Origin of the sequence: Actinomadura gamaensis, assembly GCF_042652125.1 — a bacterium.
GTDB classification, from domain to species: domain Bacteria; phylum Actinomycetota; class Actinomycetes; order Streptosporangiales; family Streptosporangiaceae; genus Spirillospora; species Spirillospora gamaensis.
Genome location: NZ_JBHSIT010000022.1, coordinates 1 through 57,671 on the forward strand (window position 1 = coordinate 1; position 57,671 = coordinate 57,671).

Consider the following 57,671-nt stretch of genomic DNA (forward strand, 5'->3'; position numbering starts at 1 on the left):
GGCCGGGCCGCCGGGCCGCCGGGCCGCCGGGCCGCCGGGCCGCCGGGCCGCCGGGCCGCCGGGCCGCCGGGCCGCCGGGCCGCCGGGCCGCCGGGCCGCCGGGCCGTCGGTCGGCCGGGCGTCGGTCGGCCGGGCCGTCGGTCGGCCGGGCCGACGGGCGACCGGTCAGTCGGTTCAGGTTTCGGTCTCCTCGGGGCGGACGGGCGCGGTCAGCGGCAGGCGCACCTGGAAGCGGGTGTCGCCCGGACGCGACGACACCTGGATGTCCCCGCCGTGCCGGTCGACCACGATCCGCCACGAGATGTCCAGGCCGAGGCCCGTCCCGCGGCCGACCGGCTTGGTCGTGAAGAACGGCGTGAAGATCCGGTCGAGGTTCTCCTCCGGGATGCCCGCCCCGGTGTCGGCGATCTCCACCACGGCCTGGTCGTCCTCGCGGAACGTCCGGACGGTGAGGACGCCCGAGCCGTCCATCGCGTCCAGCGCGTTGACGACCAGGTTCGTCCAGACCTGGTTCAGCTCCGCCGCGTAGACCGGGACGTCCGGCAGGTCGGGCGCGTACTCGGTGCGGACGCGCACGTCCGGCGGGATCTTGCGCTTCAGCATCGTGAGCGTGCTGTCGAGCAGCGTCCGCAGGTCGACGCTCTGGCCGGGCGCGCGGTCGAGCTGGGAGTACTGGCGGGCCGAGTCGAGCAGGCCGGTGATCCGGGTGGTCGCCTCGGAGATCTCCGCCTGGAGCTGCGCGACCTCCAGCGTCTCGGTGAGCCACTGCATCGCGACGCCGAGCCGCGCGCCCGCGATCTCGGCGACGCGCTCGGCGACGTCCACGCCGATCCCGGCGCCGACCAGGGCCGGCGCGAGGTCCCAGGCGTCCGGGACGCCGTGCTCCTCCAGCCAGTCGCCGAGCTCGTCCTCGGCGTCGCTGACCTCGATCGGGTCGCGGCTGACCTGCCGCCCGGCGCCGAGGAGCCGGTCGTGCAGCGCGACGAGCCGGGCGATGTGCTCGCAGTCCACGCCGTCCGCGGCCAGCTCGACCAGCCGCTTCTGCGCGCCGATCAGCCGGTCGCCCAGCTCGGACGCGGCGCGCGCGGCGGCCGCCGCCGGGTTGTTCAGCTCGTGCGTGAGCCCGGCGGTGATGGTGCCGAGCGCGGTCAGCCGCTCGCGCTGGTCGACCAGGCGCCGCATGTTGTTCATGCCGAAGAACACGCCCTCCAGCAGGTGCGTGGCCATCGGGAACCAGGACCGGACCGCCTTGCCGAACTTGCGGGCGGGCAGCTCGAACATCCGCGTCGGGCGCAGCGCGCGCAGCGTGTGCGCGTACCGCTGCTCGATCCGCTCGCCGATGTACGCCTGCACCGCGCCGCCGTACACGCCCGGCTGGTCGGACCGGGTGATCTCGACGGGATGGTCCCGGACCTGCTGCGTCATCACGACCTGGCCGTCCAGCAGGACGTAGAGGAACTCCGCCGGGTCGCCCTGCGCGCAGATCACCTCGCCCTCGGCGAAGCGCCGCTCGCAGCCGTAGGTCGCCAGCCACTTCAGCTTCTGGTCGTCCAGGTCCTCGAACAGGAACAGCCGGCGCAGCTCGGCCGGTTCGACGGCGGCGCTCATGCCCGCCGCTCCGGGACGGGTCGGACGGTGACGGACATCATGCCTGCTCCAGGTAGCGGTGGACGAGGGCGACGGCCATCGCGCCGTCCCCGACGGCCGAGGCGACGCGCTTGATCGAGCCGGACCGGACGTCCCCGGCGGCGAACACGCCCGGCATGCTCGTCTCCAGGTGGTACGGCTGCCGGGACGGCTCCCAGTCGGCCGGGCGGCGACCGCCCGCGACCAGGTCCGGGCCGGTGAGGACGAAGCCGTGCTCGTCGCGCTCCACGACGCCGCTGAGCCACTCGGTGCCGGGCTCGGCGCCGATGAAGACGAACAGCCAGTGCGAGGGGACGGTCCGCTCGCCGTCCGGGCCGGTGAGCACGAGCCGTTCGAGGCGGCCGTCGCCGCGTCCGCCGGTGACGACCGTGCGCGGATGCACCTCGATGTTGCCGATCTCGGCGATCTGCTCGATGAGGTAGTGCGACATCGACCGTTCCAGGCTCTCGCCCCGGATCAGGACGTGCACCTTCGCGGCGACCTTCGAGAGGTTCACCGCCGCCTGCCCCGCCGAGTTGGCGCCGCCGACGACGTACACCTCCTCGTCCTTGCAGCTCGGCGTCTCGGCCATCGCCGCGCCGTAGTAGACGCCGCGTCCGACCAGGTCCTCCAGGCCGGGCGCGTCCAGCCGCCGGTAGGCGACACCGGTCGCGAGGATGACCGCGTGCGCGGCGATGGTCGTGCCGTCCGCCTGCGTGACGACGCGGGCGCGGCCGTGCGCCTCGATCCCGGTGACCTCGCCGGTGGTGATCAGCTCCGCGCCGAACCGCTCGGCCTGGCGGCGGGCGCGGTCGGCGAGCTGCGCGCCGGACACGCCGTCCGGGAAGCCGAGGTAGTTCTCGATCCGGGAGCTCTGCCCGGCCTGCCCGCCGGACGCGTGCCGCTCGATCAGCACGGTGTTCAGCCCCTCGGACGCCCCGTACACCGCCGCGCCGAGCCCGGCCGGGCCGCCGCCGACCACGACCAGATCGTAGAAGTCCGCGCCGGGCGAGGTGGTCAGCCCGACCACGGCGGCCAGCTCGGTGTCGGTCGGCGCGCTCAGGGTCGTCCCCTCGGCGGTCACGACGAGCGGCAGTTCGGGGTCGCCCGCCGCCTTCAGCAGCTCGGCCGCCTCGGGCGCGGTGTCCAGCAGCCACGTGTAGGGAACCTGGTTGCGCGCGAGGAAGTCGCGCACCTCGTACGACCGCGCCGACCAGCGGTGGCCCACGACCCGCAGCTCTCCCGGCCGCCTGCGGTCGGTGCGCCGCCACGCCTCAAGCTGCGCGTCGATCACCGGGTAGAACTTCTCCTCCGGCGGATCCCACGGCTTCAGCAGGTAGTGGTCGAGGTCGACGACGTTGATCGCGCGGATCGCGGCGTCGGTGTCGGCGTAGGCCGTCAGCAGCACCCGCCGCGCGTACGGGTACAGGTCCATCGCCTGCTCGAGGAACTCCACCCCGGTCATCTCGGGCATCCGGTGGTCGGCGACGAGCACCGCCGTGTCGTCCCCGCGCAGCTTCAGCTCCCGCAGCGCCGACAGCGCCTGCGACCCCGACTCGGCGCGCAGCACCCGGTACGACTCGGCGTACCTCCGCCGCAGATCCCGCGCCACGGCCCGGGACACCCCCGGATCGTCGTCCACGGTCACGATCACTGGTTTCGCCACGCTCGATTCCCTCCGGTCCACCCGTGTGGCCCCAAGCGTACGACGACCCCCGCCCCCGTCCCGCCCGCCGAGCCACCCGCCGAGTCCGCCCTCCGAGCCACCCGCGCGCCCGTGCGCCGAGCCGCCCGCCGAGCCGCCCGCCGAGCCGCCCGGACCGGGGCGCGCGCGGGCTCGCGGGTCCGGTGGGCCGGGGCGCGCCGGGCGGACGGGTCCGGCGGAGGGGGTCACCCCGGCTGCGACCTGCGGGAAGGCATCCGGGATGATCGGAACATGTCCCTACGCGTGGCCCTGATCGGATACGGCACCGGAGGCGCGGTGTTCCACGCGCCGTTGATCTCTTCGGTGCCGGAGCTGGAGCTGTCCGCCGTCGTCACCGGCAATCCGGAGCGGCAGGCGGCCGTCCGGTCGCGGTATCCGGACGCGCGGGTGCTGGACCATCCCGACCGGGTGTGGCAGACCAACGGCGAGTACGACCTGGTCGTCGTGACCGCCCCGAACCGGCAGCACGTCCCGCTCGCCCGGACGGCGCTGACCACGGGCATGCCGGTCGTCGTGGACAAACCGGTCGCGGCGACCGCCGCCGACGCCCGGTCGCTCGCCGCGCTGAGCGCGGTGCGCGGGCAGCCGGTGATCCCGTTCCACAACCGGCGCTGGGACGGCGACTTCCAGACCGTCCGGCGGCTGGTCGGCGCGGGCGCGCTCGGCGGCGTCCAGCGGTTCGAGTCGCGGTTCGAGCGGTGGCGTCCGCAGGTGAAGCCGGGCTGGAAGGAGAGCTCGGACCCGCGCGACGCGGGCGGCATCCTCTACGACCTCGGCTCCCACCTGATCGACCAGGCGATCGCGCTGTTCGGCCGTCCGGAGCGCGTGTACGCGGAGCTGGACGTCCGCCGGCCGGGCGCGGAGAGCGTGGACGACGCGTTCGTGGCGCTGGAGCACCCGGGCGGCGTCCGCTCGCACCTGTGGATGAGCGCGACCGCCGCGCAGCTCGGGCCGCGCTTCCGCGTGCTCGGCGACCGCGCCGCCTACACCGTCCACGGGATGGACGGCCAGGAGGACGCGCTGCGCGAGGGCCGCACGCCGAAGGACGAGGGCTGGGGCGAGGCGCCGCCCGCGTCCTACGGCCTGCTCGGAACCCCGGGCGAGGAGCGTCCGGAACCCACCGATCCGGGCTCCTACCAGGACTTCTACATCGGCGTCGCGCGGACGCTGCGCGGGGAGACCCCGCCCCCGGTCACCCTCGCCGACGCGATCGCGGGCCTGGAGGTCATCGAAGCCGCCCTCCGCTCGTCCGCCGAGCACAAGGTCGTCGAGCCGAACGTCCCTGGCCGCTGACACCGCAGGTCGGCTGAGCGGCCGGTTTCCGAGGTCGGCTGATCCCGCAGGTCGGCCGATCTCGCAGGGCGGCGGCTAGTAGCGGAGGTCGGCGACGACGCCGTAGTGGTCGGACGGCATGACGCCGTCGAGGGGCGAGGTGCCGAGCAGCCCGCAGCGCACCGGATGGCCCGCGCCTCCCTGTCGCGGCCATGCGGACAGCACGTAGTCGATCCTTCGGTCCGGCCACAGCACCGGACGGGCCCAGGGGTTGGCGTTGCTCCACGTGTGCCCGGCCGTCCCGTCTCCGGCGACCTCCCAGGCGTCGTAGAAGACCAGGCCGGGCGCGGGGACGGCGGCGCGTCCGGTCAGCATCCGAACCTCGTCGCTGTCGGGGGCGGCGTTGAGATCCCCGGCGACCACGATGGGCGCCTCCGCGTCGCCCTCCTTCCGCACGTAGACCCCGAGGTCGCGGACCTGCTGCTGGCGCTGGACGCTGTGCCCGAGCTTCCAGCCGAGCGTCACGCCGAAGACCTGGAGCGGGCCGCGCGGACCGTTCACGCGGGCGAACATCGCGAACCCGCCGTCCCAGCCGTCCTGCCTGCCGAGGCGCTGCTCCCCCACCTGCCCCAGCGGCCACCGCGAGAGGACGGCGACGCCGGAGAGCCCGCCGTCCGAGGCGGTCTCGTCCGGAACACCCCGGAACACCCGATGCGCCAGCCCGAGCCGCGTGCCGAGCCGGTCGGCCTGCGACTCCTCGGGCGTCTCCCACGCCTCCACCAGAACGACCACGTCGGCGTCCGCGCCCTCCAGCACCGCGGTGATCGCCCGCTCCCGCTCCCGCCAGGGGCCGTACCGCGCCCACACGTTCCACACCGCGACCCGCGCGGTGCTCTCGATCAGCGGACCATAGGGTTCGGAGATGTCGTAGCCCATGGCCCGACCATCGCACTCGGAAGCCCTCCCGCCCAGGGCCCACCAGCCGCCCGCGCACCCCGACCGGCCGGACGATCGGCCGGGCGATCGTCCGGGCGATCGGGGTCGCTCGGCCTAGACGATTCGCTCCAAGGACGTCACGGTGACGCCTTCCGCGATCGTCCGCTCCCCGACGGGCACGAATCCTCGGCGTTGGTAGAGCGCCAGTGCCGGGCCATTGCCCGTGCCAGTGGAAACGATCGTCCGGCGAGGCTTCATCTGCGCGTCGAGCGCGTCCAGTAACGCGGAAGCCAGCCCGAGTCGATGTGCCCTGGGATGGACGACAAGCCTGCATATCTCGATGACGCCCACGTCCAGGACGTTCCAGGACACCGCCCCGGCGATGCCGCTCTCGTCCTCTCCACCGAGAAAATGCTCCCCGCATCGCCGCAGCTCAGCCATGGACTCATGCAGCCCGGGGATGCCGTCGAAACCGATCAGCTCCGCCTCTACCGCATACGCTGCCCGCTGGATTTCCCACACCGTTCGCAGAACGGCCGGATCAGCGAGATCCAGGGAACGCACCTTCCACCGAGAAGCCACCGATGAGCCGATGCCTAAAGCACGGACACGTGGACGTGGTCGAAGTGGTTCTGGGTGATGCCGCCGCGATCCTCCATGCCGCGCCAGCCACCGCTGCCGCGCATGTCGTAGATGCGCTGCTTCCAGATGACGTATTTGATACCGAGGCGCGAGGCGTTGTCGATGACGTACTGGGCGACCCGGTCCCCGTGGGCCTGCGCGGACGCGCTCGGCATCTGCCCGTTGGCGTTCTCCATGAAGTCGCACGCGCGGCCGGACCCGTGATCCTGCGGGTCTCCGGGCCGGGCGCAGCCGATCGCGGGGAACGGCCCGAACTTCGCGTCGATCTCCTGCATGACCGTCCGCATCCGGGGCGTCATGGTGTTGCCCATGATGGGCGACTTGGTGCCGCCGCCCGCACCGTCGGGCCGTCCGGACTGGACGGGTTTCTCCGGCTTGTACTTGGCGAGCAGCTTGCGCACCCGGTCGCGCTGCCCCTCCAGGTCGTCGATCTCCTTGCGCACCGCGGCGAGCTTGGCCCGCGCGTCCTCCCGCGCCCGCGCGGCCTGGTCGGTGAGCGTCCGCAGGTTCTCGATCTTCCGCCCGTTGTTGCGGGCGAGATGCTCGACCACCGCCGCGTCGTGCACGGCCCGGCCGGTGTCCCCGGACGTCACCATCGGCACGGTGTCGAGCTGCCCGGTCATGTAGGACGAGGCCGCGAGCCGCCCGACCGCGCCCCGCGCCGTCTCGTACTCGCGCGAGAGCCGGTCCGCGTTCGCCTCCGCCCGCCTGGCGGCCTGCTTGGTCTCGTCCAGGGAGAGCAGCTCGCCCCGGTACTCCTTGGCGAGGGCGTCGGCCCGCTTCTTCAGCTTGGCGTACTCGGCCTTGTCGTCCTTGGGATCTCCGGGAGCGCCGAGGGCCGCGCCCGAGTTCGGCATCGCCAGCGCGGCCACGGCCAGCGCCAGCGAGACCCCGACGACTCGTGCACGCCGAGCAGCGGCCCCGCGTCCTGTCACGCCGCCCTCCCGACCCAGCCGAAGATTGGCGGCACGCTACCACAGCAACCCACAAGACCCCCCAAATCGTCAGCAGGTCACCGCACGCTACCCAACGGCCCCACACCCCCCAACGCCCCGCAAGCCGCAGAAGTCCCCATCTCACGGCAGCAATGACAGCAATGCGGTCACCTTGGGCAACGGCCAGAGGGCTCGGGCAACGGCCGCAGGGCTCGGACGACGGCCAGAGGGCTCGGACGACGGTCAGAGGGCTTGGCGATGGTCAGAAGGTTCGGGCGACGGTCAGAGCGACGCCTTGAAGGGGAGCACCTTGCGGTACTGCACCAGTTCGCCGTAAGGCTCGCGCGTCCCGGCCGGCAGCAGCGCGAGCCAGAGCACGTCCACCGCGGCCTGGTCCGGCGAGGCGGCCTGCGACATGTCGTCGAACCAGGGGCGGGATGCGTCGGTGTCGACGAGCCCGGGGCAGGCGGCGTTGATGAGGATGTCGCGCCGGGCCGCCTCCTCGGCCCACTGGCGGGCCGTCACGCGCACCGAGGCGACCTGCCCGACCTTCGACGGAACGTTGATCCAGTCCGGCCAGCCCTCCGCGGCGGCACGGCCAGCCTCGACCGCGTCCACGTAACGGTTCATGACGTCGGCGACGTCGTCCAGGCTCATGCGGTCGGTGTCGAACAGCGCGTGCAGCCGGGGGTCCAGGCTTTCCAGCGTGCCGAACGCACTGGCCACCACGACGAAGCGCGCGCCGTCGTTCAGCAGGGGGCCGAACGCCTCGATCATGCGGTGAGTGCCGTGGTTGTTGGTGTCGACGAACGCGCGTACCTGCCGCTCGTCGGGCACGTCCTTGGAGATGCGGGCGGCCGCGTTGGAGATGACGACGTCCACGCCGCCATGCCGGTCGGCGATCCGCCGGGCGCATGCCCGCACCGACTCGCCGTCGCTCACGTCGATCAGCTCCAGCCGGAGTGCGAGCCCCTCGGCCTCCAGCCCGCGGACGGCCGCCTCGCCCCGGCCCCGGTCGCGGGCCCCCAGGTAGACGACGCCGTCCTCGCCGAACTCGCGGCTCAGCCCACGGACGAGCGCCAACCCCAGTCCCTGGTTGCCTCCGGTCACCAGCGCGATCCTGGCCATGAGTCCCCCAACCGCCGTGCCGTGTCCGCAACGCCGACGATCGTCCCGCCATGCGTGATCGCTTGTCCAGCCCCCGCCACGTCGGCTTGTCCAGCCCCCGCCACGTCGGCAAGACCGCGCTCACGGTCCGGCCTCGGATCAACCTGCTCGATCGCTCCGCACGTCCGAGCACGCCGCGGGAGCCCGTCCGACGAAGCCGCCTGCCTCGCCGGACGAGCCGGTCACCGCGCCCTACCTGCTGAACGCCATAGTGGCCGACTGAAGCGATGGGCCGCCAGGAACCGAACCCGGAAACCCCTTTCGGCGAACGTCTCACTCCCCGAATTCCTCATCAGCGGAAGACGAGCTCCTCCCAGTGAGGGATGCGGGGCTTGAGGCGGAGCGTCAGGCCCGCTTCGACGGGCGTGCGGTCGGCCTTGCGGTTGTTGCAGCGTCCGCACGCCAGGACGGTGTTCTCCCAGCTGTCGCTGCCACCGCGGGACTGCGGGAGAACGTGGTCGATCGTGTTGCCGCGCCCGCCGCAGTAGGCGCAGTGACCGCGGTCGCGCAGGTAGACGCCGCGCTTGCTCCACGGCGGACGCCTGCCGTGCCGCCAGCGCATGGCCACGTAACGGACGAGCCGGAGCACCCTCGGCACGGGGAACCGGCCGATGGTGCGCCCCTCCTCCGCTTCCTCGACGACCGCCACCTCGCGCACGAGCATCCGGATGGCGTGCCGCAGATCGACCTTCTGCAGGGGCTCGTAGGACGCGTTCAGAACGAGCACGTTCACCGCTCACCTCCCCAACCACGTGCCGCTCCCCCACCAGGACTCGAACCTGGATTTCCGCATTAACGATGCGGCGTTCTGCCTTTGAACCACAAGGGAATGGACTGCCAATTCCTCGGAACTCCGGCCTTTCCGGCGCCCGAGAACAGCCTGCCTACCTCCCCCGCCTCCCAGCAACGGATTTTCCTCACCGTTTCCGCACCTCCACGGCCTCCCAGCCGGCGTCCTCCGCGGGGACCGCTCCCTCCATGAACAACAGCAACACCCCCACAAAGTCAACTCCCCCGACCGCGTCCCGCCGCGAACATCCGCAACCCGCGACCCCACATACGTGAACGCAAGCCCACGCGACGCGGGCGAGCCGTGCGCGAACCCGCGAGGCCAACGCGTCGCCCGGATGCTAGGCGCGCTCGGAGCACAGGAGCGCTGGGCACAAACACCGCCCGCGAGTCCCGGGCGCGTGGACGGTTACGGGCCGCGCGGGCCAGTGCCGCCGTGCTCAAGGCAAGTACGTGTGAGGTGGCGGACGCGGAGCGTTCGGGCCAAGGCGCACTGAACGCAGGCTGGCCGATGCCGAATGCGCGCTTGGCGTGCAGGCAGCGGCTGGGCGCCGGGTGGGCGTACGTGCACTTGGTGGAGCGGTGTGAGGTGTCCAGTTGCGAAGCGACGACGGGTCGGAGCGCCTTTGGTCAGGACCGGAAGGGCGGTGCATGGGCGCTTGGGACGGGCAGGGTCGGCGCGCGGTTGGTCGGTGCGAGGAGAGCTGGCGCGCCGCGGCTTAAGAGGGTGGGCATGTCGTGAGTGGGGACGAGGCCGTGGGCGGGGTGGGTCAAAGGGGCGAAGGACAGGGATTGGGTTCGCCACCAGATGGTCGGGGGTGTGGGGGTGGCTGGGGTGATCTCCAGGGCGGTTTCGCAGTCGGGGCAGGGGGTGGTGGCGGGGGCGAGTCTTACCGTGACGGACGGGCCCGGAGTCGCCGGAAGGCCCCAGAAGCGCAGGACGTCGGTGGTCGAGCAGCGGGTCAGGGTCGCGGACGGCGACGTGGCGGGCGGATGGTCGTCCCGGCAGCCGAGGGTGGGGTGGTGGGCGGTGGTGAGGCGGTAGGCGAGTCCTCGGGTGAGGTTGGCGGCCAGGTGGACGAGGCCCAGGGGGACGCCGCGGGCGGAGATCTCGGGGAGGCCGAAGCGGTGGAGGCCGTAGGTGTCGGCTCGGTAGGTGTCGGCTCGGTAGGTGTCGGCTCGGTAGGTGTCGGCTCGGTAGGTGTCGGCTCGGATGAGGCCGTCGTCGTCCGGGGAGATGAAGACGCCGACCCAGCCGTGGGCCAGGACGAAGGCGGACGGTTCGGGCGGCGGTGGGACGAGCTGGTTCGAGTCGAGGTCGATAAGGGCGCCGCGGACGGTCGTGGCGACGGCGCGCGCCAGCAGGCGCGCGGCCTGGAGGTTCGCGGGCAGGGACGTCCGGGACAGGCGCGCCTCGAACAGCCGGTGGTAGGGGACGCTCCGGGCGTCGGCCAGGGCGGAGTTCAGGCCCGCCAGGCCGGGCAGGCGGTCCGTCCAGGGGGACGGCGCGGGGACGGGACGGCCCAGGAGCGGCAGGTCTTCGGCTTCCAGGAGGCGTCTCGCGCGGGTGCGCAGTTCGGAGTCGGACGTGAGGGACGGAAGGACGGCGCGTAAGGCCGCCGGGTCCGGGGTGTCAGGCGTGGGGCACGTGATCAGGTGGCGGGTGGTCAGGCGGGCGGTTCTGGGCGTGGGCATGGTCGGCTCCCGGTCGGTGGCGTCCCCCCTCGGGACGCTCCCCCACCAGGGTGGCCACACCACCGCAGCCGGCGAAAGTCAACCGCCGATCTGTGGATAACTCCGCGTTTCAGCTGGTCGGAAGGTCGTCGACCCGGGCCAGGTACTCGCGCGTCTCGCGCTCGCGCCGGAATCCCAGCTCCTCGTTCACGGCGAGCATGTGCACGTTGTCACCCGAGTTGTCCGTCTCGATCTCGGTCACGTCGGGACGTTCCTCCGCGAGCCAGTCCAGCATCGCGGCCTTGACCCAGATGCCCAGGCGGCGGCCCCGGTGCTCCGGAATGACGGCCGTGTCGTACTGGGCGGCCCGTCCCGACGCGCCGGACGGCACGACGACCTCGGTGAAGCCCGCGATCACGTCGCCCCGGACGGCGGCGACCGTGTACAGGTCGTCGCCGCGCTTGGCGACCATCTCGGCCATCTCGCGCACGCGGTCGGCGTCCCAGGGCGAGCCCTCGTACTCGGCGAGGTCGGCCATGGCGTGCTTGGCCCTCGCCAGGGCGTCGGCGTGCTCGTCCTGGACGACACCGCGCCAGCGGACCAGCTCGTACCCGGACGGTCCCGACGCGCGCAGCTCGTCCACGCGGCCGGGCGGCAGGTCGGCCAGGCGCAGCAGCAGGCCCTGGAGGGTCAGGACGAGCCGGAAGCCGTGCGCCTCCAGGAAGCCGACCGCGGCCGGGCGGGCGAGGACCTGGGCGATGACGCTGGTCCGGCCGTCGGCGCGCAGGCCGTCGGCGGCGACGGCGAGGAGGCGGGCGGCGGCGCCGCGGCGGCGGTGGGCGGGGTGGACCCGGATGTCGATCTCGCCCGGACGGTCGGCGCCGGGCTCGCCGGGCAGCCGCAGGGCGGCGACGCCGATCATGGTCGTCCCGTCCACCGCGGCCCAGAGCCGCTGGCGGGAGCCCTGCTCGGAACCGAGCAGGCGGCCGGCGGTCTGGTGCGGCTGCGGCGCGGGGTCGCCGTCCGGCTCGGCGGCGTGCACGGCGGCGAGGACCGAGTGCCAGCCGCGGATCTGCGGGTCCGTCGGATCATCGAGCGCGATGACGTCCATCTGGACTTTGTACCGGATCCGGGCGGCGCGCGAGCCGGACGCGACCCAACCGATACGACGCGACGGGAACCGGCCGCTCGCTTCGGCCCGTTCTCGGACGTCCCGTCCCCCCGGCGTGCCGTTCCCGGCTCACCTGGTGAAAGCGCCCAGAATGCGCTCGGCGGCGAGCGCCGGGGTGAGGGTTCCGGCGGCGACCTCCGCCTCGAGTTCCGGGGCGAGCCCGCGCACAGCCGGATGCGCGTGCAGTTCGGCGAGCAGCCGGTCCCGGACGAGGGCCCAGGTCCAGCGCACCTGCTGGTCGCGGCGGCGGCGGTCGAGCTCGCCGGACGCGGCCAGCCGGTCCTGGTGCGCGGTGAGCGCGTCCCAGACCTTGTCGAGGCCGGTGTTCTCCATGGCGCTGCACGTCAGGACGGGTGTGTCGTGGGCGCGTTCCTCGCTGCGCAGCATCCGCAGCGCGCCCGCGAGCTCGCGCGCGGCCCGCTTGGCCTCCATCGCGTGCGGCCCGTCGGCCTTGTTGACCGCGATGACGTCGGCGAGTTCCAGGACGCCCTTCTTGATGCCCTGGAGCTGGTCGCCGGTCCGCGCGAGGGTGAGGAACAGGAAGGTGTCCACCATCTCGGCGACGGTCGTCTCCGACTGCCCGACGCCGACCGTCTCGACCAGGACGACGTCGTACCCGGCGGCCTCCATGACGACCATGGCCTCGCGCGTGGCCTTGGCGACGCCGCCGAGCGTCCCGGCGGTCGGGGACGGCCGGATGAACGCCTTCGGGTCCACGGCCAGGCGGCTCATCCGCGTCTTGTCGCCGAGGATCGAGCCGCCGGAGCGGGTGGACGACGGGTCCACGGCGAGCACCGCGACGCGGTGCCCCGCCGCGGTCAGGTTCGTCCCGAGCGCGTCGATGAAGGTGGACTTGCCGACGCCGGGCACCCCGGTGATGCCGATCCGGCGCGCCCCGCCCGCGAACGGCGTCAGCTCGACCAGCAGCCGCTGCGCCAGCTCGCGGTGGTCCGGGCGGGACGACTCGACCAGCGTGATCGCACGGGCGATCCACGCGCGCGAGCCGTCCCGGACGCCGGTGACGTAGTCGTCCAGCGACGGTCGGGTCACGCCCCCGTCCCCGTGCCTGTCCCCGCGCTTGCCCCCGCGTCCGTCGCCGCGCCTGTCTCCGCGTCCGTCGCCGCGTCCGTCGCCGCGCTCGGCGCCGCGGCCGATGCCGCGTCCGTTCCCGCGCCCGGCTCCGCGGCCGGCTCCGCGACTGTCGGAAACGCTTCGTGGCCCAGGCGTGCGGCGAGGTCGCGCAGGAGGTCCTGCGCGGCTTCGGCGAGGACGGTCCCGGGCGGGAAGATCGCCGACGCGCCGGCCGCGCGCAGCTCGTCGAAGTCCTGCGGCGGGATGACGCCGCCGACGACGATCATGATGTCGTCGCGGCCCAGCGCGGCGAGCTCGGCGCGCAGCGCGGGGACGAGCGTGAGGTGCCCGGCGGCCAGCGAGTTCACGCCGACGACGTGCACGTCCGCCTCGACCGCCTGCCGGGCGACCTCGCCCGGCGTCTGGAACAGCGGGCCCACGTCGACGTCGAACCCGAGGTCGGCGAAGCCGGTCGCGATCACCTTCTGGCCGCGGTCGTGGCCGTCCTGCCCCATCTTGGCGACCAGGATGCGCGGCCGGCGCCCCTCGGCCTCCTCGAACGCGGCCGTGAGGGCGCGCGCCCGCTCGATCGCCGACACCCGGCCCGCCTCTTCCCGGTACACACCGGAGATCGTACGGATCTGCGCGGAGTGGCGTCCGTAGGCCCGCTCCAGCGCGTCGGAGATCTCCCCGACGGTCGCCTTGGCCCGCGCCGCGTCGATGGCGAGCGCGAGCAGGTTCTCGTCCAGGCCGGAGCCGCGCGTGCCGGCCTCGGCGGCGGACGCGGCGCGGGTCAGGGCGTCCAGCGCGGCGCGCACGCCGTCCTCGGACCGCTCCTCGCGCAGCCGCCGCAGCTTGTCGATCTGCTGCGCGCGGACGGACGCGTTGTCGACCTTCAGGACCTCGATGTGCTCGTCGGCGTCCGGACGGTACTTGTTCACGCCGATCACCGGCTGCCGTCCGGAGTCGATGCGGGCCTGCGTCCGCGCCGCCGCCTCCTCGATGCGCAGCTTGGGCAGGCCCTCGTCGATCGCGCGGGCCATGCCGCCCGCCGCCTCGACCTCCTGGATGTGCCCCCAGGCGCGGCGCGCGAGGTCGTAGGTCAGCCGCTCGACGTAGGCGGACCCGCCCCACGGGTCGATCGTCCGGGTCGTCCCGGACTCCTGCTGGAGGAGGAGCTGCGTGTTGCGGGCGATGCGGGCGGAGAAGTCGGTCGGCAGGGCGAGCGCCTCGTCCAGCGCGTTGGTGTGCAGCGACTGGGTGTGGCCCTGCGTGGCGGCCATCGCCTCGACGCAGGTGCGGGCGACGTTGTTGAACACGTCCTGCGCGGTCAGCGACCAGCCGGACGTCTGGGAGTGCGTCCGCAGCGACAGCGACTTGGGGTTCTCCGGGTCGAAGCCCTTCACCAGCTTCGCCCACAGCAGCCGCGCCGCGCGCAGCTTCGCGACCTCCATGAAGAAGTTCATGCCGATCGCCCAGAAGAACGACAGGCGCGGCGCGAAGGAGTCGATCGTCAGGCCCGCGTCGCGTCCGGCGCGGATGTACTCGACGCCGTCGGCGAGCGTGTACGCCAGCTCCAGGTCGGCCGTGGCCCCGGCCTCCTGGATGTGGTAGCCGGAGATCGAGATGGAGTTGAACTTCGGCATCCGCCGCGAGGTGAACGCGAAGATGTCGGAGATGATCCGCATGGACGGCCCGGGCGGGTAGATGTAGGTGTTGCGGACCATGAACTCCTTGAGGATGTCGTTCTGGATGGTCCCGGCCAGCGCCTCGGGCGCGACGCCCTGCTCCTCGGCGGCCACGATGTACAGCGCCATGACCGGCAGCACCGCGCCGTTCATGGTCATCGACACCGACATCCGGTCCAGGGGGATGCCGTCGAACAGCTGCCGCATGTCGTAGATCGAGTCGATCGCCACGCCCGCCATGCCGACGTCCCCGGCCACGCGCGGGTGGTCGGAGTCGTAGCCGCGGTGGGTGGCGAGGTCGAACGCGACCGACAGGCCCTTCTGCCCGGCGGCGAGGTTGCGGCGGTAGAACGCGTTGGACTCTTCGGCCGTGGAGAAGCCCGCGTACTGGCGGATCGTCCAGGGCTGGGTCGCGTACATCGCCGGGTAGGGACCGCGCAGGTAGGGCGCGATGCCGGGCAGGGTGTCGAGGAAGTCGACGTCGGCCAGGTCGTCGCCGGTGTAGAGGGACGGGACGCCGATGCCCTCGGGCGTGTCCCAGACCGCGGCCCGCTCGCCCGCGGCGGCGCGCCAGCGCTTGGCCGCCTCGTCGGCGGGGACGGGCGCGCCGAGGTCGATCTCGGAGAAGTCGGGGATCATCGGTTCACTCCCAGATCGGTGAGGGTGGTCGTCAGGACCTCCACCGCGTCGCATCCGGCGAAGATCCGCGCGTCGACTCCGTCGTAGGTTCCCTTACCCGCGAGCCATACTTTCACCGCGCCCGCGTCACGCAGGGTCCGGGCGGCGTCCGCCGCGCGCTCCTCGTAGACCTTGTCCGACGAGCACAGGCACGCGATCGTCGCGCCGGACGCGGCGAACTCCTCGGGCGGCCCGCTGACGGTCTCGATGCCGCCCGCCTGGAAGAGGTTGGCGGCGAAGCTCGCGCGCGCGGTGTGGACGGCGATGGGCCCGAGCGTCGCGAGGAACACCCGCGGACGCGCGCCGGTCGCGGCGAGGTGGGCGTCGGAGCGGTCGCGCAGGGCCTCGAAGTCCTGCCCGTAGGTGATCACCGGCAGACCCGCCGAAGCCGATCCGCCGGACACCCCGGCGGCCGACCCCGCGGACGGCGCGGCGGACGGAGCGGGCTCGCGGACGGGCAGCTCCTCGCCGAGGTTCGGGAACTCGCTCAGCCCGGTCAGCGGGGCCCTCCGCCGGGCCACGTCGCGGCGGCGGCGCTCCCAGGTCTCCCCCACGCGCCGCGCGACCAGCCCGGACGCCAGCGCCGACGCGAGCCCTCCAGACTTCTCGATCTCGGTGAACCAGCTCCAGGCGGCTCGGGCGAGGTCCTCGGTGAGGCGCTCGACGTACCAGGAGCCGCCCGCCGGGTCCACGACGCGGGCGAGGCTCGACTCCTCCAGCAGGAGCGTCTGGGTGTTGCGGGCGATGCGCCGGGCGAAGTCGTCGGGCAGCCCGAGGCGGACGTCGAACGGCTGGACGGTGACGGCGTCCGCGCCGCCGACCCCGGCCGCGAACGCCGCGACCGTCGTGCGCAGCATGTTCACCCAGGGGTCGCGCCGCGTCATCATCGCCGAGGACGTGACGGCGTGGATCGCCGCGACCGTGCCGTCCGCGGCGCCGGACACCTCGGCGACCCGCTGCCAGAGGCGGCGCGCCGCGCGCAGCTTGGCGATCGAGGCGAACTGGTCGGCGTTGACGGCGAACCGGAACTCGATCTGGCCGAACGCCTCGTCCACGCTCAGCCCGGCGCCCGTGAGGACGCGCAGGTAGGCGACGCCGGCGGCGACCGCCGCGCCGAGCTCGTCCGCGTCGCCGCCGCCCGCGTCGTGGTAGGGCGTCGCGTCGACGGTGAAGGCGCGCACCTTCGGGAACTCCCGGACGCAGCGGATCGCGAGCGCCGCGACGTCGTCCAGGATCGCGGGCGCACCCGTGCGCGCGGACAGGCCGAGCGGATCGGCTCCCAGGTTCCCCAAGGGCTCGGTGCCGCGCTCGGCCGCGAGCGAGAGGAACGCCTCCGCGGCCTCGCCGGTCTCGGCGCCCGCGTCCAGGACGACCGGGGCCATGTTCAGATGGACGTCGCGGAGCACCTCCGGCAGCGCGGACACGGGGATGCCGCCCGCGCCGAGCGCCAGCCAGACCGAGGTCGCGCCGTTCTCCAGGTCGGCGAGGACGGCCGCGCGGGATGTCGCCGGATCGGGGTGGCCGTGCCGCTGGCGGACGTCCCAGCCCGCGAGGCCCTCGCCGTCCGGCATGACCTCGCGCACGCGCGGGGCGAGGCCGGGCCGTCCGGGCGCGGCGTCCTCGGCGGTGTACAGCGCGGCGACCGGCACGCCGTCGTAGGTCCGGTGGGCGAGCAGCCCGTCGATCTCCTCGAGGGGGGTGTCGTCGGCCGCCGCGCCGGTCCGGCGCAGCACGCCCTTCACCAGCTCCCGCCACCGGTCGCGCTCGGCCGGGGGGAAGGCGGCGGCCAGTTCGAGTTCTTCAGGCGGCACCGTCATGGCAGGGATGGTAGGCGAGCGCTTGCCCGGCGCGGGCGACCGGGGTGCCCGCAAACCGCCCGTCCGTACCCCACATTTCGGTCCCTCGAACCCCGCAACGCGGCGGGTGGGCGGACCCCCGACCCCGGACGTGCAACCGGACGTTCCGGCACGTACCGTCGAGATGACCGTCCGAGTTCGGCGGGGCCGCAGCAGGACCCCGCCGCGCCGGCCCGGCACCGAGGTGGTGGGGATGGCACCCAGGTTCGGCATCGAGGAAGAGTATTTCGTCGTCGATCCCCGCTCCCGCCGGGTGGTCCCGCGCGCCGGGCCCGTGGTCGCGCGCGCGGCGGAGGTCCTCGGCGACCGCGCCTCCACCGAGCTGATCTGCTTCCTGGCCGAGGCCAAGACGTCCCCGTGCGACGACCTGGACAAGCTGACCGAGCAGATCCGCTCGATGCGCGCCACGATGGCGGACGCGGCGCGCGCCGAGGGGCTGATGCTGGTCGCGACCGGCACGCCCGTCCTCGGCGAGCTGCTCCCGCCGCCGATCAGCCCCGGCCCGCGCTACGCCGACAGCCTGGCCACCTACCGCGCGCTGGACGACGAGCAGTGCATCTGCTCCTGCCACGTGCACGTCGAGATGCCCGACCGGGCCCGTGCCGTGCAGGTCAGCAACCACCTGCGGCCCTGGCTGCCGACGCTGCTCGCGATGACGGCGAACTCGCCGTTCTGGGCGGGCCGCGACACCGGGCACGCGTGCTGGCGGGTGATGTCGTGGGCGCGCTGGCCGGTCGCGGGACCGCCGCCGCTGTTCGAGTCGCTCGCGCACTACGAGGACCTGGTCGGCACGCTGCTCGGCTGCGGCGCGCTGCTGGACCTCGCGACGGTGTTCTGGGACGTGCGGCCGTCGTCGCGGCTGCCGACGCTGGAGGTCCGGCTCGCGGACGTGGCGCTCACCACCGAGGAGGCCGCGCTGTTCGCCGCGCTCGTCCGAGCGCTGGCGCAGGTGGCGCTCGCGGCCGTCGAGGACGGCGCGGACCCGCCCGCCCCGTCCCAGGAGATGCTGCGCGCCGCGTACTGGCTCGCCGCCCGCGACGGCCTCGCCGGGAAGGGCGTGGACGTCCGGACGGGCCGTCCGGCGCGGTTCGCGGACCTGGCCGTCGCGCTGCTCGCGCACGTCCGGCCCGCGCTGGACGAGTCCGGCGACTACGAGCGGGTCGGCGAGGGCCTCGATCGGCTGCTCGCCGAGGGGACCGGCGCGGAGCGGCAGCGCCGCGCCCACCGGCTGCGCGGACGGCTCAGCGACGTCGTGGACGCCGCCGCGGTGGGCTGCCGTCCTCCGGCGTGGATCCCCGCGGGAGAGGCGCGAAAGACCTGAAGGGAAGGAAAACGGGCCCTCAAGGAGATGGAAACGGCGCGGCCCCGGCAGGCCGCGCCGTTCCCGTCCCTGGTCCGGGCCTCCCCGGCTCGATCCGTCCCCGATCCGTCCCGATCCGGTTCGTCGCCGATCCGGTTCGTCGCCGATCCGGTTCGTCGCCGATCCGGTTCGTCGCCGATCCGGAGGCCCGGCTCAGCGGCGGCCGGTCACTCCGGAGAGTGGATCGTGACGCCGCTTCGGGTGCACGACGTCCCCTTCGGCGCGGTCGAGTGGTGGCAGACCCAGCCGCTGAACGACGCCGACCCGTTGGCCGTCTTCTTCTGCGCGTAGATGCCGAACACCTTCTCGGCGTGGGCGCAGCTGATGCGGCCCGCCTTCACGGTGACCGTGCCGCACTTGGTTCCGGGACCGACCAGCGGCCCGTCGGACGGCGAGACCTTCCCGCCCGGCTTGGACGGCCCGGTCGACGGCCCGCCGCTCGGCGCCCCGGACGGGCCGCCGCTGTCGGTGGGCGCGGCGCTGGCGGACGGCGAGTCGGACGGCGACGCGGCGTCCGACTTCTTGCCGCCGCCACCGCAGCCGGTGAGGAGCAGCGCCGTGGCCACCGCTCCGATGACGAGTCCTGACTTGTGCATGAGGTAACCCCTGCCTCCCGATTCCCCCGGGATCGCGATCAGTCGGGCGCACGCAGGGTCCGCAGTAGAGCACAGGCAAGGTTAGTAACGGGTTAACCACGGCGCGGCGTGGCGAGGAGAAAACCGGCAACGCTATGGAATCGGATGTTAACCGAGCGCTGATGTGGCGGCCCGTACCCTGGCTGTCGTGACGGTGCAGCGACGGAGCATCCTTGGCGTGGCCGCGGGAGCGCTGGCCACCGGTCTGGCCGCCGCGTGCGGCGCGCGCGGGCGCCGGGCGGACACGGCGCCGCCTTCCGGGACGGCGGCTCCCCCGGCCGCCGCGAACGGGCCGGGCGCCCCGTCCCCCGCCGGTCCGGTGCACGTGGCCGGAGAGGTCACCCACGGTCCCCGCGGGGTGCCGCAGGTCGCGCTGACCTTCCACGGGGCGGGCGATCCGGGGCTGGCGCGCAGGCTCCTCGCCGAGCTGGCCGGCGGCGGCGCGGCGGTGACGGTGCTCGCGGTCGGGACCTGGCTCGACCGGCAGCCGGAGATGGCCCGCGCGATCCTCGCGGGCGGCCACGAGCTCGGCAACCACACGCTCAGCCACGGCGACATCACGGCGATGACCCCCGAACACGCCTACGCCGAGATCTCCGGCTGCGCGGAGCGGCTGCGCCGGCTCACGGGGTCTCCGGGGCTGTGGTTCCGTCCGTCGCAGGCGCAGCACGCGTCCGCGATGGTCCGCGCGCAGGCGGCCCGCGCCGGATACCACTCGTGCCTGTCGTACGACCTGGACTCGCTCGACAACACCGACCCCGGCCCGGACGCCGTGGTCGGGAACGTGCTCCGCCGGATCGGCAACGGCTCGATCGTGAGCATGCACCTCGGGCACGTGGGAACGGTCCGCGCGATGCCGGCCATCCTGGACGGCCTGAAACGCCGGGGGTTGAAACCCGTCACGGTCTCGACTCTGCTGGCGTCATGAACCTGCGATCCCACGCGGCCCGGACGTCCCGATCTCGCACGGCCCGGACGGCCCGACCTCGCACGGCCCGGACGTCCCGATCTCGCACGGCCCGGACGTCCCGATCTCGCACGGCCCGGCCGTCCCGATCTCGTGCGGCGCGGACGTCCCGGCGGGTTCGGCTCGTCGCCGCGCTGTCGCTCGCCCTGGCGGTCGCGTCGGGGCTCGCGGCGTGCAGCGGATCGGGCGCACGGGCGTCCCACGACGGACATGACGGGCATTCGGGCCACTCCGGGGCGGCTCCCCCGATGCCGCCGCCTCCACCGTCCCAGGGGAGACCGGAAGACGATCCCGACGTCTACGCGCACGACCGTCCCGGAATGTTCAGCCCCGCGGTGAAGGACGTGCCCGCCCGCGTGTACGTGCCGGACACCCGGAGCGACGACGTGGTCGTCCTGGACCAGAACACGTTCAAGCAGGTCGACCGTTTCAAGGTGGGGCGCCTGCCGCAGCACGTCGTGCCGTCCTGGGACCTGAAAACCCTCTGGGTCAACGACAACGACTCCAACGACCTCGTCCCGATCGATCCGCGCACCGGCCGGCACGGCAGGCCGGTCCCCGTGGACGACCCGTACAACCTGTACTTCACCCCGGACGGCCGGTACGCGATCGTCATGGCCGAGCGGAACCAGCGCATCGACTTCCGCGACGCGCACACGATGAAGCCGGTGAAGTCGGTCCAGGTGCCGTGCCGGGGGCCGAACCACACCGACTTCTCGGCCTCGGGCGACTTCTTCCTCACCGCGTGCGAGTTCTCGGGGGACGTGCTGCGGATCGACACGGCGGGGCAGCGGCTGACCGGCACGCTCTCCCTCTCCCGTCATGCGATGCCCCAGGACGTGAAACTGTCACCGGACGGTCGTACGTTCTACATAGCGGACATGGCGACGAACGGCGTGTGGACCGTCGATGCCCGGACGTTCCGGAAGACGGGGTTCATCCCGACCGGAAAGGGGGCGCACGGCCTGTACGTGAGCCGGGACTCGACGGTCCTGTACGTCTCGAACCGAGGGGAGGGATCGATCTCACTGGTGTCGTTCGCCACAGGACGGGTCGCGCGCACCTGGCGGCTGCCCGGCGGGGGCTCCCCCGACATGGGTGGCGTTTCGGCGGATGGAAGGGTGCTCTGGCTGTCGGGACGGTACGACGGGGTGGTGTACGCGATCTCGACCGTTGACGGGAGGTTGATCCGGAAGATTAGGGTCGGTGAGGGACCGCACGGTTTGTGCGTCTATCCTCAGCCGGGCCGTTACTCCCTGGGGCACACGGGGGTACTGCGCTAGTCGAAAAACGGGGATCGGGGATCGGCATGATCGGGCCGCAGAACATTCTGGTGTTCCTGCTGTTGCTACTGGGATTCGTCGCGGCCACGTGGTGGCAGTACCGGACCGGCAACGTCGCGTTGCGCGTCGTCGCGGCGTTCTGCGCCTTCCTCGCCGCCGCCCTGTTCGGGATCGCCGCGGTCAACCGCTACTACGGTTACTACCAGGGCTGGACCGACATCTACCGCGACATGGCCGACGACTCCAGCGGGAACGGGCGGGGCGTCCCCGAGGTGAAGGCGTTCAGCGCGGGCTTCCCCAACGCGCACGGGCAGACCGTGGCGGGCGGGCGGCTGGTCAACGTCCGGATGAACGGCCGCGCCAGCGGCCTGGTCCGGCAGGTGCTGGTCTACCTGCCGCCGCAGTACTTCGATCCGGCGTACTCGGCCTACCGGTTCCCGGCCGTGGAGCTGCTGCACGGCTCCCCCGGCACCCCCACCGACTGGACCCGGCACATCCCGGCGCCGCAGACGCTCGCGCTGGCCGTCCGGGAGCACCGCGCCGACCCGGCGGTCCTCGTCATGCCGGACATCAGCGGCGGACGGCGGCTGTCCGGGCAGTGCCTCAACGCCAAGGACGGCCCGCAGGACGAGACGTTCCTCACCCGCGACGTCCCCGACTACGTGTCCGGGACGCTCCGGGTCCGCCCGCCCGGCGACGGATGGGGCCTGGCGGGCTACTCCGAGGGCGGCTACTGCGTGGCGAACCTGGCGCTACGGCACACCCGCACCTACGGCGCGGCGGCCGTGCTGAGCGGCTACTTCCAGCCTCTGCCCACGAACCGGACGCCGACCGGACGGCACGACCCGTTCGCCGGCGACGAGCGGGTCCGCGACCAGAACACGCCGATGCGGGTCCTGGAGCACATGACCGCGAGCACGCACCTGCCACTGTTCTGGCTGGCCTCGGGCTCGGAGGCGGCGGGCGACACCTCGGCGGCGCGCGGCTTCGCGGCGCTGCTGCGCGCGCACCGGCAGGTCGCGCCGCTGACCGTCCTGAAGGGCAGCGGCCACGACTTCCGGACGTGGCGCAACGCGCTGCGCCCGATGTTCCAGTGGATGACCGAGCACCTCAAGGGCGGCACGGGCACCGGCCCGGCCCCGTCACCGACGCGCCAGCCGCGCGCCAGCGGCGGCCACCTCTCCGGCCCGCCGAGCCCGGCCGTCCACCGGTCCCGCGGCGTCCGGGGCCGCTGAGGACCACCGGCGCCGAGTCTCCCGGCGGGCGGCCCGGCCGGCGTCCCGGCGGGCGGCCCGGCCGCCGGGAGGTCTCGCGCCGGCCAGCGGTCAGGAGCGGTGGAGCAGGTCGTCCATGAGGCGCGACCAGAGCGGGCCGACGCGTTCCAGGCGGTAGGCGTCGGTGCTCGCGGGCGCGGCCTTGCCGAGCCGGTCGCGCAGGTCGCGGTCCGACAGGACGCGGTCGAGGGCGGCGGTCAGGGCGTCCACGTCGCGGGGCGGGACGAGCAGGCCGTCCACGCCGTCCTCGATCATCTCGGCGGGGCCGGCCGGGCAGTCGAACGCCACGACCGCCAGGCCCTTGCTCATCGCCTCCAGCAGCACCAGCGGCATGCCCTCGAACCGGGACGACAGCACGTACACCGACGCGCGTTCCAGCGCCCGGCCCATGTCGGTGCGCGGCAGCAGCTCGACGTGGTCGCCGACGCCGAGCTCGGCGATCTGCTCGCGGAGCCGGTCGTGGCGCGCGCCCGAGCCGTGGATGCGCAGCCGCCAGCCGGGATGCTTCTCCACGAGCGGCGCGTACGCCCTGATCAGCAGGTCGAAGCCCTTCGCGCGGACGAACCGTCCGGCGGCGAGCACGACCGGCTCCTCCCGGCGGGACGGGCCGCCGCTCAGGGTGGGCAGCGCGTTCGGGATCGTGACGAGCCGCACCGGCGTGCCCGCGAGGGCCTCGGCGAACCCGGCGCGGGCCGCCTCGGTGAGCGTGGTGAGGGCGGTGAGCCGCCCGTACCGGCGGACGATCTCGGCGCGCAGGGCGGGCCGGTAGCCGGGCAGGTGGCGGTGGTCCTGGCCGAGGGTGACCACGCCGCGGGGCGCGAGCTCGGCGAGCAGGAGGTTGAGCGACGGCCGGGTGCCGACGAGCACGTCGGCCGGCGCGGACCGGACGGCCCGGACGAGCCGCAGGTCGGTCCAGAGGTTCATGTCGCGGAAGCTCGCGTCCTCCAGCGGGGTCAGCACGCTCGGCAGGCGGCGCAGCAGGCGGCGGGTCCAGCGGGCGACCCGCCCGCTCGGCGGCGCGAGGCGGTCGTCGGCGAAGGTCACGCGGACGCCGTCCGGGATCGGGAAGAACGGGGTCTCGCGGGCGCGGACCACGCTGACGATCTCGACGTCGTGGTCGCGCACGAGGTGCCCGCACATGGTGAGGACGGTCCGGATCGTGCCGCCGGTGCCGTTGGCGTGCTGGAGCAGCACCCGTACGACGGGGCGTCCGCCCCCGGCCGGTGCGGGCCGTCCGAGCGCGGTGAGGCGCAGCAGGACGAACGCGAACCGCCGGACGAGCCGGTGCGCGGTGCGCCCCGGGTCCTTCAGCCGTGCCCGCAGGCTTCTGCGCCGCGCGGCGGTGCCGCCCCCGGCGGACGCCCGCGCGGCCTGACTTGCCTCCATCCAGACCCCCGGTTCAGAGCGGGAGACGTTGCTCCCGCGGCCCATCCTGGACGACCGGACGCCCGATCCGAAGGGGGTTCCTCGATACTGGCGCGCAGTGTCCGGAGATGCGGCGAATGCGTCCGGCGGTCCTCCCCGCCGGACGCGGGACGGCGGCGGGTCAGCCGCCGGTGTTGACCTCCTGGCCGAGGGCGCTGCCGCGCAGCCACTTGGCCCACGACTGCTGGTAGAAGCCCCAGCCGTTGTTCCACGGCAGATCGCGGTCGGTACCGGTGATGACCACCGGGTCGCCGAGGTAGGAGAAGCTGTAGTACCACTCGGCCTTGGACGGCGGGGAGTTGACGCAGCCGTGGCTGACGTTCTCGCTGCCCTGCGCCCACACGGTCGAGGCCATCGAGTGGATGTACTCGCCGCTGTCGGAGATCCGGACGGCGAAGGGGATGACCTCCTTGTAGCCGCCGTTCGCCTTGTCCTCGGGTTTGACGCCCATCCACTCGGACGTCATGATCGCCGGGTTCTCCTTGCCCATGGTCAGATGGACGCCGCTCGTGGTCTCGTAGACGTCCACCCCGTTGCGGATCCGCCCGCCGCGGCCGGCGCTGATGCCCCAGCCGTTGACCTTGACGCCGTTCTTCTTCACGACGAGGCGGTGCGTCTTGACGTTCACGGTGACCATGTGCGCGTCGCCGATGCGGAAGCCGCGGGTGAAGTCGTCCACGCCGTAGGTGCGCTTGCCCGCCTTCACGCCGGACAGCTTCGCGCTGAAGGTGACCTTCTGGTTGGGCTGCCAGTACTGCCCGTTCTTGGTGCGGAAGACGACGTGCGAGTCGTCGATCCACTTCCACGCGCCGACGGCGGGCTTCTCGGACTTCACCTGGAACGACTTCTCGACGGCCTTGCGGTCGTCCACGTCCCGGTTGAAGGAGACCATGATCGGCATGCCGATGCCGACCTTCTCGCCCCTGCCCGGCGTGACGTCGGTGATCTCCAGCTCGCGGCCCGCCTTGACGGTGCCGAAGGCGCTGGTGGCCGTCGCCGTCTTGCCCTTGGGGCCGCGGGCCGACGCCTGCACCTGGTACTGCGAGCCGGGCCGCAGCGTGCGCGACCGCCAGGTCGTCCTGTCGGCCGACATCTCGCCCTCGACCGGCTTGCCCTTGCGCGTCACGACGACCTGGTCGAGCGTGCCGCCAGCCACCTTGACGACGACGCCGGCGTCCGGGGCGGCGCGGCCCTCGCCGTTCCCCGGCGTGATGGTGAGCTGCGGCGTCCCGGCCTCGGCCTTGCCGTCCACGTTCGCGCCGGCGTGCTTCTCACCGCCTCCGCACGCCGTCAGCGCCAGCGTCAGCGCGGTGAGCCCCGCACCGGTCCGCACCCCCGCGGTGAGCGTCCGCCCCACGTCAAACCTCCAGACCCCGCCGTATGGCGGAGACATTAGCGACAAATGTGGTTGTCGTGGGGTTTGCTCGGGGCGTTCGGGATCTCCGAGATCAAAGCGTTGCGAATTCCCCGGTCAGGACAGCGCGCTTCCCTGCTTCCACTTGTCGAAGGACATCTGCCAGAAGCTCCAGCCGTTGTCCCACTCGACCTTGCGGGAACTGCCGGTCAGGGCGAGGACGTCGCCGCGCTGCGCGTGGTCGTAGTACCAGCGCGCGTTGGCCGGGCTGAGGTTGAGGCAGCCGTGGCTCGTGTTCGCCGAGCCCTGGATGCCGACGTTCCACGGCGCGGAGTGCGTGTACTCGCCGCTGTTGGAGAACCGGACGGCCCAGTCCACGTCGGTCTTGTAGTAGCCGGGGTCGCCCGGCTTGCGTCCGGGGGACACCATCGTCACGTGGCTCTCGCGCTCCATCAGCAGGTGGACGCCGCTGGTGGTCGTGTACTCGCGGGTCGAGCCGTTGCCCGCGCTGAACGGGATGCGGCGCACCTTCTCGCCGTCCCGGTAGACGGTCATCTCGTGGTCGGAGATGTCGCCCTTGGTGATCTGCTCCGCGCCGATCCGCATGGTGGCCGCGGAGTCCTTCACGCCGTAGACGCCGTTCCCGACGCTGACCCCCGCCAGCTTCGCGTCGATCTCGACCTTCTGGTGCGGCGCCCAGTACGTCCTGGTCCGGTAGACGAGCCGGTCGTCCCCGATCCAGCGCCACGCGCCCTCGACGGGCTTCTCGGGCGTCACGGTCAGCGCGCGCTCGACGGCGGCCTTGGCCGACTTGCCGGTGACGGCGCGGTTGAGGCGGACGAAGACCGGCATGCCGACGCCGACCTTCTCGCCGGCCTGGTTGGGCGTGATGTCGACGATCCGGAGCGTCTTGCTCGGCTTGAGGGTGCTGAACCGGCTCGTCACGGTGACGGGCTTGCCGTTCCGCCTGCCCTGGACGCTGACGGTGTAGTCGGCGCCGGGGACGAGCGTCCGGGTCGAGTGCCAGCTCTTGCGGTCGGCGACGAACTCGCCGGGCAGGGCCTTGCCGCCGCCCTGGACGGTGACGCCGTCCAGCGTCCCGGAGGCGGCCTTCACCTCGACCGTCCCGTCGGGCTTCACGGCGGTCGCGCCGTCCGCCGGCGTGACGGTCACGGGGTGGGACGACTCGGCGGCCAGCTCGCCCCGCTTCGTCCCGCCGTCGCCTCCCCCGCACGCCGACGCCAGCACGAGCATCGCCCCCGCCCCCGCGGTGACGACGACCCCAAGACGCCCCTTCGCCATGCAAATCCCCCCAGATCCCCCAGATGGCATACGAAGGGAAAATCTATACGAGATTGGGACATGCACCGGACAAGTTAAAGGTCACACCGGAACTCGCGCGACCTTTGCCGGACGTCAGCAGGCGGACGTCACGGGGCGGGGGTGAGGGGCCACGGGGCGGGGGTGAGGGGCCGGAGGTCAGGCGGTGGCGGGTTCGGCGTTGACGCGTCCCGCGCAGCGCCGGAAACCCCAGACCGAGACGGCGACGGCGACCGCGCCGAGCGCCGCGACCAGCGACGTGCGCACCCACAGGAAGACCGCGATCGACTGGCTGAACAGCATCCACAGGCTGAGCGCCGCGTTCGCCAGGAAGACCGACGCCCACAGCAGCGACACCCGCGAGAAGAACCGCCGCACCCGGACATGCCGCAGGAACGCCTCGGGCATCGGCACCAGGTCGGTGGCGATCTTCTGGGCCAGCGGGCGGCGGAGCGGCACCGAGACGAGGAACGAGCCGCTGACCATGAGCGTCCCGAGCGTGGGCTGCAGGAAGTACAGGACCGGGCTGTGCGTCGCGGCGGCCAGCCCGGCGCGGACGGTCACGCCGACCGCGGCCAGCAGCAGCATCCCCGGGACGCCGTGCCCGCGCGCGTACCGCCAGGCGAGCCCCCCGTACACCCAGCCGACCGCCGCCACCAGGCCGCCGTTCAGCCCCCACAGCGCGAACGCGGCGTAGAAGACGGCGACCGGCGCGATCACGCCTTCGACGAACCGCGGCGCGGCCTGCCGGAGCAGGATCCCGAGCCGGGGCAGTTCGAAGGAGTGGCCGCAGGCGTGCCCGTCCGCTGCTTTCTGGTGCATCGAGCCTCGCGCTCCCGCGTGCGTCGCGATGATGGTCCCGGCGAGGTCCGGAACCCGCCCCACGGTACGTGAAGATCTCGGCCACGGCCGGACATCCCGGTCAGTCGAACCGATCCGGCCGTTTCCCTTGACCGTATTGGACTCTTCGTTAACAGTGCGGGTGACCAGGTCTCACCGGGCAGGTCTCATCGAGGAGGCGTCATGGGTGCGCAGATCCCGTCCGAGGCGGGCGACTTCGGGCAGCTGCTGGAGGCGGTGAGCACCCCGGCGGAGCTGCGGGAGCTGCTCCACGCGGACGGCGTCGACGACAAGGTGATCGTCGAGTTCGTCCGGGCGGCCGGGGTGGACGAGGTGCTCGACCGGATCTTCGGCCTGATGGGCAGCCGGTTCGTCCCGGAGAAGGCGGGCGGCGGCGCGGGCAGCGTCCAGTGGAACGTCAAGACCCCCGACGGCACCCGCACCTACCACCTCGACATCGCCGACGGCCGCGCCGCCGGCGGGCGCGGCGCCCCGGCGAAGCCCACCGTGACGCTGGGCGTCTCCCTCGTCAGCCTGCTGCGCCTGTGCACCGGCGAGCTCAACGGCGTCACCGGCGTGATGACCGGCAAGATCAAGATCTCCGGCGACATGATGTTCGGCGCCAAGATGCAAAGCTGGTTCGACTACAGCTGAGCCTCTCCCCCGGCTCAGGCTTCTCCCCCGGCACAGGCCTCCCCCGGCTCAGGCCTCGGGGGCGTCGGGGACGACCTGGCGGGCGGCCGAGTAGAGGGTGCGGAGGGTCACGGCCACGGCCGGGCGGCGGACGCTGGCGGCCCGCGTGACGGCGTAGACCTCGCGGGCCAGGGTGCAGTCGGGGATGCGGCGGACGGCCACGTCCCGGTCGCCGGCGGCCAGGGCGAGGGCGGGGACGGCGGTGATGCCGAGGCCGCGCGCCACGAGGCTGAGGATGGTGTGCAGGCCCTCGAACTCCCACGGGACGGGGCCGGTGCCGCCGACCTCGTCCAGCAGGCGGTCCACGGCGTGCCGGGACGGCTCGCCCGGCGGGGCCGCCATCCACGGCTCCTCGCGCAGGGCGCGCAGGTCCACCGGGCGCTCCGGGTCCGACAGCGGATGGTCCGCCGGGACGACCAGCACCAGCGGGTCGCGGCGCAGCCGGAACACCTCCAGGGACGCCGGGGCCTGGTCGGGGAGCGAGCCGGTCCAGTCGTCCACGAGGGCGATGTCCACCTCGCCGCCGCGCACCTGGGCGAGCCCGTCGCCGAGGCGCGTCTGCCGTAGCACGAAGGTAAGGCCGGGATGGTCGGCGAGGCCGTGCGCGAGGGCCGGGGCGAACGCCACCGCGGCCGTGGGGAAGGCCGTCACCGCGACCCGGCCCATGGGCGCCTCGGCCTGGGCCGACAGTTCGGCCTCGGCGACCTCGACGAGGCCGAGGATCTCCTCGGCGCGGGCGGCCAGGCGGCGTCCGGCGTCGGTCAGCTCGGCACTGCGGGCGGTGCGGTCGAGCAGCGGGACGCCCGCCTCGCGCTCCAGCGCGGCGAGTTGCTGGGACACCGCGGACGCCGTGTAGTCGAGGGCAGCGGCGGTCGCGGCGATGCTGCCGCGGCGGGCGAACTCGGCGAGCAGCTTCAGCCGGCGGACCTCGAGCATAAGTTCATCTTACGGTGAGCATCGTCGAGAGTCGCTTGTGATGATGCTCTGAGCGGGAAAGCATGAAACGTACCCGGCCGGGTCACTCAGAGGGGTCGATCGCTCACCGAGCGCCACCCCGTTTTCAGCGAATCCGAATTCCCGTTCACTCCGCTTCAGGAGCATTGATGTTTGCCGTCAGTCCGTCCGCCCGGCCGGTTTCCGCCCAACCCCGATCCGTGCCCCTCTCGGCCACGCTCGCCGTCAACGAGGCCCTCGCGCGCCGCGCCCGCCTGGGGCTGCCCGTCCTGCCGCTGGGGTTCGGCGAGGCGGGGATCCCGATCCATCCGGCGCTGACCGAGGCGCTGTCCGCCGCCGCGGACCGGGGCGGGTACGGTCCCGTCGCCGGGTCCGAGGAGCTGCGGGAGGCGGTCGCCGGTTACTGGACCCGGCGCGATCTGCCGACCGGGGCCGACCGGATCGTGGCCGGTCCGGGCAGCAAGCCGCTGCTGTTCGCGCTGCTGCTCGCCCTGGGCGGCGCGGTGGCCGTGCCGAAGCCGAGCTGGGTCTCCTACGCCGCGCAGGCGGCGCTGCTGGACGGCGACCCCGTGACGATCGCCACCCCGCCGGGCGAGGGCGGGGTGCCGAGCCCCGCGCTGCTCGCGGACGCGTGCGTGCGGGCCAAGGCGGCGGGACGTCCGCTTCGCGCGGTCGTGGTGACGCTTCCGGACAACCCGACCGGCACGCTCGCCTCGGCCGGAACGGTCCGGAAGCTGTGCGAGGCCGCCCGCGAGCACGACCTGGTGATCATTTCGGACGAGATCTACCGCGACCTGGTGCACGACCCCGCGCAGCCCGTGCCGAGCCCGGCCACATGGGCGCCGGAGCGGACGGTGGTGACCACCGCGCTGAGCAAGAGCCTCGCCGCGGGCGGCTGGCGGCTCGGCGTCGCCCGGCTCCCGGACGGCCCGTTCGGCACCGCGCTGCGCGACTCGCTCACCGGGATCGCCAGCGAGCTGTGGTCCAGCGCGCCCGCGCCCGTCCAGCACGCCGCCGCCTACGCGTTCGGCGAGCCGCCCGAACTGGTCGACCACATCGACCTGAGCCGCCGCCTGCACGCCTCGGTCGTCCGGGCGGTCGCCGACCGGTTCACCGCGGCCGGCGCGCACGTCGCCCGGCCGCAGGGCGGTTTCTACCTCTACCCGGACCTCGGCCCGCTGCGGGACCGGCTGGGCGCCGCGCACGCGGTGACCACCGGGGCCGGGCTGACCGGGCTGCTGCTGGAGCGGCACGGCGTCGGGGTCCTGCCGGGGTCGGCGTTCGGCGACGACGAGGACGCGCTGCGGATGCGCGTCGCCCCGAGCCTGCTTTACGGACCGGACGACGAGCACCGTCTTGCCGCGCTCCGGTCGCCCGACCCGGTGGCGCTGCCGTGGATCGCCACCGCCCTCGACCGGCTCTCCGAGGCGCTCGCCGACATCGTCCGGCCGGCCCTCGAACCGGTTCCCGGGGCCTGCTGACCGATTCCGGCCCGTCCCCCGCGCGCGACCGCCGGCCCATCCCGCCGTCATCACGGGATGGGCCGGTTTCCGGTGGTGTAATCTGCGTCGTCGCGTGGGGCAATCGCCGTTAAGCACCCAAGTGCGTTCCCAGCACTTCGTGCCGTGATTGCCCGGTGAATCCAGAACCACTGCGACGTCACGGATGTGATCAATGGAGGCGAGGGAGCACGCCATGAGGCATGCACGGGACGGCGCCGCGGCCGCGATGAACGCCGCGTCCCGAGTGCTCGTCGCCCGGGGCAAGAGCGAGCCCCAGGAGGTGGAGAACCCGGACGTCGCCTGGGGCCAGCGGGCGCGCGACGGCGTGTGGGTCCCGACCAAGGACGGCCAGCGCATCCACATCGGCATCGACCTGACCGCCGCCGACACCGTCCCGCAGGTGCTGCGCCCCACCCTGCGGGTGTTCGTCGGCGTGGACGTCGACACCGACCTTGTCGCGCAGACCACCGCGCACGGCGTGCGGCTGCTGACCGTCGTGCACGGGCCGAACGCCCCCGCGGAGTTCCGCTTCCCGATCTCCCTCGCGGACGGCCTGACCCTGGAGGCCATGCCCTCCGGCGGCTACGACGTGGTGCACCTGCGGTACGGCGCGACGGTGGGCCGCTTCTACAACCCCTGGGCGGGCGACTCCATGTTCCGCCAGATCAAGGCCGACTACGTCCTGGACGGCCAGAGCATCACCATGCGCGTGCAGCACGAGGGCGCGACGTACCCGGTCATCGCCGACCCGCACTACGCGCGCTGAGCGCCGCCCCGGCCCTCCCGGCGCCCGCGGCCCCGCCGCACCACCCCCCACCCCCTTGCCCGCCGCGCGGGCGCGTCTCCGGCACGCCCGCTCTCACGTACCGGGACGGCTGAGCGAGACGGGTTCGGCGAAGTCGAGCTCGGCGCCGACCTGGCGCACGGTCTCGGCCCCGATCTTCCCCCGGCGGTAGAGCGTGTCCAGCTTGGCGCGCTGCGCCCGGACGAGTTCGGCCCGCACCCGGCGGCTTCCGGGCGGCTCGCCGCGGTCCTCGCGGCTTCCCTCGTCCTCGTCCTCCTCCTCGTCGCCGCCGCCGTCGCCGCCGTCGTCCTCCAGCTCGTCCAGGAAGTACTCGACGCGCTCCAGGCGCAGTTCGAGCATCTGGCGGAAGGCGTCGGTGGTCCGCTCGTCCACCTGGTCGGCGTCGGCCAGCTCGTCCAGCCGGACGAGCGCGGCGTTCACCGCGGCCTTGCGCGCGATCATCGCCTCGCGCCGGCCCCGGTCGGTCTCCACCAGGCCGAACCGGCGCAGCAGCACCGGCAGCAGCGGCGCCTGCCCGACCAGGGTGACCAGCACCACCAGCGCGGTCAGCAGCACCAGCAGCTGGCGGTCCGGGCCCGCCGCGGCCGGGATGGACAGGGCGATGGCGAGCGAGATCGCGCCGCGCAGCCCGGCGAACCCGCTCACCAGGCGCTGCCGCCAGTGCAGGCCCTCCTGGCTGACCCGGCCGCCGGGCAGCAGGTCGGCGATCGGCCCGTTGCCGAGCTCCCACGCCACCCGGACGCCGATCACGACCGCCGAGACGACCAGCGAGATCCACACCACCTCCCACCAGGACCGTCCGCCCGGCTGGTGCAGCAGCTCGCGGATCTCCAGGCCGAGCAGCACGAACAGCGCCGACTCCAGCAGGAAGGTCACGATCCGCCAGAAGGTCGTGCCCAGCAGCCGGGACGCCGGCTGGAGCAGGCCCTCGCCGCGGGTGCCGAGGTAGAACCCGGACACCACGGCGGCGAGCACCCCGGACGCGCCGAAGCTCTCCGCCGGGATGTAGGCGGCGTAGGGGGTGACCAGCGACACGATGATCTGGCTGCTGGGGTCGGAGATCTGCCGCCGCACCCGGCGCACCACCAGCCCGACGGCCAGGCCGTAGCCGACGCCGCCGATCACCACCTGCGCGAGCCGGACGGCGCTGTGCCCGAACGTGAACGGCGTGTGCAGCGCCTCGACGGCGAGGCCGAACACGGTCAGCGCGACGCCGTCGTTGATCAGGCTCTCGCCCTCCAGGATCGTCACCAGCCGGGGCGGGGCGCCGAGCCGCTGCATGAGCGAGGTCGCGGCGACCGCGTCGGTGGGCGCGACGGCCGCGCCGAGCGCGATCGCGGCGGCCCAGCCGGTGCCCGGCAGCAGCCCGTAGACGGTCGCGGCGACGGCCGCGGTGGTGACCAGCGTCAGCCCGACGGCCAGCGCGAAGATCGGGACGGCGTTGGAGCGCGTCTCGCGCGGCGCGGAGAAGAACGCCGCGTGGTAGACCAGCGGCGGCAGGAAGCCGAGCAGGACCACCTGCGGCGAGACCGAGACCGCCGGCAGGCCGGGCATGAACCCGGCCGCGATCCCGAGCAGCACCATGAGGATCGCGTCGGGGACGCCGAGGCGGCGGGCCAGGGCGCGGGCGAGCAGCACCACGATGGCCACGACCAGCAGCACGATGAACAGGCGGTCCTCCCCCACGAGAAGATCGTTTCCCGCCGGTTGCCGGAGTATGCGCCCAAAGCCCCCCGTTCTGGACGGCGGCGGCCCCCCTGACCTGCGCCGGGACGGCCCCGGTGACCCCGAGGCGGACGGTCCGGGACGGAGCGGTGACCGGGAGGGGGCGGACCGGCGGCCTGGCGGACTAGGGTGAGAGCGCGTCGCGCGTTCCCCCACGGTGCGGTCCGCGCCCGCCGTGGCGACGCGACGGACCGCCCCCGGTCTCCGAAACTGGAGTGACCGTGATCTTCACCCATGACACCGAGCACGCGCTGGCCACGGTGGTCGACCTGGTCAACACCGCGCCCGCGGCCGCAGGCGAGGAGGGCCTGCCCGACCTCGCCGCGCTGCGCGCGCTGCTGCACCGGCACCGGACCAGCGACGTGCGCGAGCTCACCGAGCGCGACCTGGCCGTCGTCCGCGGCCTGCGGGACCGCTTCCACGCGGTGTTCCTCGCCGCGGGCGACCCGGCCGCCGCCGTGGCCCTGGTCAACGAGGTGGTCGGCGGGGTGCGCACGACCCCGCACCTGACCGACCACGACGGCTACCACTGGCACGTCCACTTCTTCGCGCCGGGGGCGCCGCTCGGCGAGCACCTGGCGGCCGACTGCGGGATGGCCCTGGCCTACGTGGTCGCCGCCGGGGAGCTGGACCGGCTGCGCACCTGCGAGGCCCCGGACTGCGGGCGCGTCCTGGTCGACCTGTCGCGCAACCGGTGCCGCCGCTACTGCGACAGCCGCACCTGCGGCAACCGCATGCACGTGGCGGCCTACCGGGCCCGCCGCAAGGACGCCCAGGCCCCCGCCTAGGCGAACACCCCGCGAGGTCGCTAACCTCGTGAACCAGAATCTCGTTCATCTCCGGCCCAGGCCGCCAGATGGGCCTCACGAAGACCTGAGAAGCGTTGGAGGAACCCCTGTCCAGGCGAGCACTGATCACCGGGATCACCGGGCAGGACGGCTCGTACCTCGCCGAGCACCTGCTCGCCGAGGGCTACGAGGTCTGGGGGCTGGTGCGCGGGCAGGCCAACCCGCACGTGGCCCGGCTGCGCAAGCACGTCGGGGACGTCCAGATCACCACCGGGGACCTGCTCGACCAGGGCAGCCTGATCTCGGCGGTGGAGCGGGTCCAGCCCGACGAGGTCTACAACCTCGGCGCGATCTCCTACGTCCCGATGTCCTGGCAGCAGGCGGAGCTGACCGCCGAGGTCACCGGCATGGGCGTGCTGCGCGTGCTGGAAGCGATCCGGGTGGTGTCGGGGATCGGCGGCTCGCGCACGCCGTCCCGGGGCGAGCAGATCCGCTTCTACCAGGCGTCCTCGTCGGAGATGTTCGGCATGGTCCGCGAGACCCCCCAGAACGAGCGGACCCCGTTCCACCCGCGCAGCCCGTACGGCGTCGCGAAGACCTACGGGCACTACATCACGCAGAACTACCGCGAGTCGTACGGGATGTTCGCGGTCAGCGGCATCCTGTTCAACCACGAGTCGCCGCGCCGGGGCGCGGAGTTCGTCACCCGCAAGGTGACGCTGGGCGCGGCGCGGATCAAGCTCGGGCTGGCGTCGGAGCTGCGCCTGGGCAACCTGGAGGCCCGCCGCGACTGGGGCTTCGCGGGCGACTACGCCCGCGCCATGCGGCTCATGCTGGCGCAGGACGCCCCCGAGGACTACGTGATCGGCACCGGCAAGACGCAGTCGGTGCGCGACCTGGTCGAGTTCGCCTTCCGCACGGCGGGGCTGAACTGGGAGGACCACGTCGTCCTGGACGAGCGGTACACCCGTCCGGCCGAGGTGGACCTGCTGTGCGCCGACCCGAAGAAGGCGCGCGCGCAGCTCGGCTGGGAGCCGGAGGTGACCTTCGAGGAGCTGGTCACCATGATGGTCGAGTCCGACCTGCGGCTGCTCGCCGGATCGGCCCGTCCCGAGGACGAGCCGTTCAGCCCCGACCACTGGTGACGGCGAGCGTCCACGGCGGCGGTGCACGGCGGCGGTGAGGCGGCGCGCCGGGGCCGTCCGCCGGGGGCGCGGCGAAGATCACCGGTGGGGTGACCGGCGCGCGGGCGGCCTGCGTACGATCGGACCATGAGCACTTGTGAACATGTGGCGTCGCTGCCCGTGCCCGAGCCGTCCCCCCGCACGCCGGAGGGCTGCGAGGAGTGCCTGCGCGACGGCACCCGCTGGGTGCACCTGCGGCTGTGCCTTGCGTGCGGCCACGTCGGCTGCTGCGACTCCTCCCCGATGCGGCACGCGTCGGCGCACGCCGCCGACGAGAAGCACCCCGTCATCCGGTCGTTCGAGCCGGGCGAGGACTGGCGCTGGTGCTTCGTCGACGAGCTGATCGTCTGATGGCGGACGTCCGGCTGTCGCAGGGGCGGGGCCGCTGGATCCTGCTCGCGACGGTGCTCGGCTCGGGCGTGGCGTCGCTGGACGCCACGGTCGTGAACGTGGCCCTGCCGAAGCTGGCGGGCGACCTGTCGGCCTCGATGGCCGGACTCCAGTGGACGGTGAACGCCTACACCCTCACGCTCGCCGGGCTGATCCTGCTCGGCGGGTCGCTCGGCGACCGGTTCGGCCGCCGCAGGGTGTTCGTGATCGGCGTGGTGTGGTTCGCGGTGGCGTCGGTGCTGTGCGGCGCGGCGCCGAACGTCGGGACGCTGATCGCGGCGCGGGCTCTGCAGGGCGTCGGCGGGGCGCTGCTCACGCCCGGCTCGCTGGCGATCATCCAGGCGTCGTTCGACAAGGACGACCGGCCGCGGGCGGTCGGCGCGTGGTCCGGGCTGTCGGGCGTGGCGGGCGCGGTCGGCCCGTTCGCGGGCGGCTGGCTGGTGGAGGTGGCGGGCTGGCGCTGGGTGTTCCTGCTCAACGCGCCGCTCGCGGTGATCGTCGTGCTGGTGGCGCTGCGGCACGTCCCCGAGACCCACGACCCCGAGGCGACCGGACGGTTCGACGTCGCGGGCGCGGTGCTCGCGGCGCTCACGCTCGCCGGGACGACCTACGCGCTCACCGAGGCGCCGGGCAAGGGCGCGAGCGGCGCGGTGGTCGTCGCCGGGGTGGTGGGGGCCGGGTGCGCGGTCGGGTTCGTCCTGGTGGAGCGGTGGCTCGGCCGGGGCGGCGGGAGGCGGCCCCAGCCGATGCTGCCGCTGACGCTGTTCGCCGACCGGGAGTTCTCGGCGGTCAACGCCGTGACCTTCGTCGTGTACGGCGGGATGGGCGTGATGTTCTTCCTGTTCGTGCTGAACCTCCAGGTCGTCTCCGGGTTCTCGCCGATCGCGGCGGGCACGGCGCTTCTGCCGGTGACGGTGCTGATGCTGCTGCTGTCGTCGCGGGCGGGCGCGCTGGCGCAGAGGATCGGGCCGCGGGTGCCCATGACGGTCGGCCTGGTGCTCGCCGCGGGCGGGATGGCGCTGGTCTCGCGGGTCGGGGCGCACGCGTCCTACGTGCGGGACGTCCTGCCCGGCGTGGTGGTCTTCGGGCTCGGCCTGTCGGCGATGGTCGCGCCGCTCACCGCGACGGTGCTGGCGAGCGCGGACGTCCGGCACGCGGGCATCGCGAGCGGGGTGAACAACGCGGTCGCGCGCGCGGCGGGCCTGCTGGCGGTCGCGGCGATCCCGCCGCTGGTCGGCCTGACCGGGGACGCCTACCGTGACCCGGGGAAGTTCTCGCACGGGTTCCGCGAGGCGATGCTCGTCTGCTCGGGGATGCTGCTGGCCGGCGCGGTGCTGACGCTGTTCACCGTCAAGGACGACTCGCTGCGGACGGCGCCGCCCGAGCGCGAGCCGGAATGCCACACGCACTGCGCGGTGGGCGCTCCCCCGCTGGAGGCGGACCGGGCCGCCTGACCGATTCGTCCGTCATGTCGTCACCCTCGGTGGCGACGGCGTGAATCTCGGGCCGATTCCGGCTATGTCCAGGACCGGATCAGTTCGTTGTCATACGGTCAGGGCATGAATCTGCGGCAGCTGCGCTATGTCGTGGCGACCGCCGACCACGGCACGATGACGTCGGCGGCCCAGGCGCTCTACGTGGCCCAGCCCGCCCTGTCACGGGCGGTCCGGGAGCTGGAGCGCGAGCTCGGCGTCGAGCTGTTCGCCCGGTCCGGACGCGGCGTGGTGCTGACGGCGGCGGGCGAGCAGGTGGTCCGGCACGCGCGGGTCGCGCTGTCGGCGGTCGAGGCCATCGAGGGCCTGTCGGCGGCCGGCGCGGGCGGCCGCGGCGCGGACCTGCGGATCGCGACCACGCTGTCGCTGGAGCCGGAGCTGACCGGGCGGCTGATCCCCCGGTTCGCGCGCGACCAGCCCGCCGTCCGGGTCCGGGTGGTGCGCTGCCCCGGCGCGACGCACGCCGCCGCCGCGCTGCGGCAGGGCCGGGCCGACCTGGCGCTGACCGACCTCCCCGTCCCCGGCGACCTGGTCGCCCACCCGGTGGACCAGCGGGAGGTCGTGCTGGTGTCGCCGCCGGGGCTGAAGCTGCGCGAGCCCGTCCCGACCGCCGCGCTGAACGGCATGAAGCTGATCCTGCCCGCGCGCGGCACCGCCCCGCGCGCCGAGATCGACATGATGCTGGAGCGGGTGGGCGCGTCCCCGGTCGCCGCCGTCGAGTCGGAGGAGCGCGGCGCGTGGCTCGGCTGCGTCCGCGCGGGCATGGGCTCGCTGCTCTGGTACCGCAACCAGCTGGACGACACCGACGGCCTCGCGGTGCGGTCGTTCATGCCGCCGCTGACCCGGCTGGTCGGGATCGTCCACGCGCACCGGCAGCTGCCCCCGGCCGCGCGCGACTTCCTGGCCTTCGCCAAGGAGAACCCCCGGGCCGTCCACCACCCCTGACCGTCCGGCGCGCGGGCCCCGGCAGGCGGCTGACCTGCGCCGGTGGACGGTCCGACCGGTCTGCCGGACATGCCATGATCGGGGCGTGGAGACGACGCACGCCCTGTGGCTGCTGGCGGTGCCGGTGGTCGCCCTCGCCGTGGCCGCCCTCGCCCGGCGCACCCGCATCGCCGCGCCGCTGGCGCTCGTGATCGCCGGCCTGCTGGTCTCGTTCGTGCCGGGCGTGCCGAACTTCGAGCTCAACCCGGAGTTCGTGCTCTTCGTGTTCATGCCGCCGCTGCTGTTCTCGGCCGCCTGGCAGAGCAGCTACGTCAACCTGCGCGACAACTTCCGGCCGATCACGCTGCTGTCGGTCGGGCTCGTCCTGTTCACCACCCTCGCGGTCGGCTGGGTCGTGCACCTGGTGGTGCCGGGCCTGCCGCTGCCGGTGGCGCTGGTGCTCGGCGCGATCGTCGCGCCGCCGGACGCGGTCGCGGCGGTGAGCGTCGCGCAGCGGCTCGGGCTCCCCCGCCGCACGGTGACGATCCTGGTCGGCGAGAGCCTGTTCAACGACGCGACCGCGCTGACGGCGTTCCGGGTCGCCGTCGCCGCCGCGACCGGCGCCGGGTTCACCTGGCTGGACGGCGCGGGGCGGTTCGGCTACGCGGCCGTCGCGGGGACGCTGATCGGGCTCGTCCTCGGGCCGCCGCTGCACCGGCTGCGGACGCGGCTGAACGACCCGCTGGTGGAGAACGCCGTCGCGGTGGTCGCGCCGTACGCCGCGTACCTGACCGCCGAGGCGGTGCACGCGTCCGGCGTGATCGCGGTCGTGGTCAGCGGCCTGTACCTGGGGCACCGGTTCACCGAGTCGCCCGCGATCACGCGGCTGATCGGGCACTCGTTCTGGAAGATCGTCGTCTTCCTGCTGGAGTCGGTGGTGTTCCTGCTCATCGGCCTCCAGCTCCCGCCCGTGCTGGACGCGGTCTCGCAGCGGTCCTGGCCGAGCCTGGCCTGGTGGGCGCTGGTGGCCTTCGCGGTCACGGTCGTCGCCCGGTTCGTCTGGCTGTTCGCGGTGTCCTACTTCCCGATCAAGCTCGGCCTCACCCGGAACCGGGGCAAGGGCGAGGAGCCGGACTGGCGCGCCCACGTGGTCGTCGGCTGGGCCGGGATGCGGGGCGTGGTGTCGCTCGCGGCGGCGTTCGCGATCCCGTTCACCACCCGGTCCGGCGCGCCGTTCCCGGACCGCGACCTCGTGCTGTTCCTGACCTTCACGACCGTCCTCGCGACGCTGCTGGTGCAGGGGCTCACCTTCCCGGCGCTGATCCGGGTGCTCCGCGCGGGCGGCGCCGACCGCGAGAGCTACACCGACACGGTGGCGGAGGCGGGCGCGCAGCACGCGGCGGCGTCCGCGGCGATCAGCCGGCTGGACGAGCTGGCGGCGTCGGAGGAGCTCGACGAGAACGTGGTGGAGCGGCTGCGGCACATGGCCGAGCACCGGCAGCTGCGGGCCTGGGAGCGCCTGGGCGGCGGGACGGTCCCCGGCGGCGGCGAGGTGCCGAGCGCGACCTACCGGCGGCTGCGCCGCGAGATGCTCGCCGCCGAGCGCGCCACGTTCATCCGGATGCGGGACGAGCGGCGGCTGGACGACGCGGTCCTCGCGCGGGTGCTGCACGAACTGGACCTGGAGGAGGCCGCGCTCCAGCGCGACTGACGGGCGCGGCGGAGTGGACGAGCCGTCCCGGACGGTCGGTCCGGGACGGAACGGTGTCCCTGCGGCAGTGCGGGACGGGACGGAGCGTCCGGACGGCTCAGACGACCGGCGAGCCGTTCGGGGGCTTGTCGGGCAGTTCGACGGCGTAGGACTCCTTGACCACGTCCAGGTGGTGCCAGGACTCCCGGACGGTCGCGCCCGGGATGCCGCGGACGGCGTCCAGGACCTCGACCAGCTCGGCCCGCGACGACGCCTCGGCCTGGCCGACGATGTCGTAGCGGCCGAACCCGGTGGCCAGGTAGCGCACGCCCTCCTGCTCGGCGACGGCCTCGGCGACCCGCCGGACCGCCCCGGACACCACCAGCCCGAACCCGCCGAGCTCGGCGGCGCCGAGCGCGAGCGGGTCGGCGAGACCGGTGACCTGGATGACGCCGGACCGCATCAGCCGGACGACGCGGGCGCGGGTGGCCGCCTGCGAGAGCCCGATGATGTCGGCGAGCCGCGTGTAGGGGGCCCGCCCGTCGCGCTGCAGTTCCTGCAGCAGGCGCCAGTCGATGTCGTCCAGGGTGATCCGGTCCAGCGACCGGACCACGGCGTGCGCGTCCCGGACGGTGGTGACGGTCCGGAACACCTCGGTCGCCTCGACCCCGGGCACCGAGCGGATGTGGTCCACCTCGGCGGCCAGGGCCTCGTCGTCCCGGGTGCGGACCTGGGCGACCAGGTCGTGCGGCCCGGCGGTCAGCGCGGTGAACCCCACGGCGGGCCGCTCGGCGACCGCGGCGGCCACCTCGCGGGCCGGGCCCGCGACGGTGATCGACACGTGCCCCACCGCCTCCGCCCCGACCACCGCCGAGTGCACGATGCCGACGACCCGGACCACTCCGGTCTCGAGCAGGCTCTGCACCCGCGCCCGCACTGCCGTGCGGGAAAGCCCCACCCGGTCGGCGAGCGCCTGGAAGGTCGCTCTGCCATCCCGCTGGAGCTCGCGGACGAGCACGGCGTCGACCGCATCCAGCACGGCTGTCCTCCTCGCGATGCGATGAAACTTTTTGTCGGAACTGCAAGATCATTCCATTTCACGGCGGTCTGCCGTCAAATATTGATCTTGCTCGTGTTCGCCGGTCCCGGCCGCCGTCGAAGCGTCGGCGTACGGCCCGGACGGCGACGAATGCGGGGCGGCGCGCGGGCGCGCGGCAACGCAACGCGCCCCGGGCCCCCGCGCGGGGCGGTTCCGGGCCCGGACGCGCGCGGGCGTGGCGATCGTCACTCCCGCCCCGGCGGCGGGCACGCCGGACCGGGGCCACGAGCGTCACCGACATGCGCTACTCCCGGTCTTCTGCTGTGCCGCCTCCTACGGCGAAACGGCCGTCCGCGCGAGGCTCATGTAAGAAAAGTGCATCGAGCGCGCAAGAACGTCAAGAGGTGACTTCACAGAGAGCAAGGCCTCGCGAACCCCCTGCGGCAGGGGTGTCCGGGCAGGTCGGGAGCGTCGCCCGGGCGCCCGCGCACCCCATCGGACGATCACCTCTCGGCCACGTTTTCGTCACCGTGCGAGACCTGTCCGTCCACCTCGGGCGCCTTGATCGGTCCGTGATCGGTCCGTCCGGCGCGGGACGCGATCCGCGCGCGGGGCTTTGGTTCGAGCATGGCCGGGTATGGCGCACAATGTACGGTGGCCCAGCCACTCAGAACCGCGATTGGTGTGTAGAACAGCCGTGCGCCTGTTGAACGGTGAGCGACCCGCTCACGATCTCACCTACAACGACGTCTTCATGGTCCCGCGCCGCTCGTCGGTCGGGTCCCGTCTCGAGGTGGACCTGTCCACGGTCGACGGCAGCGGGACGACCGTCCCGCTCGTCGTGGCGAACATGACGGCGGTGTCCGGGCGCCGGATGGCCGAGACGATCGCGCGGCGGGGCGGCGTCGCGGTGATCCCGCAGGACATCCCGGTCGAGGTGGTCGCCGAGGTGATCTCCTGGGTGAAGGGCCGCGACCTCGTCGTGGACACCCCGATCACGCTGTCGCCCTCCGACACCGCCGGCGAGGCGCTGGCGCTGCTGCCGAAGCGCGCGCACGGCGCGGTCGTCGTGGTCGAGAACGACCGTCCGGTCGGCGTGGTGACCGAGGCCGACTGCCAGGGCGTGGACCGGTTCGCCAACCTGCGCGACATCATGTCCCGCGACCTGGTGACGCTCCCCGCGGGCGTCGACCCGCGCGAGGCGTTCGAGCGGCTGCACGCGCGCGGCCACCGGCTCGCCCCCGTCGTGGACGGCGAGGGCCGCCTGGTCGGCGTGCTGACCCGCACCGGCGCGCTCCGCGCCACCCTCTACAAGCCCGCCGTGGACGCCTCCGGCCGGCTGCGGATCGCGGCGGCGGTCGGCGTGAACGGCGACGTGGCGGGCAAGGCCAAGGCGCTGCTGGAGGCGGGCGCCGACCTGCTGGTGGTGGACACCGCGCACGGCCACCAGGAGAAGATGATCTCGGCGCTGCGCGCGGTGCGCGGGCTGGACCCGCACGTCCCCATCGTGGCGGGCAACGTCGTCACGGCCGAGGGCACCCGCGACCTGATCGAGGCGGGCGCCGACATCGTCAAGGTCGGCGTCGGGCCGGGCGCGATGTGCACGACCCGGATGATGACCGGCGTGGGCCGCCCGCAGTTCTCCGCCGTCCTGGAGTGCGCCGCCGAGGCGCGCCGCCTCGGCCGCCACGTGTGGGCGGACGGCGGCGTCCGGCACCCGCGCGACGTGGCGCTGGCGCTCGCCGCCGGGGCGTCCAACGTGATGGTGGGCTCCTGGTTCGCCGGGACGTACGAGTCCCCCGGCGACCTCCAGCGGGCCGCCGACGGGCGGCTCTACAAGGAGAGCTTCGGCATGGCGTCGGCGCGGGCCGTCCGGCTGCGCACCGCCGAGGACTCGCCGTTCGACCGGGCCCGCAAGGCGCTGTTCGAGGAGGGCATCTCGACCTCCCGCATGTTCCTGGACCCGCAGCGTCCCGGCGTGGAGGACCTCGTCGACTCGATCGTCGCTGGCCTGCGCAGCTCCTGCACCTACGCGGGCGCGCGGTCGCTGGAGGAGTTCCACGAGCGCGCGGTGGTGGGCGTCCAGTCGTCCTCCGGCTACGCCGAGGGCATGCCGCTCGCCACCTCCTGGTGACCGCTCGCTCCGCTGACCTGCACTGCCGTCCCGCGGTGGGCGATCGGGCCCGCCGCGGGGGCACGACATGATCGAATATTGGCCGCGGTGGGACCGTCCGGCCGCGCACGAGCCGAGCGAAGTGCCTATTCTAGGCATCAGTTGCAAGTAACGGCGTACTGCTCGTATTCGGACGACTACTTCCGCAACCTTGACCTGGTTTTGCGCGTCCTGAATGTAGTTATGTGCCTGAATTGAGAGCGCGTAGGGAAGTGGAGCGTCCATGACGAGTCGACCGGCGCGGCGGAACCGCCGGAACGCGGAGGCGGGCCCGGCGCCGGACGAGGCGGCCGAGCGGTCCGGCCCCGGTCCCGGACGGTCCGGTTCCGGCGGCGGGCTCCCCCGCTCCCTCGGCCTCACGGTGGCCTCGACGCTGGTGTGGGGCGTGGCCCACCTGTGCACCGGCCGCCGGACGCTGGGCGCGGCGCTGGTGGCGCTGTTCGCGGCGCTCGTGGTCGGCCTGGGCGCCTGGTACCTGGTCTACCGGCCCGACCTGCTGCACCTGGCCGTCCGGCCGGACGTGCTGTCGGCCGTCGCGGGCGGGATCCTGCTGGTCGGCCTGGTCTGGCTGTGCGTGATCATCCGCTCGTACCAGATCACCCGGCCCGGCGAGATGTCCGCGCCGGCGCGGGCGGCGGGCGGCGTGGTCGTCGCGCTGCTGTGCTTCGCGGTGGCCGTCCCGGTCTCCTGGGCCGCGCACACCACCTATGTGGCGCGTTCCACCCTCACCAGCATCTTCCACGCGGGCGGCACGAACGGCGCCAAGCAGATCGACACCAGCGACCCCTGGAACGGGCAGTCGCGGGTGAACGTGCTGCTGCTCGGCAGCGACTCGGCCTACGACCGCGAGGGCACCCGCACCGACTCGATGACGGTCGCGAGCGTCGACACCAAAACGGGCGAGACCGTCCTGGTGGGCATGCCGCGCAACCTGGAGCACTTCCAGATGCCGCCCGGCCCGGCCCGCGACCGCTTCCCCGACGGGTTCACCGGGGACGGCCCGGAGACGCCCGGCCTGCTCAACGAGGTCTTCCAGTACGCCGAGGACCACCCGGACATGGTGCCGGGCGTGGCGAAGAACCACCGCGGCCCGACGCTGCTGAAGCAGACCATCGAGGGCATCCTCCACCAGCGCATCGACTACTACATCATGGTCGACATGTTCGGCTTCGCCGACATCGTGGACGCGATGGGCGGCGTCAAGATCAAGATCACCCAGCCGATCCCGTACGGGCTCCAGGGCGGCGTGCTCCAGCCGGGCGACCGCGTCCTGCACGGCAAGGAGGCGCTCTGGTACGGGCGCTCGCGCACCGACAGCGACGACTACACCCGGATGGGCCGCCAGAAGTGCCTGCTGCGCGCCATCGCCCGGCAGGCCGACCCGACGACCGTGCTGACCAAGTTCGACAAGCTCGCCGACGCGACCAAGCGTGCGATCTCCACCGACATCCCGCAGGAGCTGCTGCCCGCGCTGGTGAAGCTGTCGGAGAAGGTGAAGGACGGCGCGCAGATCAGCACGCTGGCGTTCGTCCCGCCGCTGATCAGCACCGGCAACCCCGACTTCGCGCTGATCCGCCGGCTGGCGGCCAAGGCGATGGGCTCGGACGCGACGCCCTCGCCGTCCGGTTCGCCGTCGGGTTCGCCCTCCGCCTCGTCCGCCGGTTCGCCGTCGGGGTCGGCGTCGCCGTCCGGGAGCGGGTCGCCGTCCGGGGAGCCGTCCTCGGACGGCGGCCCGTCCGCGTCGCCGTCGGGTGACGGCGGCAGCGGCGGGGGCTCGGGCTCGTCCGGGCACGACTCCGGGCACGACAAGGCCAAGCCGATCTCGCTGGACGCGATCTGCCCGTCGTGATCCGGGGAACACTCCGGATGTGAGGGCGGTGCACCGCGTCCGGCGGGTCGCCAACTGGGCGAACCTGGCGACGCCGCTCGGGCTGCTGCTGGCCCGGGCGGGCACCCGGCCCCGCGCGGCGCCGGTGCGCGGCCCGGAAGGGCTGCTCCTGGCCGGCGGGTACCGGCTGCCGGTTCCGGTGGCGACCGCGTTCACCATGGGCAACGTCGTCCTCACCCGCGAAGGCGTCGCGGACCTGACCGGCGATCCGGCGCTGCTGGCGCACGAGGGGCGGCACGCGACCCAGTACGCCTGGTGCCTCGGCCCGGTCATGCTGGTGCCGTACCTGGCGTGCGCGGGCCTGTCGCTCGCGGTGTGCGGGGATCCCGCGAGTTACAACCCGTTCGAGCGGCTGGCGGGGCTGGCGGACGGCGGCTACGTGCGCCGTCCGCCGCGTCCGCCGCTGCGGTGGCTCCTGCGCCGACTGACGCGGTGGCCGGTGCGGTGGCCGGTGCGGTGGCCGCCGCGCGCCCGGTGAACCCGTCCGGCCCGGCAGGGGGGATCATGGGTGAGGGGGAACGGGTGAGGGGAACAGGGTGGGGAACGGTCCGACGAGCAGTCCGACGAGCGGTTCGACGAGCGTGAGGAAGAGTACGGGTGCCCCAGATCGAGGGCTGTGAGGCCTACCGCGTGGCGATGCCGCGCGGGCGGCGGCCGGAGAGCATCCTCGTCCGGCTGACGGGCGCGGACGGCGCCGTCGGCTGGGGCGAGGTCGCGGTGCCCGAGGAGGCGGCGGGCGCGGCTCCGGCCTGGGCGGACATCGCCGAGCGGATGGCGCCCGCGCTGATCGGGCTGGACTGGGACCGTCCCGAGGACGTCTCGGCGGTCGCCGACCTCGGCACCAGCGGCGCGGCGTCCGCGGTGGACACCGCCTGCTGGGACCTGTGGTGCCGGGGCCGGGGCGAGCCGCTCGCGCACGCGCTCGGCGGCACCCGGACCTCGATCGTGACCGCCGCGCGGATCTCCCCCGAGCCGCTGCTGGAGACCGTGGTGTCGCGGGTGAACCGGGCGGTCGGCGCGGGCCACACGCGGGTGACGGTGGAGATCCGTCCGGGCTGGGACGTGGAGCCGGTGCGGGAGATCCGCGCGGCGTACCCGGCGCTGGCGCTGGTGGCGGACGCGCGGCACGGCTACGCCGAGACGCCCGCGCATCTCGACGCTCTCGCCGCCCTGGACGGCTACGGCGTGACGGCGGTCGAGCGGCCCTTCGCGGCCGACGACCTGGCCGCGCACGCCCGGCTCCAGGGCCGGATGGACGCGGCGGTCGCGCCGGACATCGGCGACCGGGACACCCTGGAGGCCGCGATCGACCTCGGCGCGGGCCGGGCGCTGAACCTGCGGCTCGGCCGGTTCGGCGGGCTGACGGCGGCGCGCGCGGCGCACGACCGCGCGTACGCGGCGGGCTGGGACGTGTGGTGCACCGGCGCGGGCGCGTTCGGGATCGGGCAGTCGGCGGCGGTCGCGCTCGCGGCGCTGCCCGGCGTGACGCTGCCGAGCGAGGTGACCGACCCGGCGGGCGGCCCGGTGTTCGTGACGCCGCCGGTCCGCTCGTCCGGCGGCGTGGTCGGCGTGCCGCTCACGCAGCCGGGCCTGGGGCACGTGATCGACGAGGACGCCATCGCCCGCCTGGCGCGCGAGCACCACCGCCTCCCGGCATGAGCGGCGGGGCGACGGCCTGGGTGGTGGCGGGCCCGCCCGGCGGCGGGAAGAGCACCGTGGCGGGGCTGCTGCTGGCGCGGCTCCGGCCCGTCCCGGCGCTGCTGGACAAGGACACGCTCTACGGCCCGTTCGTCGCGGCGACGCTCGCCGCGGCGGGACGCGATCCGGGCGAGCGCGAGGGTCCCTGGTACGACGAGCACGTGAAGGCGCACGAGTACGAGGGGCTGACCGCGACGGCGCGGGAGATCCGCTCGCACGGCTGCCCGGTGCTGCTGAGCGGCCCGTTCACCGGCCAGATCCGCTCGCCGGAGCGCTGGGCGCGGTGGGTGGACGAGCTGGGCGGTCCGCCCGTCCGGCTGGTGTGGATCAGGTCGGATCCGGCGACGCTGCGGCATCGTCTGGAGGCGCGCGGGCTGGCCCGCGACGCCGGGAAGCTCGACGCGTTCGGCGCGTTCTGCGCGCGGATGCGTCCGGAGGAGCCGCCGCCGGTCCCGCACGACGAGATCGACAACCGGCTCGGCGCGGCGGTTCCGGTGGACCGGCAGGTCGCGCGTCTCACCTGATCAGGGGCTTATGGCAGTGCGAACGGGCCGTACCGGACGCTAGGGTCATCGCGTGACAGTTCGGGGGAATCGCTCACCGTCCGGGGGGACGTCGGCGGGCCGGCCGCGGGGATGGCCGAGCCTCGCGGACGTCGGGGTGCCGCTGCTGCTCGTCCCGCCGCCGCTGGCCATCGCGGGGCTGCTGTCGCTGGGGGACGAGTTCCTCGTGCCGCGCGACCGGGCCGGCTGGATCGGACTGGTCGCGCTCACCCTCTTCCTGAACGCGGTGCTGGTCGGACGGCGCGTCCGGCCGCTGGTCGTGGTCGCGGTGGTCGTGGTCGCCGGGAACGCGGGCGCGCTGCTGATCCACGCGCAGGAGGTGCCCTCGACCGACGTCGCGCTGTGGGTGGCGCTGTTCTCCCTCGCCGCGCACAGCGAGCGGCGCGTGGCGATCGCCGGGTGCGCGGGCGCCTACGCCGTCCACGAGACCGCGTCGGTGTTCCGCACGACCGGCTTCGGCGACTGGACGCTCGACGCGTCCGTGGACGCCCTGCTGTTCCTGGCGCTCACCGCGCTCGGGCAGCTGCGGAGGCAGCGGCGCGCCCGGCGGGCCGAGCTGGCCGAGCAGCTGGGCGCGGCGGAGCGCGAACACCACGTCGTCGCCGCCGCCGAGCGCGAGCGGCTCGCGCGCGACCTGCACGACGTGGCGGGCCACCACCTGAGCGCGGTGATCGTGCACAGCGGCGCGGCGGCCGCGGTGCCGGACGCGGCGCTGGCCGCGCACGCCCTGGAGACCGCCGCGGGCACCGGCCGCGACGTCCTGGCGGCCCTCGCCCGGCTGGTGGACGAGGTCGAGCCCGAGGAGAGCACCGCCGACGGCCTGCCCGCGCTGCTGCCGCCCCTGTGCGAGGGGATTCGGCGGCTCGGCACGCCGGTCGCGCTGGACGTCGAGGGCCGGGCGCGCAGGCTGCCGCCGCAGGTCGTGACGGCGGCGTACCGGATCGTCCAGGAGTCGCTGACGAACGCGATGCGGTACGCGTCCGGCGCGGCCGTGGACGTGTCGGTCCGGTACCTGCCCGGCGCGGTGGAGGTCGAGGTCGGCAACGGCGTGCCGGAGGTCGAGGGCTACGTGCCGCCGCTCGGCACCGGCCGGGGCATCGCCGGGATGAGCGACCGCGCCGGGGCGCTGGGCGGGACGCTGACCGCCGGCCCGGACGCGTCCGGCGGCTGGCGGGTCCGGGCCGTCCTGCCGACGGGCCAGGCCGACGGGCGCGGCCACGGCTGGCCCGAGGTCGTGGACGGCATCCTGATCGCGACGTCGGTGCTGCTGCCCGTCCTGGTCGCGTTCGTGCCGCCCGAGCAGCTCCTGCCCGGCTGGACGGCCTGGTCCGCCGCGTTGCTGGCGGCGGCGTTCCTGCTCCGGGCGCTGCCGCTGTGGTGGCGCCGCCACGCCCCCTACGCCGTGCTGGCCTGGACGACGGCGTTCGACGTGCTGTGGTCCTGCACCGCCGGGACGACCCGCGCGGCCATGACCGGGCTGCTGTTCATCGGCGCGACCACGCTGATCAGCGCCGTGTACGCGGTCGCCGCCTACGCCCGGCGCGGCGTCCCGGCCTGGCCCGCGCCGTTCGTCGCGGCGATCGCGTGGGCGGCGACGCTCGCGGCGATGCTGGTCCGGCTGAACGGGAGCTCGTCCCTCGTGCCCGGCCTGGTCATCGGCTACGTCCTCGGGCTGCTGTTCCTCCTGCCCGCCTGGGCGGTGGGCAAGGCGGTGGTGACGCGCGGGAACCGCTGGGAGAACGCGGCGCTGGAGACCATGGCGGCCCGCGCGGGCGCGGCCGTCACGGCGGAACGGCACCGCGTCACGCAGGGCCTGCGCGGCACCGTCCTGGACCGGACGGCCCGGTTCGTCCGGGTGGCGGAGGACGCCCTCGCCGACCCGGACGCCGACCATCCCGCCGCGCTGCGGGAGGTCGCCGAGCACGCGCGCGCCGCGCTCAACGACATGCGCGCGCTGCTCGACGCCCTCCGTCCCGCTTCCGGCGAGTCGGCCGCGGCGGGCTAGCGCGGGCTAAGCGGCGGGCCAGCGCGGGCTGGGCGGGGGGGGCCAGCGCGGGCTAGTAGGACTTCGGCAGGCCCAGGGAGTGCTGCGCGACGAAGTTGAGGATCATCTCGCGGCTGACCGGGGCGATGCGCATGAGCCGGACGACCCCGGCGAGCATCCCGACGCCGTACTCGGTGGTCAGGCCGTTGCCGCCGTGCGTCTGGATGGCCTGGTCGACGCAGTGGATCGCGGCCTCGGCGGTGGCGTACTTCGCCATGTTCGCGGCCTCGCCCGCACCCATGTCGTCGCCCTCGTCGTACAGCCAGGCGGCCTTCTGGGCCATCAGCCGCGCAAGCTCCAGCTCCACCTTCGCCTCCGCGAGGGGGTGCGCGAGGCCCTGGTGCGCGCCGATCGGCGTCTTGAAGACCTGCCGGTCCCTGGCGTAGCCCACGGCCTTGCCGAGCGCGAGCCGGCCGATGCCCGCGCCCATCGCGGACGCCATGATCCGCTCGGGGTTGAGCCCCGCGAACAGCTGGAGCAGGCCGCCGTCCTCGTCCCCGACGAGCGCCTCGTACGGCAGCCGGACGTCGTCCAGGTGGCAGACGAACTGCTTCTCCGGCGAGAGGATCTCCATCTCGATCGGGGTGAAGGTGAAGCCGGGCGCGTCGGTCGGGACGATGAAGAGCGACGGCCGCAGGTTGCCCTTCTGGTCCTGCGTGCGGCTGACGAACAGCACGGCGTCCGCCTCGTCCACGCCCGAGATGAAGGTCTTCTGCCCCGTCAGCACCCAGCCGTCGCCGTCTCGGCGGGCGGTGGTGGTGATGCGGTGCGAGTTCGACCCGGCGTCCGGCTCGGTGATCGCGAACGCCATCTTGACCGAGCCGTCGGCGAACCGGGGCAGCCAGTGCTCGCGCTGCGCCTCGGTGCCGGACCGCGCGATGATCGTGGCGCAGATCGCCGGGGACACCACCATCAGCAGCAGCGGGCACCCGGCGGCGGCGAGCTCCTCGCAGACCGCGGCGAGGTCGCCGATGCCGCCGCCCCCGCCGCCGTACTCCTCGGGGACGTTCACGCCGAGGTAGCCGAGCCGTCCGGCCTCGGCCCACAGCTCGTCGGTCTTCTCCCCTGCCTTGGCCTTGCGGACGTAGTAGTCCGGCCCGTACTCCGCGCCCAGCTCGGCGACCGCCGCGCGCAGCGCGCGCCGCTCCTCGGACTCGATGAAGCTCACTTGTCGGGGGTCCCTTCGGAGATCACAGCGAGGACCGATCCGGCCTCGACCTGCCGTCCTTGCGTCACGTTCAGCGCGGTCACGGTCCCGGCGGCGGGCGCGGCGATCCGGTGCTCCATCTTCATCGCCTCCAGGATCAGCAGCGTCTGCCCCTGCGCGACGTCCGCGCCGAGCTCGGTCTCGACGCGGACGACCGTGCCCGGCATCGGCGCGAGCAGCGAGCCCGGCGCGACCAGGTCGCTCGGGTCGGCGAAGCGCGGTCGCGGCGTCAGCGCCACGGGGCCGAGGGCGGAGTCGACGAAGACGCGCCCGCCCGCCGCGCGCACGTCGAACGCGTGCCGCACGCCGTCCGCGTCCAGGACGACCCGTTCGGGGGACGCGTCGACCAGCGCCACCCCGTCCTCGGCGGCGAGCCCGTTCCGGGTGAGGCGGTACTCGACCTCGATCCCGCCCTCGAACGCCTTGCGCTGCGGCTGCGACGGGACGTTCCGCCACCCCGACGGCAACCCGCCGAGGACCGGCGCGGCGGCGCGGTTCGCGGACGCGTCGGCCAGCGCGGCGGCCAGCGCCGACAGCCGCACCGCGCGCTCGTCCGCCAGCGGACGGGCCAGGACGTCGAGGCCGATCTCGTCCAGGTAGCCGGTGTGGGTGTCCCCGGCAAGGAACGCGTCCTCGCCGAGCACCCGGACGAGCAGGTCCCGGTTCGTCGTGACGCCGTGCAGCCGCGCTCCGGCGAGCGCCCGGCGGAGCCGGCGCGCGGCGGCGGCGCGGGTCGGCGCGAACGCGATCAGCTTCGCCAGCATCGGGTCGTAGTGGACGCCGACCTCGCCGCCCGTCTCGTACCCGGCGTCCAGGCGCAGCCCGGCCCCGTCCGGGACGGCGAACCGGGCGTCCACGTCCGGCACCTCGAACGCGTGCAGGACGCCGCTCGCGGGCCGCCAGTCGAGCGCCGGGTCCTCGGCGTACAGCCGGACCTCGATCGCGTGGCCGCGCGGCGCGGGCGGCTCGTCCGGCAGCCGCGCGCCCTCGGCGATCTCCAGCTGCCACCGGACCAGGTCCAGCCCGTACACGCACTCGGTCACCGGATGCTCGACCTGCAGCCGGGTGTTGACCTCCAGGAAGAAGAACCGGCCGTCCGGCGCGAGCATGAACTCGACCGTGCCCGCGCCCGCGTACTCGATCGCCTTGGCCGCGTTCACCGCCGCCGCGCACAGCTCCGCCCGCAGCGCGGGCGACACCGCCGGGGACGGCGCCTCCTCCACGATCTTCTGGTGCCGGCGCTGGATCGAGCACTCCCGCTCCCCCAGCGCCCAGACCGTCCCGTGCGCGTCCGCGAGGATCTGCACCTCGATGTGCCGCGCGCGCTCCAGCAGCGGCTCGCAGAACACCGCGGGGTCGCCGAACGCCGACGCCGCCTCGCGCCCGGCCGCCGCGACCTGCTCGTCCAGCTCGGCCAGGTCGCGGACGACCCGCATACCGCGTCCGCCGCCGCCCGCCGACGCCTTCACCAGGATCGGCAGGTCCGCCGCGGTCACCTTCGCGGGGTCCGGCTCGGGCAGCACCGGCACCCCGGCCGCCGCCATCAGCCGCTTCGCCTCGATCTTGGACCCCATCGCCGCGACCGCCGCCGGCGGCGGCCCGACCCAGGTCAGCCCGGCCGCGAGGACGGCCCGCGCGAAGTCCGCGTTCTCCGACAGGAACCCGTAGCCGGGATGGACGGCGTCCGCGCCCGCCGCCCGCGCCGCCTCGATGATCTTCTCGGCGCGCAGGTAGGTGTCCGACGGCGCGTCCCCCGGCAGCCGGACGGCCGCATCGGCCTCCCGCACGTGGGGCGCGTCCGCGTCGGCGTCGGAGAACACCGCGACCGTCGCGACGCCCAGGTCGCGGCAGGTGCGGAAGACGCGGCGGGCGATCTCGCCGCGGTTGGCGACCAGCAGTTTCTCGATCATCATCACATCCGGAAGACGCCGTAGCCGTCCGCGCCGCGCACGGGGGCGTTGTGGACCACCGACAGGCACAGGCCGAGCACGGTGCGGGTGTCGCGCGGGTCGACGACCCCGTCGTCGTACAGCCGCCCGGACAGGAAGAACGGCAGCGACTCGGCCTCGATCTGCGTCTCGACCAGCTCCCGCATCGCCCGGTCCTGCTCCTCGTCGTACACCTGGCCGCGGGCCTCCGCGGCGGCCCGCGCGACGATCGACAGCACCCCGGCGAGCTGCTGCGGCCCCATCACCGCCGACTTCGCGCTCGGCCAGGTGAACAGGAACCGCGGGTCGTAGGCCCGCCCGCACATGCCGTAGTTCCCCGCCCCGTAGGACGCGCCCATCACCACGGTCAGGTGCGGCACCTTCGAGTTCGCCACCGCGTTGATCATCAGCGCGCCGTGCTTGATGATCCCGGCCTGCTCGTACTCGGCGCCGACCATGTAGCCGGTCGTGTTGTGCAGGAACAGCAGCGGCGTGTCCGACTGGTTCGCGAGCTGGATGAACTGCGCCGCCTTCTGCGCCTCCGCGCCGAACAGCACGCCCTGCGCGTTCGCGAGGATCCCGATCGGGTAGCCGTGCAGCCGCGCCCAGCCGGTGACCAGGCTCGTCCCGTAGAGGGGCTTGAACTCGTCGAACTCCGAGCCGTCCACGATCCGGGCGATCACCTCGCGCGGGTCGAACGGGACCTTCAGGTCCTCCGGGACGATCCCGGCCAGCTCCTCCGGGTCGTACAGCGGTTCGCGGACCGGGCCGGGCGCGGGGCCGAGCTTGCGGTGGTTGAGCCGCTTGACGATCCGGCGGCCGAGGCGCAGCGCGTCGTGCTCGTCCACCGCCATGTAGTCGGCGAGGCCGGACGTGCGCGCGTGCATCTCCGCGCCGCCGAGCGACTCGTCGTCGGACTCCTCGCCCGTCGCCATCTTCACCAGCGGCGGGCCGCCGAGGAACACCTTCGCGCGCTCCTTCACCATGACGGTGTAGTCGCACATGCCCGGGATGTACGCGCCGCCCGCCGTGGAGTTCCCGAACACCAGCGCGATCGTCGGGATCCCGGCCGCCGACAGCCGCGTCAGGTCGCGGAACATCCGCCCGCCCGGAATGAAGATCTCCTTCTGCGTGGGCAGGTCCGCGCCGCCGGACTCGACCAGGTTGATCACCGGCAGCCGGTTCTCCAGCGCGATGTCGGACGCCCGGAAGCTCTTCTTGACCGTCCACGGGTTGCTCGACCCGCCGCGCACGGTCGGGTCGTTCGCGACGATCATGCACTCGACGCCCTCGACGACGCCGATGCCCGTCACCACCGACGCGCCGACCGGGAAGTCGCTGCCCCACGCTGCCAGCGGGCTCAGCTCCAGGAACGGCGAGTCCGGGTCGAGCAGCAGCTCGATCCGCTCCCGCGCGAGCAGCTTCCCGCGCTTGCGGTGCCGCTCCACGTACTTCTCGCCGCCGCCCGCCAGGGCCTTGGCGTGCTCGGCGTCCAGCTCGGCGAGCTTGCCGAGCATCGCCGCCCTGCGTTCGGCGTACTCGGGGCTCGCGGTGTCCAGCGTGCTTCTGAGGGTCAAAGGACGGCCTCCGGGACGATGACGGAACGGGACCGCAGCCACTCCCCGAGGGCCTTGCCCTGCGGGTCGAACCGGGTCGAGGCGGACACACCCTCCTGGAGCAGCCCTTCGACGACGAAGTTCACCGCCCGGAGGTTCGGCAGCACGTACCGGACGACGCGAAGCTCCTTCGTCTCCGGCAGGAGTTCTTGCAAGCGCTCCGCGGTGAGATGGCTTTCGAGCCACGAGAACTGGGCGGGAGTCCGAGCCCAGACCCCGATATTGGCGTCCCCGCCTTTGTCTCCGCTTCGCGCGCCCGCGATAACTCCCAGAGGCACTTCCCGCATCGGGCCCGTTTCCGAAGGGGCGGCAGGAGAATTGCCGCCGGCGGAAATCGCGCCGAGCGATGCGGTCCTCGGTGCCGGGGGAATGGAGACCTGCGTGCCGTCGGGCAGGACGGCCAGGTGCTCGACCTCCTCGTTCGGCACGAACGCCGGACGGTACACCCCGTAGGGGCCGCCCTTCCCCGGCGGCGAGGTCATCGTGAAGCCCGGATACCCGGCCAGGGCCAGCTCGACGGCGGCGTTGCTGAAGGCGCGGCCGACCTTCTCCGGATCCGGGTCCAGGACCGCGCAGCGCAGCAGCGCCGTCGCCTCGCCCTGCGTCTCCGCGTCCCGCTTCGCGGCGCCGACCGTCGTCCACTCGACCCGGCTCGGACGGTCCTCCCCCAGCGCGGCCTCCAGTTGCGCGCGCACGAGATCCGCCTTGGCCTCGATGTCCAGGCCCGTCAGCACGAACGTCATCTCGTTACGGTGCCCGCCCAGGTGGTTGAGGCAGACCTTCGTGGTGGGGGGCGGCGGCGTTCCGCGCACGCCGCCGATCCGCACCCGGTCGGGACCGTCCGGGGCCAGCTCGATCGTGTCGAAGCGCGCCGTCACGTCGGGCCCGGCGTACGCGGGCGCGCCGATCTCGTACAGCAGTTGCGCGGTGACGGTCTCGACCGTGACCGCTCCGCCCGTCCCGTCGTGCTTGGTGATCACCGACGACCCGTCCGCGTGGATCTCGGCGACCGGGAACCCGGCGGGACGCGCCGCGCCCGCCGCCTTTACATTGTAGATTTCTTGGAAGAAGGCGTAGTTGCCGCCGGTCGCCTGCGCGCCGCACTCCAGCACGTGCCCGGCGACGGTCGCGCCCGCCAGCGCGTCGAAGTCGTCGCGCGCCCAGCCGAAGTGCGCCGCGGACGGCCCGACGACGAGCGACGCGTCGGTGACGCGCCCGGTCACCACGACGTCGGCGCCCGCCTTCAAGCACTCCGCGATGCCCCAGGCTCCGAGGTAGGCGTTCGCGGTGAGCGGCTGCCCGTACCGCTCGTCCCCCAGGCCGAGCTCCTGCGCGCGCGGGAGCAGATCGTCCCCGTGGACGTAGCCGACGCGCACGTCCAACCCGAGCCGGTCCGCCAGTTCGCCGAGCCGCTCCGCGAGGCCGCGCGGGTTCAGCCCGCCCGCGTTCGTCACGATCTTGACGCCGCGCTCGGCGGCGAGCCCGAGCGCGTCCTCCATCTGCCGCAGGAACGTCGAGGCGTACCCGCCGCCCGGGTCCTTCAGCTTCGAGCGGCCGAGGATCAGCATGGTCAGCTCGGCCAGGTAGTCCCCGGTGAGGACGTCCAGCGGCCCGCCCTCCAGCATCTCCCGGACGGCGCTGAACCGGTCGCCGTAGAAGCCCGAGGCGTTCCCGACGCGCAGCGGTCGACTCATGCCCCGCACCCTGCCAGCCCCGAATGAAAAAATCAATCGTGCTTGATTGTTTTCCGCTCGCGCGCTCTGCTTGACTGATCGGACCAGGAGCCCCGAGCCACCCGAAGGAGACCATGACCACCCCGGCCGTCCCCCGCGAACCCCGGCAGGACCGCAGCCGCGCCACCCGCCGCCGCCTGCTGGAGGCCGCCGTCGAGTGCCTGGCGACGGCGGGCTGGGCCGGGACGACCGTGACCGTCGTCGCCGAACGCGCCGGTGTCTCGCGCGGCGCGGCCCAGCACCACTTCCGCACCCGCGAGGAGCTGGTCACCGCCGCCGTCGAGTACGGCACCGAGGTCCGCATGGACCAGATGCGCGCCCACCTCGACGGCCTGGCGGGACGCCGCCCGGGCACCCTCGAGGTGGTCACCCTCCTCGGCGACATGTACTCCAGCCCGCTCTTCAAGGCCGCGCTGCAACTGTGGGTCGCGGCCAGCTCCGACGAGCAGCTGCGCGCCCAGGTCGTCCCCCTGGAGGCCCGGTTCGGCCGCGAGGCGCACCGGCTGACCGTCGAGGCCCTCGGCGCGGACGAGTCGGTGCCCGGCGTCCGGGAGACCGTGCAGGCGACGCTCGACCTGGTCCGCGGCCTCGGCCTCGCCGACCTGCTCACCGACGACTCGGCCCGCCGCTCCCGCCTGCTCCGCCAGTGGGCCGCCACCCTCGACGCCGCCCTGGGCCGATAATGATCACATGCTCCACGTACTCCGGCTGACCTACACCGCGTCCGAGTCGGACGCCGCCCCGCACGTCCCCGGCCACGTCGCCTTCCTCGAACGGCACCACGCGGCCGGCACGTTCCTGCTGTCCGGGCAGACCGTCCCGACCGAGGACGGCGGCGTGGTCCTCGCCGCCGGAGGTCTGGACGCGGACGCCGTCCGCCGCCTCACCGACGAGGACCCGTTCGTCCAGGCCGGTGTCGCCCGCTACGACATCGCCACGGTCACGCCCGGCCGCGTCCACCCGGCTCTCAAGGAACTGCTGGCGGACGGCGGAGGAAAAACGTCCTAGGTATACCGAGTGCCGCCGCGGCCGACCAGAGGTCGTCGGGCTCTGACCGCGCCGCGGTCCAGCCCGTCAGGCGCGCGTGCTGGACGTACGCCTCCTGCCCGGACAGGCCGTCCCGGTAGGTGCGGGTGACTCACCCCCGCTCCGGCCGTGCGTCCTCGTCGCTGCCACTATCCGCAGGACGGGGTGGCCGAGGAGGGGCGAGAGTGCGCGACGCGCGGCGCCGCCCGATGGCGACTTGTGATCTTGACGGGCGCCGCGCCGCCTAGGCCACCGCCGCCGCGTCCGACGGAGCCGCCGTCGCGGGCGCGGCGTCCCGCCGGCGCTGCGCCCAGCGGACGGCGGGCAGCGCCACGAGCCCGGTGAGTGCGAACAGCGCGCCCAGCACGTACCATCCGGGACGCCCCCACGTGATGCACAGCGAGATCAGCAGGCCGGGGCCGAACGCCTCCGCCAGCCCCGCGCCCAGCCCGAACACGCCGAGGTACTGGCCGGTGGCGTGCTCGGGCGCGAGCGCGAACGACACCTCGAACCCCGCCGCGGCGTGCCACAGCTCCCCGAGCGTGTGGACGACCACGGCCCCGACGAGAAGCGCCGCCGCCGTCCACGCCGGAACACCCGCCGCCAGCGACATCAGGGAGCAGGACACCAGGAACGCGACCCCGGCGCGCCGGTACGCGCCGCCGCCCGCCGCCGGCGAGTCCACGCCCCGGCTCGCCCGCACCTGGAGCCCCACCACGAGCACCGTGTTGGTGACCATCGTCCCCGCGATGAGCCAGTGCGGCGCGGACGTCGCCGCGATCAGCCAGAGCGGGAGCGCCACGGTCAGCACCTTGAACTGGACGGCCATCATCCCGTCCAGCGCGGTCAGCACCAGGTAGGGACGGTCGCGCAGCGCGATCCACCGCGGGCCGCCGTCCGCCGGACGGGGCCTCACCCGCGGCAGCAGGAGCAGCGGCGC

Annotated in this window: 47 protein-coding genes and 1 tRNA gene (1 of these 48 running past the window's edge); 22 read left to right on the forward strand and 26 right to left on the reverse strand. The window is 73.7% G+C overall.

Annotated elements, in window-relative coordinates:
* Nucleotides 1-174 precede the first annotated feature (174 nt).
* Both ACFPCY_RS42155 and ACFPCY_RS42160 read right to left on the reverse strand, forming a co-directional pair.
* A complete protein-coding gene (locus ACFPCY_RS42155) occupies nt 175-1,608 on the reverse strand; it encodes an ATP-binding protein (protein WP_378265379.1) in 1,434 nt (477 codons plus the stop codon).
* 37 nt (nt 1,609-1,645) lie between these two features.
* On the reverse strand, nt 1,646-3,292 hold the full coding sequence (locus ACFPCY_RS42160) for an NAD(P)/FAD-dependent oxidoreductase (protein WP_378265381.1): 1,647 nt from the start codon (nt 3,290-3,292) through the stop codon (nt 1,646-1,648).
* 270 nt (nt 3,293-3,562) lie between these two features.
* Here ACFPCY_RS42160 and ACFPCY_RS42165 point away from each other — a divergent pair, with 270 nt between their 5' ends.
* The gene (locus ACFPCY_RS42165; protein ID WP_378265383.1) at nt 3,563-4,624 is read left to right on the forward strand and encodes a Gfo/Idh/MocA family oxidoreductase; all 1,062 of its coding nucleotides are present in this window, start codon (nt 3,563-3,565) and stop codon (nt 4,622-4,624) included.
* Nucleotides 4,625-4,699: 75 nt separating this feature from the next.
* Here the strand turns inward: ACFPCY_RS42165 and ACFPCY_RS42170 are convergent, their stop codons facing one another.
* The 11 genes from ACFPCY_RS42170 to ACFPCY_RS42220 form a co-directional block, all read right to left on the reverse strand.
* Entirely contained in the window at nt 4,700-5,539 is an 840-nt protein-coding gene (locus ACFPCY_RS42170) for an endonuclease/exonuclease/phosphatase family protein (RefSeq protein ID WP_378265385.1), read from the reverse strand.
* Nucleotides 5,540-5,653: 114 nt separating this feature from the next.
* On the reverse strand, nt 5,654-6,103 hold the full coding sequence (locus ACFPCY_RS42175) for a GNAT family N-acetyltransferase (RefSeq protein WP_378265387.1): 450 nt from the start codon (nt 6,101-6,103) through the stop codon (nt 5,654-5,656).
* A gap of 32 nt (nt 6,104-6,135) precedes the next feature.
* On the reverse strand, nt 6,136-7,116 hold the full coding sequence (locus ACFPCY_RS42180) for a coiled-coil domain-containing protein (RefSeq protein ID WP_378265389.1): 981 nt from the start codon (nt 7,114-7,116) through the stop codon (nt 6,136-6,138).
* 282 nt (nt 7,117-7,398) lie between these two features.
* The gene (locus ACFPCY_RS42185) at nt 7,399-8,244 is read right to left on the reverse strand and encodes an SDR family NAD(P)-dependent oxidoreductase (protein WP_378265391.1); all 846 of its coding nucleotides are present in this window, start codon (nt 8,242-8,244) and stop codon (nt 7,399-7,401) included.
* A 331-nt stretch (nt 8,245-8,575) separates the two neighbouring features.
* Nucleotides 8,576-9,016, reverse strand: a complete 441-nt coding sequence (locus ACFPCY_RS42190) for an HNH endonuclease (protein WP_378265393.1) — start codon at nt 9,014-9,016, stop codon at nt 8,576-8,578.
* 25 nt (nt 9,017-9,041) lie between these two features.
* Nucleotides 9,042-9,112 (reverse strand) — tRNA-Asn (locus ACFPCY_RS42195).
* A gap of 590 nt (nt 9,113-9,702) precedes the next feature.
* Nucleotides 9,703-10,767, reverse strand: coding sequence for a hypothetical protein (locus ACFPCY_RS42200; RefSeq protein WP_378265395.1), 1,065 nt, complete (start codon nt 10,765-10,767; stop codon nt 9,703-9,705).
* A gap of 109 nt (nt 10,768-10,876) precedes the next feature.
* On the reverse strand, nt 10,877-11,857 hold the full coding sequence (locus ACFPCY_RS42205) for a GNAT family N-acetyltransferase (protein ID WP_378265397.1): 981 nt from the start codon (nt 11,855-11,857) through the stop codon (nt 10,877-10,879).
* A gap of 129 nt (nt 11,858-11,986) precedes the next feature.
* Entirely contained in the window at nt 11,987-12,967 is a 981-nt protein-coding gene (meaB, locus tag ACFPCY_RS42210; protein WP_378265399.1) for a methylmalonyl Co-A mutase-associated GTPase MeaB, read from the reverse strand.
* Nucleotides 12,964-15,315, reverse strand: coding sequence for a methylmalonyl-CoA mutase (gene scpA / locus ACFPCY_RS42215; RefSeq protein ID WP_378265401.1), 2,352 nt, complete (start codon nt 15,313-15,315; stop codon nt 12,964-12,966). The genes meaB and scpA overlap by 4 nt, the downstream gene beginning before the upstream one ends.
* Nucleotides 15,312-17,171: a methylmalonyl-CoA mutase family protein gene (locus ACFPCY_RS42220; RefSeq protein WP_378265403.1), complete on the reverse strand. Its 1,860-nt coding sequence runs from the start codon at nt 17,169-17,171 to the stop codon at nt 15,312-15,314. The genes scpA and ACFPCY_RS42220 overlap by 4 nt, the downstream gene beginning before the upstream one ends.
* A 232-nt stretch (nt 17,172-17,403) precedes the next feature.
* Between ACFPCY_RS42220 and ACFPCY_RS42225 the strand changes: the two genes are divergently transcribed.
* Nucleotides 17,404-18,531 carry a carboxylate-amine ligase gene (locus ACFPCY_RS42225; RefSeq protein WP_378265405.1) on the forward strand — a complete coding sequence of 376 codons (1,128 nt, stop codon included), beginning with the start codon at nt 17,404-17,406 and terminating at the stop codon, nt 18,529-18,531.
* 206 nt (nt 18,532-18,737) lie between these two features.
* Here ACFPCY_RS42225 and ACFPCY_RS42230 read toward each other — a convergent pair whose 3' ends face one another.
* Nucleotides 18,738-19,166 (reverse strand): hypothetical protein, encoded by a 429-nt coding sequence (locus ACFPCY_RS42230; protein ID WP_378265407.1) that lies wholly within the window; start codon nt 19,164-19,166, stop codon nt 18,738-18,740.
* A 187-nt stretch (nt 19,167-19,353) separates the two neighbouring features.
* On the opposite strand from ACFPCY_RS42230, the gene ACFPCY_RS42235 reads away from it, so the two are divergent.
* From ACFPCY_RS42235 to ACFPCY_RS42245, 3 genes are all read left to right on the forward strand, one after another.
* Entirely contained in the window at nt 19,354-20,133 is a 780-nt protein-coding gene (locus ACFPCY_RS42235) for a polysaccharide deacetylase family protein (RefSeq protein ID WP_378265409.1), read from the forward strand.
* Nucleotides 20,134-20,492: 359 nt separating this feature from the next.
* Nucleotides 20,493-21,455, forward strand: a complete 963-nt coding sequence (locus tag ACFPCY_RS42240; RefSeq protein ID WP_378265411.1) for a YncE family protein — start codon at nt 20,493-20,495, stop codon at nt 21,453-21,455.
* 26 nt (nt 21,456-21,481) lie between these two features.
* Complete coding sequence (locus ACFPCY_RS42245; protein WP_378265413.1) at nt 21,482-22,690, forward strand: alpha/beta hydrolase; 1,209 nt, start codon at nt 21,482-21,484, stop codon at nt 22,688-22,690.
* Nucleotides 22,691-22,780: 90 nt separating this feature from the next.
* On the opposite strand, the gene ACFPCY_RS42250 is transcribed toward ACFPCY_RS42245, so the two are convergent.
* The 4 genes from ACFPCY_RS42250 to ACFPCY_RS42265 form a co-directional block, all read right to left on the reverse strand.
* Nucleotides 22,781-24,115, reverse strand: a complete 1,335-nt coding sequence (locus ACFPCY_RS42250) for a glycosyltransferase family 4 protein (protein WP_378265415.1) — start codon at nt 24,113-24,115, stop codon at nt 22,781-22,783.
* 160 nt (nt 24,116-24,275) lie between these two features.
* Nucleotides 24,276-25,511: a L,D-transpeptidase gene (locus ACFPCY_RS42255; RefSeq protein WP_378265417.1), complete on the reverse strand. Its 1,236-nt coding sequence runs from the start codon at nt 25,509-25,511 to the stop codon at nt 24,276-24,278.
* 114 nt (nt 25,512-25,625) lie between these two features.
* Nucleotides 25,626-26,810 carry a L,D-transpeptidase gene (locus ACFPCY_RS42260; protein ID WP_378265419.1) on the reverse strand — a complete coding sequence of 395 codons (1,185 nt, stop codon included), beginning with the start codon at nt 26,808-26,810 and terminating at the stop codon, nt 25,626-25,628.
* A gap of 177 nt (nt 26,811-26,987) precedes the next feature.
* Nucleotides 26,988-27,713, reverse strand: a complete 726-nt coding sequence (locus ACFPCY_RS42265) for a VC0807 family protein (protein WP_378265421.1) — start codon at nt 27,711-27,713, stop codon at nt 26,988-26,990.
* 138 nt (nt 27,714-27,851) lie between these two features.
* Here ACFPCY_RS42265 and ACFPCY_RS42270 point away from each other — a divergent pair, with 138 nt between their 5' ends.
* Nucleotides 27,852-28,322 (forward strand): SCP2 sterol-binding domain-containing protein, encoded by a 471-nt coding sequence (locus ACFPCY_RS42270; RefSeq protein ID WP_378265423.1) that lies wholly within the window; start codon nt 27,852-27,854, stop codon nt 28,320-28,322.
* A gap of 48 nt (nt 28,323-28,370) precedes the next feature.
* Here ACFPCY_RS42270 and ACFPCY_RS42275 read toward each other — a convergent pair whose 3' ends face one another.
* A complete protein-coding gene (locus ACFPCY_RS42275; protein ID WP_378265425.1) occupies nt 28,371-29,297 on the reverse strand; it encodes a LysR family transcriptional regulator in 927 nt (308 codons plus the stop codon).
* A gap of 167 nt (nt 29,298-29,464) precedes the next feature.
* Between ACFPCY_RS42275 and ACFPCY_RS42280 the strand changes: the two genes are divergently transcribed.
* Nucleotides 29,465-30,796, forward strand: a complete 1,332-nt coding sequence (locus ACFPCY_RS42280; protein ID WP_378265427.1) for a pyridoxal phosphate-dependent aminotransferase — start codon at nt 29,465-29,467, stop codon at nt 30,794-30,796.
* A gap of 214 nt (nt 30,797-31,010) precedes the next feature.
* A complete protein-coding gene (locus tag ACFPCY_RS42285; RefSeq protein ID WP_378265429.1) occupies nt 31,011-31,583 on the forward strand; it encodes a hypothetical protein in 573 nt (190 codons plus the stop codon).
* 93 nt (nt 31,584-31,676) lie between these two features.
* On the opposite strand, the gene ACFPCY_RS42290 is transcribed toward ACFPCY_RS42285, so the two are convergent.
* On the reverse strand, nt 31,677-33,308 hold the full coding sequence (locus tag ACFPCY_RS42290; RefSeq protein ID WP_378265431.1) for a Na+/H+ antiporter: 1,632 nt from the start codon (nt 33,306-33,308) through the stop codon (nt 31,677-31,679).
* Nucleotides 33,309-33,568: 260 nt separating this feature from the next.
* Between ACFPCY_RS42290 and ACFPCY_RS42295 the strand changes: the two genes are divergently transcribed.
* The 6 genes from ACFPCY_RS42295 (at nt 33,569) to ACFPCY_RS42320 (ending at nt 39,837) form a co-directional block, all read left to right on the forward strand.
* Nucleotides 33,569-34,135 (forward strand): CGNR zinc finger domain-containing protein, encoded by a 567-nt coding sequence (locus ACFPCY_RS42295; protein ID WP_378265433.1) that lies wholly within the window; start codon nt 33,569-33,571, stop codon nt 34,133-34,135.
* Nucleotides 34,136-34,242: 107 nt separating this feature from the next.
* Nucleotides 34,243-35,280, forward strand: coding sequence for a GDP-mannose 4,6-dehydratase (locus tag ACFPCY_RS42300; protein WP_378265480.1), 1,038 nt, complete (start codon nt 34,243-34,245; stop codon nt 35,278-35,280).
* Between the two features lie 126 nt (nt 35,281-35,406).
* Nucleotides 35,407-35,670 carry a ubiquitin carboxyl-terminal hydrolase 14 gene (locus ACFPCY_RS42305; protein WP_378265435.1) on the forward strand — a complete coding sequence of 88 codons (264 nt, stop codon included), beginning with the start codon at nt 35,407-35,409 and terminating at the stop codon, nt 35,668-35,670.
* On the forward strand, nt 35,670-37,163 hold the full coding sequence (locus ACFPCY_RS42310) for an MFS transporter (RefSeq protein WP_378265437.1): 1,494 nt from the start codon (nt 35,670-35,672) through the stop codon (nt 37,161-37,163). Before ACFPCY_RS42305 ends, ACFPCY_RS42310 begins: the two co-directional genes overlap by 1 nt.
* A 105-nt stretch (nt 37,164-37,268) precedes the next feature.
* A complete protein-coding gene (locus ACFPCY_RS42315) occupies nt 37,269-38,147 on the forward strand; it encodes a LysR family transcriptional regulator (protein ID WP_378265439.1) in 879 nt (292 codons plus the stop codon).
* An 85-nt stretch (nt 38,148-38,232) separates the two neighbouring features.
* On the forward strand, nt 38,233-39,837 hold the full coding sequence (locus ACFPCY_RS42320; protein ID WP_378265441.1) for a Na+/H+ antiporter: 1,605 nt from the start codon (nt 38,233-38,235) through the stop codon (nt 39,835-39,837).
* A 97-nt stretch (nt 39,838-39,934) separates the two neighbouring features.
* Here the strand turns inward: ACFPCY_RS42320 and ACFPCY_RS42325 are convergent, their stop codons facing one another.
* Nucleotides 39,935-40,855: an Lrp/AsnC family transcriptional regulator gene (locus tag ACFPCY_RS42325; protein WP_378265444.1), complete on the reverse strand. Its 921-nt coding sequence runs from the start codon at nt 40,853-40,855 to the stop codon at nt 39,935-39,937.
* 697 nt (nt 40,856-41,552) lie between these two features.
* Here ACFPCY_RS42325 and ACFPCY_RS42330 point away from each other — a divergent pair.
* From ACFPCY_RS42330 to ACFPCY_RS42355, 6 genes are all read left to right on the forward strand, one after another.
* Nucleotides 41,553-42,989 (forward strand): GuaB1 family IMP dehydrogenase-related protein, encoded by a 1,437-nt coding sequence (locus ACFPCY_RS42330; protein WP_378265446.1) that lies wholly within the window; start codon nt 41,553-41,555, stop codon nt 42,987-42,989.
* Nucleotides 42,990-43,251: 262 nt separating this feature from the next.
* On the forward strand, nt 43,252-44,877 hold the full coding sequence (locus ACFPCY_RS42335) for an LCP family protein (protein WP_378265448.1): 1,626 nt from the start codon (nt 43,252-43,254) through the stop codon (nt 44,875-44,877).
* A 19-nt stretch (nt 44,878-44,896) separates the two neighbouring features.
* A complete protein-coding gene (locus ACFPCY_RS42340) occupies nt 44,897-45,394 on the forward strand; it encodes a hypothetical protein (protein ID WP_378265450.1) in 498 nt (165 codons plus the stop codon).
* A gap of 119 nt (nt 45,395-45,513) precedes the next feature.
* Nucleotides 45,514-46,575 carry an enolase C-terminal domain-like protein gene (locus tag ACFPCY_RS42345; RefSeq protein ID WP_378265452.1) on the forward strand — a complete coding sequence of 354 codons (1,062 nt, stop codon included), beginning with the start codon at nt 45,514-45,516 and terminating at the stop codon, nt 46,573-46,575.
* A complete protein-coding gene (locus ACFPCY_RS42350) occupies nt 46,572-47,138 on the forward strand; it encodes a P-loop nucleotide/nucleoside kinase family protein (RefSeq protein ID WP_378265454.1) in 567 nt (188 codons plus the stop codon). Before ACFPCY_RS42345 ends, ACFPCY_RS42350 begins: the two co-directional genes overlap by 4 nt.
* Nucleotides 47,139-47,274: 136 nt before the next feature.
* Nucleotides 47,275-49,182 (forward strand): histidine kinase, encoded by a 1,908-nt coding sequence (locus ACFPCY_RS42355; protein ID WP_378265456.1) that lies wholly within the window; start codon nt 47,275-47,277, stop codon nt 49,180-49,182.
* Between the two features lie 52 nt (nt 49,183-49,234).
* Here ACFPCY_RS42355 and ACFPCY_RS42360 read toward each other — a convergent pair whose 3' ends face one another.
* Genes ACFPCY_RS42360 through ACFPCY_RS42375 form a run of 4 tightly spaced genes read right to left on the reverse strand, consistent with a single transcriptional unit; the run spans nt 49,235 to nt 55,666 of the window.
* Nucleotides 49,235-50,389, reverse strand: a complete 1,155-nt coding sequence (locus tag ACFPCY_RS42360) for an acyl-CoA dehydrogenase family protein (protein WP_378265458.1) — start codon at nt 50,387-50,389, stop codon at nt 49,235-49,237.
* A complete protein-coding gene (locus ACFPCY_RS42365) occupies nt 50,386-52,338 on the reverse strand; it encodes an ATP-binding protein (RefSeq protein WP_378265460.1) in 1,953 nt (650 codons plus the stop codon). The genes ACFPCY_RS42360 and ACFPCY_RS42365 overlap by 4 nt, the downstream gene beginning before the upstream one ends.
* A gap of 2 nt (nt 52,339-52,340) precedes the next feature.
* Nucleotides 52,341-53,873: an acyl-CoA carboxylase subunit beta gene (locus tag ACFPCY_RS42370; RefSeq protein ID WP_378265482.1), complete on the reverse strand. Its 1,533-nt coding sequence runs from the start codon at nt 53,871-53,873 to the stop codon at nt 52,341-52,343.
* Nucleotides 53,874-53,929: 56 nt separating this feature from the next.
* Nucleotides 53,930-55,666, reverse strand: coding sequence for an acyclic terpene utilization AtuA family protein (locus tag ACFPCY_RS42375; RefSeq protein ID WP_378265462.1), 1,737 nt, complete (start codon nt 55,664-55,666; stop codon nt 53,930-53,932).
* Nucleotides 55,667-55,779: 113 nt separating this feature from the next.
* Here ACFPCY_RS42375 and ACFPCY_RS42380 point away from each other — a divergent pair, with 113 nt between their 5' ends.
* Nucleotides 55,780-56,388 (forward strand): TetR/AcrR family transcriptional regulator, encoded by a 609-nt coding sequence (locus ACFPCY_RS42380; protein ID WP_378265464.1) that lies wholly within the window; start codon nt 55,780-55,782, stop codon nt 56,386-56,388.
* 7 nt (nt 56,389-56,395) lie between these two features.
* Complete coding sequence (locus ACFPCY_RS42385; protein WP_378265466.1) at nt 56,396-56,713, forward strand: YciI family protein; 318 nt, start codon at nt 56,396-56,398, stop codon at nt 56,711-56,713.
* A 262-nt stretch (nt 56,714-56,975) separates the two neighbouring features.
* On the opposite strand, the gene ACFPCY_RS42390 is transcribed toward ACFPCY_RS42385, so the two are convergent.
* Nucleotides 56,976-57,671: the 3' portion of an MFS transporter gene (locus ACFPCY_RS42390; RefSeq protein ID WP_378265468.1), read on the reverse strand. The gene runs 540 nt beyond the window's last position; 696 of the gene's 1,236 nt are visible here — the last part of the coding sequence; its start codon lies off the right edge, out of view; its stop codon occupies nt 56,976-56,978.

Bases quoted from the DNA above. Each gene is read 5' to 3' on its own strand.
- ACFPCY_RS42155 (WP_378265379.1), bottom strand. From the start codon at position 1,608: ATGAGCGCCGCCGTCGAACCGGCCGAGCTGCGCCGGCTGTTCCTGTTC.
- ACFPCY_RS42165 (WP_378265383.1), top strand. From the start codon at position 3,563: ATGTCCCTACGCGTGGCCCTGATCGGATACGGCACCGGAGGCGCGGTG.
- ACFPCY_RS42170 (WP_378265385.1), bottom strand. From the start codon at position 5,539: ATGGGCTACGACATCTCCGAACCCTATGGTCCGCTGATCGAGAGCACC.
- ACFPCY_RS42185 (WP_378265391.1), bottom strand. From the start codon at position 8,244: ATGGCCAGGATCGCGCTGGTGACCGGAGGCAACCAGGGACTGGGGTTG.
- ACFPCY_RS42200 (WP_378265395.1), bottom strand. From the start codon at position 10,767: ATGCCCACGCCCAGAACCGCCCGCCTGACCACCCGCCACCTGATCACG.
- ACFPCY_RS42205 (WP_378265397.1), bottom strand. From the start codon at position 11,857: ATGGACGTCATCGCGCTCGATGATCCGACGGACCCGCAGATCCGCGGC.
- scpA (WP_378265401.1), bottom strand. From the start codon at position 15,315: ATGATCCCCGACTTCTCCGAGATCGACCTCGGCGCGCCCGTCCCCGCC.
- ACFPCY_RS42220 (WP_378265403.1), bottom strand. From the start codon at position 17,171: ATGACGGTGCCGCCTGAAGAACTCGAACTGGCCGCCGCCTTCCCCCCG.
- ACFPCY_RS42225 (WP_378265405.1), top strand. From the start codon at position 17,404: ATGGCACCCAGGTTCGGCATCGAGGAAGAGTATTTCGTCGTCGATCCC.
- ACFPCY_RS42230 (WP_378265407.1), bottom strand. From the start codon at position 19,166: ATGCACAAGTCAGGACTCGTCATCGGAGCGGTGGCCACGGCGCTGCTC.
- ACFPCY_RS42240 (WP_378265411.1), top strand. From the start codon at position 20,493: ATGTTCAGCCCCGCGGTGAAGGACGTGCCCGCCCGCGTGTACGTGCCG.
- ACFPCY_RS42245 (WP_378265413.1), top strand. From the start codon at position 21,482: ATGATCGGGCCGCAGAACATTCTGGTGTTCCTGCTGTTGCTACTGGGA.
- ACFPCY_RS42250 (WP_378265415.1), bottom strand. From the start codon at position 24,115: ATGGAGGCAAGTCAGGCCGCGCGGGCGTCCGCCGGGGGCGGCACCGCC.
- ACFPCY_RS42260 (WP_378265419.1), bottom strand. From the start codon at position 26,810: ATGGCGAAGGGGCGTCTTGGGGTCGTCGTCACCGCGGGGGCGGGGGCG.
- ACFPCY_RS42270 (WP_378265423.1), top strand. From the start codon at position 27,852: ATGGGTGCGCAGATCCCGTCCGAGGCGGGCGACTTCGGGCAGCTGCTG.
- ACFPCY_RS42275 (WP_378265425.1), bottom strand. From the start codon at position 29,297: ATGCTCGAGGTCCGCCGGCTGAAGCTGCTCGCCGAGTTCGCCCGCCGC.
- ACFPCY_RS42280 (WP_378265427.1), top strand. From the start codon at position 29,465: ATGTTTGCCGTCAGTCCGTCCGCCCGGCCGGTTTCCGCCCAACCCCGA.
- ACFPCY_RS42285 (WP_378265429.1), top strand. From the start codon at position 31,011: ATGAGGCATGCACGGGACGGCGCCGCGGCCGCGATGAACGCCGCGTCC.
- ACFPCY_RS42305 (WP_378265435.1), top strand. From the start codon at position 35,407: ATGAGCACTTGTGAACATGTGGCGTCGCTGCCCGTGCCCGAGCCGTCC.
- ACFPCY_RS42310 (WP_378265437.1), top strand. From the start codon at position 35,670: ATGGCGGACGTCCGGCTGTCGCAGGGGCGGGGCCGCTGGATCCTGCTC.
- ACFPCY_RS42315 (WP_378265439.1), top strand. From the start codon at position 37,269: ATGAATCTGCGGCAGCTGCGCTATGTCGTGGCGACCGCCGACCACGGC.
- ACFPCY_RS42335 (WP_378265448.1), top strand. From the start codon at position 43,252: ATGACGAGTCGACCGGCGCGGCGGAACCGCCGGAACGCGGAGGCGGGC.
- ACFPCY_RS42350 (WP_378265454.1), top strand. From the start codon at position 46,572: ATGAGCGGCGGGGCGACGGCCTGGGTGGTGGCGGGCCCGCCCGGCGGC.
- ACFPCY_RS42365 (WP_378265460.1), bottom strand. From the start codon at position 52,338: ATGATCGAGAAACTGCTGGTCGCCAACCGCGGCGAGATCGCCCGCCGC.
- ACFPCY_RS42370 (WP_378265482.1), bottom strand. From the start codon at position 53,873: ATGCTCGGCAAGCTCGCCGAGCTGGACGCCGAGCACGCCAAGGCCCTG.
- ACFPCY_RS42375 (WP_378265462.1), bottom strand. From the start codon at position 55,666: ATGAGTCGACCGCTGCGCGTCGGGAACGCCTCGGGCTTCTACGGCGAC.
- ACFPCY_RS42380 (WP_378265464.1), top strand. From the start codon at position 55,780: ATGACCACCCCGGCCGTCCCCCGCGAACCCCGGCAGGACCGCAGCCGC.
- ACFPCY_RS42385 (WP_378265466.1), top strand. From the start codon at position 56,396: ATGCTCCACGTACTCCGGCTGACCTACACCGCGTCCGAGTCGGACGCC.